The following is a 57,671-nucleotide window of genomic DNA, read 5'->3' on the forward strand; positions in this document are numbered from 1 at the left end:
ATTTGAGACAGCTTCTTTTTTAAAATGATAGCTTGGATAAATCCTTAGTTGATTTGTCGCGACAACTCATCGACAAAACGCTTTGCATCATTGAGATCTTTATTCCAGTCCGCATAGCGTTTAGCGGTATTTAATTTTGCAATTTTTGCATTTAGCTTCGCTAAGTTGGCTTGATCTTTTGACTTCTCCAACTTGGCTTTCAGAATGCCGACTTTGGTATAATCCTGAATACCTTCCAACATACGCTCGTAACGGATAGAGCTTCTTCCTTGCGGATAAACGATATAGGTGTCTCCTGCCGGCCACGTACGGAACCTTGAATCATGCAGTGGATCCTTCACCCAGGAGTTGAATGCCCAACGCAGTGCCCCATCGAAACCTGCCGCCAGCGCATACCAAGCCATATAGGTGGATTCTGCTGGATCCGAGAACGTAAATTGATTTGGAAATTCGTCTGAACAGCACACATAAAATGTCGTGATATATCCTTTTTTACGTCGCTCAATAAGATCGTTCTGATCAAAAGGATCGCCAGCGGCGACGCTGATATCTGTACTCTTATGATAGCGTTGGTAGCTTTTGTGATTATCAGCAAATGCAACACCAAATTCGGGCGCTACTTTTTCCAATAAGGCGATCGCTGGATCCATTTCTTCCCGGCCTCTTTCATCCATCGCAATATTGGTAATCTTTAACCAGCCCTTTGCGGTAATGTGCTTACTAAAATCCTTTAAGAAAGGCGTCCATAGCTCCTCAAATATTGCTGTACCGGGTTTTGCAATCACATTGACCAGTTCATTTTTGCTCTCATCGAAATAATGTACCTCGTTATTCCATGGCAAAAGCGAATAGCAATTGATCTGTTTGTTGACCCCTAGATCCATCATAAAGTTTACCCACCGATCAAAAACAGTATAATCATAAGCCCAGGAACCGTCTTTGGCCTTCTTCCAGGTGATCATATCCGCATAAGGATCATAGGTCTGTACTTTCCACGCATCCTTATTTAAAGTCGCAGTAATCACTTTTTGCCCAGCAGCTGCAAGCTGTTTCATGGTCGGCTTCAACGCTTCAAAATGTTCATCGCTCCACATCTTCACATTATTGACACGAGCTACAGCAGAAGGATGCTGCCATTGGTCCAAATGATAAGTCCACTGCGACGATGGCGGCAGCACATGATTTTGAACATTGACGATAAGCTGTAATTGCTCTTTCACCTTGCCATTTTGCTGAACCGAAATTGTCGTTTTATATTGTCCTGCGGCAGCTTCCTTGGGAACCTTTACGGTAATCCATACAGGACGGACTTTCTTCGCTTCAAGGTCATAGCTTTTGAGATCATCCAACATATCTGCCGAAAGAGAAGCTTTAAAATCTTCTGGCTTACGATGGCCACAGCCACTTGCAAATTCATCAGTCATGACATAACGAACAAAACGCGCTTGTACCGCATCGCTGCCGATCACCTTGCCTGTTGTAGATTTTAATTCACTTGCTGATACAGCGACATGCGCTGTGGCAGCACTGGTCCATAACAATACTTGCGCCGATACTTGTTCACCTCTCCAGGCATCTACAGTCGCCGTACGTTGTGTTGTCAGATTTGGATTGACAGATTTGGGATAACGTTTGTCTATCGATACAAACGAAGCATGTAGGCCGGCTTTAACATTCGACCAGTTGGATAAAGTATCCTTTGTCGGATCGGCCATTTCAGTAAATGTTGTCCCTGTAGCAAAACGCTGCTGGGAAAATCCCGGATTACTGCCACAAAATAGCATACAAGCCAGGGCAATAGAAGAATAAATTGTAGTTTTAGGCATAACAGTTATAATTAACAAAACTTTAGCGAAGCGATGATCTTCTTTCCAGCCCAGGAGCAGGGTGCTCGCAGAAAAAAGGCAAACAACTTCTGTTTGCCTTAAAAATAGTAAAATTTTATTTATCTATAACTAACTTTGTTCAAAAATTTCAGAAAGTGCTTTATACAGTTCAGGATGATGGGTCTTGAATTTCGCTGGGTCCTCAAAGAAATATTCAGACGCAACTGCAAAAAACTCGGCTGGATTGGTCATGCCATAGACATCAATATCAGATTTATTCGCCTTTATTTTGGCAATCTCTTCCCGTATCAGATTCATAAAAGGAATGACTGAAGCTTTATCCATCAGATGTGTTGGAATGCCATCCACAGTACCATCGGTTTTATCGATCAAGTGTACAAATTCATGTATCGCTGTATTCTGTCCATCTTTTGGGTTCCTAAAACCATACTCCAATGCCGATTTGGACAATATCATTTGTCCGTTCATGGCTCCCTCACCTACCATTCCCATTATATTTCGGTCAGCATGGCCTTCAAATTCATACGCTGTATTGAACTGGGAAGGATAAACCATAATATTGGTCAAATTGGGATAAGTCCATTTCTTAAAGGCAAATATTGGGATAATTGCACTGGCGGCAATCATCATATAATCTTTCAGCTCAACCGCTACGCCCACACCTTCAATTTTGACTGTATCCAAAAATTTTAAACAGCGGGTTTCAAATTCCATTTTATCCGCATCGGACAGATTGCGGTAATAGGCAACTTCTTTTTCCAGAATTTCCTTTCCTTCATCGCTTAATACACGTTTAATGGCTTTGCTGTTTTTGGCCGTACGATTTAACAGGTAATAAACAACATAAATGGTTACTGGTATAAGCAGTATAATAAATAGTTTTCCTAACATATTAGTTGATCTGTATCCATTTGGGATCCCGAGCCTGCAAATTACGCAAAAAGCCTTTAAAATGTGAGGTTCCGAATAAGATTAAAATCTTTTGCTGTGGGGCGTCAGCAACTAATGATGCCAGGTTTTCTTCCCTTTTTTTCATGACAAATTCTTTATCAAATTTGTTCTTTAAGGCTGCTTTGATCGGTTTACAGGAATAAGGTTCTTGGAGCGGTGTTTTGTAATCACAATCATCCAGTTTGATCGTACCATACAGGTATTCAAACTCGTCAAGCAATTTATTTTTGGGAATATCCGCATTCACCGCCGTTTCATAATTCACCAGGAAAAAGGAATAATCGGGCTGACTGATGATTCGTTGCCCCAGTTTACGGTACATGGGCGCCCGAAGAACCCGGGAGGTATCGCCCGGTATTTCAATACATTGCTGCAGCCCGAGCCGATTGCCTGTAAGTTTTCTAAATTTGCGGTCATACAGATCACGTTGTGCCGCACTATCCACCTGATAGGCGATACTTTCATAAAAAACAACATAGCCCGAACGTTGGAGGGAATCTACAGCGCGCTGAATTTGATCATAGTACACCCGCGTACCCAGATGCCGCATTGGAATATAAACGACTGATCGATCGCCATGGCGAAGCTCGAATTTTCGTGAGGCATCACGCAAGACACCTGTACCTTGAACCATCAATGACGTTTGGCAGCCCAAAAGAACAAACAACACAAAACAAAGGGAGATAATCTGTCTCAATCGCATACTATTCATTATAATATCTATTCTTTGCTAGCAAAGACAATACCATCTGACGTTAATTTGCCGGTATTAGGCAAATTTTGACTTCAGGTAATTACTTTTCAAGATACTTTTATATGAATAACATGAAATGATAACAATATATTATCTCCCTTGTTCTATAAATTTTATAAGCTTGTCAATCCTATTGTTGTTCCATTTGGAATTACAGCATTTTTTTTGATAACAACAATGCCGTCACAAATGGTATAGGTGGGGTGATTGGCGTTCAGCAAATGAGGTCCACCATTGATCCGGACATCGTTGCCGATACGACAATTTTTATCCAAAATAGCATTCTCAATATAACACCGTTCGCCAACACCGACCACAGGTATATTTTTACGCTTTGCTTCCTCCATATCGACGAGATCCTCATAATAATCTGATCCCATCATATAAGTACCGCGCACAACAGATCCTGTACCAATCCGTGAACGAACGCCCACGACGGAACGGTCTATTTTATCAGCTTGGATAATACAGCCATCCGAAATGACCGAATTGATTAATGTTGTACCCGAAATCTTAGAAGGCGGCAACATCCTTGGACGGGTGAACACCGTATTTTTATCAAACAGATTGAAGGCCGGAATATTATCGGTCAAACCAATGTTGGCTTCATAGAAAGACCCTATGGTACCGATGTCTGTCCAATAGCCCTCAAATTGATAGCTAAGCACCCGACTTGTATCAATGGCATCGGGAATAATTTCTTTACCAAAATCCATTCCGCGATTCTCTTCAAGCATACGTTTCAGGACGCCTTTTGAAAAAACATAAATACCCATAGAGGCCAGGAATTCTCTGCCCTCACCCTTTAAATGATCACTCACTTCTGAACTCCAGTCTACCAGCTGCTCGCTATTCGGCTTCTCGATAAAAGAGGTGATATGATTCTTTTCATCCGATTTCAGTATACCAAAACCGGTGGCATCTTTGGCGTTTACTGGTATAGTCGCAATGGTCAGGTCGCCTTCGTTTTCGACGTGGAAGTCAACCAGTGCATCAAAATCCATTTGATATAGCTGATCCCCTGATAAAATCAGTACATAGTCATAATCAATACTCGCCAGCTTCCGAAACGATCGTCGCACGGCATCGGCCGTACCCTCGAACCATTTGTCGCCATCGTTGGTCTGTTCAGCAGCCAGAATATCGACAAAGCCCTTGCTAAAAATACTAAAGTTGTAGGTATTCTTAATGTGGGAGTTGAGCGACGAAGAATTGAATTGTGTCAACACAAAAATCTTGTTAAAACCCGAATTAAGACAATTCGAGATGGGAATGTCCACCAAGCGATATTTCCCGGCAATGGGAACTGCTGGCTTAGACCGTTGATCGGTCAATGGATACAGACGTGAGCCCCTTCCTCCGCCCAAGACGATAGCTACTACATTATGACGTGACATATCAAATTACATTAATTGGTTATATAGACTTATATACTTCGCTGCAGATTTATCCCAAGAAAAATCCAACTGCATCATTTTACGTTGATTCTCCTCAAACTGCTTTTTACTATCGTAAAAATTTATAGCCCGAACAATCGCTGCACTAATTTCAGTGATTGTCAGACTATCAAAACCTATACCGTAGCCATCATTTTTCAGATCGATTACCGTATCTTTTAATCCCCCCACCTGATGCACGATCGGCAATGTACCGTACTTCATAGCATAGAGCTGATTAAGTCCACAGGGCTCAACACGGGAAGGCATTAAAAGAAAATCCGCACTGGCATAAAGCCAATGGGCCAGATTTTCATCATAACCAAAGAACACATCAAAATTATCAATTCCATCATCGACGAGTGATTTCACACGTGACTGGATCGCTGGGTCTCCGGCACCCAGTATAAATATACTTAATCTATCGTGATATTTCTCCGTCAAATCCAAAATTATCTCCGGAAGTAAATCCGCTCCTTTTTCTGTTGCAAATCGGCCGATAAAAACAAGCAACGGTCGATCTGGATTGATTTTATACTGCTTCGCCAAAGCCTCCTTATTTTTCAACTTTCCGGAAAAAGCTTGTACAGCATCATAGTTTTCTAGCAAGGTATAATCAATTTTAGGATCCCAGATTTCCCAGTCAATTCCATTGACAATACCGACAGATTTATTTCGCTCATCATAAAACAGCTGCTGCAAACCATTTGCTTCCACATAAAGCTCTTCCAGATAACCTTCGGAGACCGTTGTGTACGCATCGCAACATTTAATGAGGGCTGCAAGCGGATTAATTAAACCATCCCAGTCCAATAATCCCCATTTCCAACTATCGAAAGCGGGCAACAGAATAGCTTTACTCCAATGCGTCCAGCCCTGATACTGCCCATTGTGGACGGTGCCTACCGTTTTAACGTCGGCAAGAAAGTTATAGTCATTGCTATACCTCATCAAAAAAGGCATTAAGCCGACATGATGATCATGGCAATGCACGATATCAGGTACTATATTTTTATCCTTAAACCACGCCAACACAGCATGTTGAAAGGCGATAAACTGCTCGCCTTCATCCGGATAACAATATACCTCCTGCCGATCGAGTTTACCTGGAATCTTAATCAGGTAGAGCTCAAATCCAAGTACCTGATGATCTTCCTTATAAACACTGTAGCGCAGCAATTCAGATCCTTGATAAAAAGTACCTTCATGAACTAGGCTAAAAGCATGATCCCTAACAAAAGGACGATCATACCAAGGCATGACAACCGCCGCCTCCCATCCCAGTTTGGTTTGGTATTTGGGCAGCGCGCCCACGACATCCGCGAGACCACCTACTTTGGCCACGGGATAACATTCTACACTCAAGTGAAATACGTTCATTCTTCTTTTACAGCATGAGATTTAATAACAAGATTTTATACAGGGATACGCTCGCCTTGTTTAATGGGATTGACTTCCTTTACCGCTCTCTTCCTTTTCAAAATATATCCGCCAAGCGGAGGTAAATGAACTTGAGCAGACTGTACCTGGTTCATCCAATGCAGGTGTTCACTATGAATGAGCAGCTGATGTATTCCAGAACCGAAATAGGTAAAATCATCCGAATTCAACAGCACTTCCCATTCACCAGCGTAAGGTAAACCAATACGGAAATGTTCCCGAACAACAGGCGTTAAGTTAAGTACAACAACCGTATCATCCCAGGCGTCAAATCCCTTTCGCCAATAGACCACAACCGAATTTTCACGATCACCAGCATCTATCCATTCAAAGCCCGAAGCGTCAAAAGCCTTCTGGTAAAGACTTGGTTGGCTCCTATAAACCGTATTCAGGTCGGCTACAAATTGCTTCATACCCTGGTGTGGCGCAAATTCCAAAAGATGCCAATCAAGCGATTGGTTTACATTCCACTCCGAAGTCTGCCCAAATTCTCCGCCCATAAACAGCAATTTTGTTCCCGAAAAAGTATACATAAAGAGATACAATGCCCGCAGGTTGGCAAACTTTTGCCATTCATCGCCCGGCATCTTATAAATTAATGAATGCTTTCCGTAGACAACCTCATCATGTGACAGCGGTAGCATAAAATTTTCATGGAAAGCATATACTGTCGCAAAGGTCAGTCGATCATGATGATAGCTGCGATTAATCGGATCCTCTGTAAAATAATCCAATGTGTCATGCATCCAGCCCATCATCCATTTCATTCCAAACCCCAATCCACCAGCATAGGTTGGGCGACTGACACCTGGCCAGGAAGTCGATTCTTCCGCGATGGTCTGCACATGTGGGAAATGTCCGTAAACGGCCTCATTCAGTTCTTTTAAAAATTGTACCGCTTCAAGATTCTCATTTCCACCAAACTCATTGGCAATCCACTCGCCTGCGTTTCGACTATAATCCAAATAGAGCATAGAAGCAACCGCATCGACCCGAAGTCCATCGATATGAAAACGATCCAACCAATAAAATGCATTACTGATCAAAAAAGAACGCACTTCATTACGTCCGTAGTTGAAAATATAGGATTGCCAATCGGGATGAAACCCTTTACGGGGATCTTCATGCTCGTATAAGCTCGTACCGTCAAAACGATAAAGACCATGTGCGTCACCTGGAAAATGCGACGGAACCCAATCCAACAACACCCCTATCCCGGCGGCATGCAGCTCCTCAATCAGATACATGAGATCTTGTGCCGATCCGTAGCGTGAACTCGCAGCAAAATAGCCCGTTATCTGGTATCCCCAAGAAGGGTAATAGGGATGTTCCATCAGGGGCATAAATTCTACATGGGTAAAATTCATCTCCTTCACATAGGATACGAGCGCCACAGCGATTTCGCGGTAGTTGAGCAAAGTATCCGGACTTTCGGGATCCCGCGACCAAGATCCTAAATGCACTTCATAGACAGACCATGGTTGATCCAGCCTGTTTTTAACAGCCCTTTCCTGCATCCATTGCTTATCCTGCCACTCGAACCAGGTCGAATGAACAATGGAAGCAGTCTTTGGCGCGATCTCCCACTGAAAAGCAAAGGGGTCTCCTTTTTCAAGTTGTTCGTCAGTATAAGTCTCAATAACATACTTATACGCCTCCCCATTGCCAAGCCCCGGAATAAATCCCTCCCAGATTCCGCTACCATCCCAGCGCACATAGAGCGCGTGACGCGCTTTATCCCAAAAATTGAAGTTGCCGGTTACAAAGACCGATTTTGCATTTGGAGCCCAAACCGCAAAATAAACGCCTTTTTCACCATTGACTTCCAGCTCGTGTGAACCGAACTTTTCGTATAATTTGAAGTGCTTACCCGACTGGAATAAGGCGACATCAAATTCAGAAAATAGACTATGCGGAATTACTTCATTGGTCATGTTTTAACCTTCTATCAATATGTTATCAAATTCTCGTGCGACATTAATCCAATACCGCCCCTTATCATCTACTTGTATTTTTGTCTCAATACCATCGGTCTTCACCTTCTTAACCTGAAAAGGCAAGCCGATTAACTGTAATTTATATTCCTCATACCGCTCCGTAAAAAGCCCATCTTGCGTCTGTTTAATCGACAGGGATTCTTTGAGACCCGATACGGTAAAGCATTTTTCAAGATAAATATCCTGCTCATAGGCAAAGGTGTCACCATGATCCGAATACACATACGAACGGGTTACACCTTCAGCGAAGTAAACATTGAGCTGCAGCTCCTCAATTTTCTTTTCACCAGTATATTGCATCACTGGATATTCGGGGATAACAGATCCCCCACGAATGAAAATCGGCATCTCATCAATCGGCGTAGGAACAGTATGTTCTTTACCGCCCACGTAGGTTTCATTATTGAAATAATAGAACCAAGTACCTTCAGGCAGATAGACAATCTTGCTTTTTTGTCCCGGCTGCAATACTGGGGATACCAATATTTTATCCCCAAAACAGAATTCCTCCTCACGTTGCCAATTGGTCGGTATATGCTGTTCGACCATGGAAATCGGACGTAATATGGGAAAACCATACTTCGTTTGCTCCCAAAAACAGGTATAGATATACGGCAACAACTTATAACGGAGTTCGATAAATTTCCGATTGATCTTTTCCCAATCCTCCCCAAAACTCCAGGGCTCCCGGTCGCGGGTATCACCGGCCGAATGCACACGCATAAAAGGCGAGAAAACGCCAAATTGCATCCATCGCGTAAATAACTCACCGTCGGGTTCACCCGTAAACCCACCGATATCCGTTCCACAAAAGGACATGCCCGAAGTCGACAAACGCTGTAACTGCAAGGTTCCCAACTTGAGATGTTCCCAACTCGCCAAATTATCGCCGGTCCAGACCGAAGAATAGCGTTGTGTTCCCGCATAAGCCGCTCGGGTGATGGTAAATGGCCGTTTATTTTTATACAATTTCTTTAAACCATCATAGGTTGCCCGGACCATCTGCATGCCGTAGATATTATGTGCCTTACGATGCGAACCCCGATGCCCGTCATATTGGTGACGTACATCGTCGGGGAATGTTCCGCGGCCAAATACGGCCGGTTCATTCATATCGTTCCAGAAGCCAGCCACGCCATCTTCCACTAAGCCCTGATATAAGGTGCCCCACCATTGACGAACCTCCGGATTGGTAAAATCAGGAAATTGACAACGTCCCGGCCACACAAATCCTTCCATAAAATAATCATCCCCGCGGCGACAGAAATACCTATTTTCCTTTCCTTCCCTGAACACCCAGTAGTTCTCATCAACCTTGATACCCGGGTCGATCATCACCACCGTTTTAAAGCCATCATTGGCCAAATCGCTGATCATATTCTTAGGATTGGGAAAATACTGCTTGTTCCAGGTAAAACAGCGGTATCCTTCCATGTAATCGATATCAAGATAAATCGCATCACAGGGGATCTGTCGCTTCCGAAACTCCTCAGCAACCTTCCGGACATTCGCTTCGGGATAATAACTCCAGCGACACTGATGGTAACCAATTGCCCACAGCGGTGGCAGGTAATGCGTACCTGTCAGCGTATGATAGCGACGGATGACGTCGATAATATGTGGACCATGGATGTAGTAGTACTGCAGTTCCCCTCCTTCGGACCAAAAGCTTGTTTTTCCCGGATCTTCCGCGGCGAAATCAAAATACGTTTTAAAGGTATTGTCAAAGAATATACCGTAGGCTTCACCATCTTTTAAACCAATATAAAACGGAATAGTTTTATAAAGTGGATCCTGATCGTAAGCAAAAGCATAAGTGTCTGAATTCCAGTTTTTAAGTCTTTTACCTCTCAGGTTCAATTTAGTGGCCTTATCCCCCAGTCCATAAAAAGCTTCATTTTCAAAGGCCACTTTTGTGCTATATACATAATAGCCTCCAAAATCAGGGTTTTCCTCCCAGTGCATCGGCGCCAAATCTGCATTGAACAGTTTACCTGAACGATCAGCAAAAGAAATCAAAAAGTCATTCTTATTGATCTTACAGGAAATAGTATTCGTATGCACCAGATAATGATCTGCCTCTTCCTTGCATTGATGTATACTGACGCGGTGATCTTTCTTGGCCAAGGCATACGAAAAATCCTCCAAAAAAGTCCCTTGTGGAGCCAGCCGTACTCGCACGATCTCATCCGTGACGATCTTAATTTCTACCTTGGCTTTGCCGTCAGAAAAATAATAAGACTTATCGTTTTGATTGTGGGCTACTATCGTTTCAAGGTATTTCTTTTCAATTTTCGGTAAATCCAATACCGGATTATTCACATGATGCATACTCTCCAAAGTACCATCATTTTCCTCCTCATGTAGTGTGGTTTGATTTAGGTTGTCGTCTTCAAGCATAATTGTAATATGTTAAAAAGTTTCTGAAGGCTTAATTCCTCTTTAAGATAGAAAATTAATCCTGCGCTGACAACAAAACACAAAAAAAAATCCCGCCTATTGGGATAGACGGGATTTTTTTCAATACCTGTGGATAAACTTCTACAGCTTACTTAACAAAATGCGCACGAAGCATCCAAGCCATCTTTTCATGCTTTTCCAATAGTCCAACCAAAAAGTCCTCCGTACCATTATCTGAAGTGCCTTCAACCACAGAAATGTCGGCACGAATTGACATCGCTATAGCTTCATGGTCAGCCAACAATTCTTTGTAATAGGACTGACTGTCGGTTTTTTCTGAAGTAGACTCCGTTAAACGAGTCAATTTCAAATATTTATCAAAGGTACCTACCGCATAATGCCCTAAAGTACGTACACGTTCTGCTACTTCATCGATCACTTCAGCTAGTTCATCGTATTGTGATTCCAAAAATAAGTGAGCAGCATGAAAATCCGCACCTTCCACATTCCAATGCGCGTTACGCGTCTTCATGTAGACAATGTGTTCATCTGCCAACAGCACATTTAACAACTTTGCAACTTTTTTCAAGTCCGCATCTTTAATTCCAATTGAAGTTTTCATATTATAATCTTTTGTTAACTATATGTTTTAAATGCTTAGTTAAATTTACCCAAAAATGCGGTAAAAACCAAATAAAAGCCAGTCAAATTCACAACAATTACCTCACCCTACTATACCAAACCAGACTTACATTTCGTATTACTGCAAAGCGTTTGCTAGACTGAAAAATGAAAAGCGAAGGCTGCACCGACAGTGTTCTTTGTAGAAACAGATAAGACCTAGATTGTACCTTATGAACGAAACATTTTAAACAAAAATCGATCAAGCTATTATTTAAAGCACATAATGTTGTATTTTTGCAGACATCTTTATTTTGAGGGAAAGCTGCGGACAACATGGACAACAACACCTATTTTCACAAATTCAAACAGGATATTTCAGCGATTGAACTTCCAACACGATTTACCTTCCCATTTTGCTATGAACCGCACCCCCTTGCCGTAACCGCCGCAAAAGAACTTCAATATTACATCGAAACACAAGAGGACTGGACCCACAATTTTGGCCTGGACAGCGCCATGGAGGGCCTCGCTATTGGAAAAATGTTCGGTGTGCTGGTTGTCAGAAACCAACACAATGAGCTTGGCTACCTTGCCGCTGTTTCGGGAAAACTGGCCGGAAGCAACAAACACCGCTATTTTGTACCGCCAATATTCGATATGTTGGAAGAAAACAGTTTTTTTCTAAACGAAGAGGTGCATCTCAATGCACTGAACCGCAAAATAGAAAGGCTTGAAAATAGTGAAGAGCTAGCAGACACGCAGCGTAATCTTGACCGGTTAAAAAATGAATGGGATAAGTCGCTCGATGAGCTAAAATCGAAATTAAGAATCCAAAAGAAGGAACGAAAAGAAACCCGTACAAAACTGAAGGTCAGTTTATCCGATGCGGAATATGAATTATTGATGGAAGACATGCGGAGCCAGAGTTTAAAAGACAAACAACAGCTTCAGCGCTTTCAATATGACATGCATTTGGCTCTGGAAACAGAGAGTAACCATTTACAACAATTGCTATCTACGATTACCGCGCTAAAAGAGGAACGCAAAACACGCTCAGGCAATCTGCAAAAACAGCTTTTCGAACAATATAATTTTCGCAATGCAAAAGGGCAACGCAAGAATGTCGTCGACATATTCCATGAATTTGACACGATAACTCCGCCTGCGGGATCGGGGGAATGCGCTGCGCCAAAACTGCTGCAATATGCATATGAAAACCAGTTAACACCCCTAGCTTTGGCCGAATTTTGGTGGGGCTGCTCCCCTGCATCTGAAATACGCAGGCACAAAAACTACTATCCGGCATGCCGCAAAAAATGTGAACCGATTTTAGGGTATATGCTCCAAGGCTTGATCGTAGATCCGAATCCCATGCAGCAGGAAACGACCTTGGATATCGCACTTCCTCAAATTTATGAGGATGAAGATATTATCATCATCAACAAACCAGCAGAATTTCTTTCTGTACCAGGAATATATGTCAAGGATTCGGTCTACAACCGTATTCTTCAACGTTATCCAAAAGCAGGCCCGATTATTATCCACCGCCTGGACATGTCGACATCCGGCCTATTGGTTGTTGCCAAAAACAAAGAAGCGCATAAATTTATTCAGGATCAATTTATTCAGCATACCATCAAAAAAACATACATTGCCTTACTTGATGGTATTATCGAAGCTCCATCCGGCTTAATCGACCTCCCTCTTCGCGTCGATCTGGATGATAGACCCCGACAAATGGTCTGCTACACCTATGGCAAGCCAGCGCAGACAAAATGGGAAAAAATTGCGATAGAGAATAATCAAACGAGGATCAGGTTTTATCCCTTGACTGGCCGAACCCACCAGCTCCGCATGCATGCCGTGCACCCCAATGGGCTAAATACACCTATTGTTGGTGACGATCTCTATGGCAAAAAAGCTAATAGATTACACCTTCATGCCGCTTCAATTACCTTTATACACCCTCGTTTCAAAAAAGAAATGACCTTCGAAATCGAGCCAGATTTTTAATAGCGCTGACTATATCGTTACAAAAGTCAGTAAATAAAGTGGCGGAAAATCATCGCCAAGTCAAAATGTAATGTGAAAATTATTGACCCAAATCAATAATTTAACATAAACAACTCACAAACAAAGACTTACAAACAAATGTAATTCAACTACTTTCCTTTATTACATTACAATAAAATTTTAATTATTCTTAATTTTTTGTTTCCTTTGTTCACTGATTTTTTGATTTTAATACCTATAAAGTCAAAAATAAAGTAGAAACAGGAAAACAATTTTGAATTTTCAAGATTATAGCAATATAATGAGAGCTAAAATAGACGCAACAACCTTCATAACTAAACTCTTTCTTTCGATAACGCTCGTACTAACGGTGTCCATGGCTTTTGCCCAAAACAAGACCGTAACCGGTACAGTTAAAGATGCAAAGACTAAGAATCCTATACCCTATGCTACCGTAGCCGTCGTTGGCGCTCCGGCTTCTGCTGGAACCACGACGTCGACCAATGCAAATGGTGAATTTAAACTTGTCTTTCCAACATCGTATGTAAAAATCAGAGCAAGTTACATTGGGTATGACAGCAAAGACGCTTTTGTTACGAATGATGCAACGCAAACAAAAGAAATTCTGATGGATCAACAGGACAACATGCTGGAAGAAGTTGTTGTCAAGGCCACAAAGAAAAAATACAGCAACAAAGATAATCCTGCTGTCGCACTGATCCGAAAAGTCATCGAGAATAAGGAGAAAAATAGACTTTCAGGACAACAATATGCTGAATTTGACCAGTATGAGAAGATGTCTTTAGGACTGAGCAATCTTTCGGAGAAATTCGTCAATAAAAAAATATTCAAAAACTATCAATTTCTTTTTGAAACGGACGACTCCGCTAAAACAGCCAACAAATATGTTTTGCCTGCCTTTATTGAAGAAAAAATGTCCAAGGTATATTACCGTAAAGATCCAAGCAAAACCAAACAGTATATCCTTGGTGACCAACGGGCACAATTTGACCCTAGATTTATTGATAATGATGGTCTGACAGCCTACTTCAATAAACTGTACGAACAAGTTGATATTTACGACAACAACATTTCATTGGTTACCAATCAGTTTTTAAGTCCAATTGCTAATTCCGCTCCTACTTTTTATAAGTTTTTTATAACGGATACCATTAAGACTGTTCAACCCTGGTTGGTCGAATTAAGCTTCTTTCCACGCAACAAGGCCGACATGTTATTTAAAGGTCAATTGTATGTGACGCTAGACGGCAATTATGCAGTGCAGGGCGCCAATATGACTGTGGCCGATGATATCAATCTAAACTTTGTACGTGACCTTCAGATACAGCTTAAATTTGAGAAAGACAGCAAAAGTCGCTTCTACCTAAAAACAAGTACCCTGGGTATCGATTTTTCTTTAACGGAAAAAGGCATGGGGATCCGCGGAAGTCGTACAGTTGATTACAACAATTACAAAGTCGGCATTCAGCGTCCTGATAGTACCTATGATGGTCCATCTACGGTCATTGCCTATAATGTAGAAAATAAGAAAGCGATTAAAACATTGTTTGAAACACAACGTCCGCTTGTCCTTGCGCAAAACGAACTGAATATTTATCATAATATTGATACCTTACAAAAGATTCCTTCATTCCGTTCGTTCATGGATATCGCTGCCTTATTGCTGTCAGGATACAAACAGGCCGGCCCAGTTGAGATCGGTCCAGTCAATACATTCTATAGCTTTAATCCCGTAGAAGGTTTCCGTTTACGTGTCGGCGGACGTACAACAGAAGCGCTAAGCAAGCGTTTCTATGCTGAATCGTATGCGGCCTATGGTTTTAAAGATCAGAAATGGAAATACTTTTTCAGCGGTACCTACGCATTTAACAACAAATCGGTCTACTCCTTCCCAATGCACTACATCAGGGCCTCTTATAAAAAGGATACGAAGATTCCTGGACAAAAACTGGAATTTATTCAGGAAGACAACTTCTTGCTGTCTTTCAAACGCGGTGATAATGACCGTTACATCTATGAGACAAATTACGGCTTAGAGTATAAAAAAGAATTTTTAAACCACTTGGCTATTGGCGCGGCATTCAATATCAACAGACAAACACCTGCTGGAAGCCTTACCTACCAGATGGTAGATGCCAACAATGAAAGCAGACTGTTTAATGAATTGAACTCGACAGAAGTATCCGTAAATTTCAGATATGCTCCACATGAAGAGTTCTATCAAGGCAAGATTTACCGGACACCTATATTCAATCAATATCCGATCTTCACGTTCAATTATACTGCTGGAATCAAAGGATTGGCTAAAGGTGAATACAATTATCACAACTTTAATGTTGGTGCATTCAAACGCTTTTATTTTAGTCAATTTGGATTTGCTGACGTAACAGCTGAAGGCAACTATATTGCAGGTAAAGAGATCCCATTCCCTTTTTTGACAATCCATCGTGCCAATCAGACCTATGCTTATCAATTGAACTCGTATAACTTAATGAACTTCCTGGAGTTTGTTAGTGACCACAATGCCTCATTGAACGTGCAGTATTACATGAACGGTTTTCTGTTGAATAAAATTCCTTTGATCAAAAAGCTTAAATTACGTGAAGTATTTAGCTTCAAAGGTGTATATGGCGGACTGCGCAAGGAAAACAATCCTGACGATCCTAACTATGGCTCAAAGGTATTCACTTGGCAGCACAATGCAGAAGGTGTACAGAGTTCTTATACCTTCGGTTCAGAACCTTATATGGAAGCCAGTATCGGTCTATCCAACATTTTTAAAATATTACGCGTGGACTACGTAAAACGTCTAAATTATCTTGATCACGTCGATGCACCAGCTTGGGGTATTCGTGCGCGGGTCAGATTTGACTTCTAATAGTTTCCATAAATTTATAGTATAATTTGAAGCCCTGTTCATATAAATGACGGGGCTTCTTTTTTTGCCCTAGGCTTCCGCAACATAGGCTCCCCGCCAACGATTTCTGGACGAAATAGCGGGGAAAGCTTCGTACCTGCTTCGTACCTTATTCGGAGATACAACAGATGTTGTACAGATGTTGATCAGATTCCGACCAGCCCCTGACCAGGAATTACCTGGTCAGGGGCTGGTCAATATTTATTGCAAGATTGTCGCCTTCCGAAGCTGGTACGAACACAATACGAGGAAAGCCCCACTGCATCAGGCCTGCAGACACAAAAACCGATGGCTTATGAACAAAAAAATCCCCCTTGCATAGTACAAGGAGGATAAAATTAGCATATGACGATGGTTAGTTTTTATGTTTAAATGCATCCACGCCACTTTGTAGGAATGCCTTGTACTCTTCTACATTGTAGTTGGCACCACTCTGGGGCACCAGTTTTTTGCCCGTCGGATCGACAATAACGTACAGCGGCTGCGAATTGCTATCGAATGTAGCCGCTTGAAAATCGCTGTTTTTCTTGCCGATGGTATTGATCTTTTTGCCACTATACTTTGAAACAAATTGTTCGTTTGCAGCCAGCTCGGTTTTATCATCCACAAAAAGTTCGGCCATCACAAATTCTTCTTTTAATAATTTTGCCACAGCTTTGTCCGTCCAGACATTCGCTTCCATTTTACGACAATTGACACAATTCCAGCCCGTAAAATCAATTAAAACAGGCTTGTTTAATTCTTTAGCCGTAGCTAAGGCCTGGTCGTGATCATAATAAGGATCAAATCCCTTAGGCGTGCCTCTGTCATGAAAAATTTCAGCATATTTTTTCACCTTTCCATCTGAATGCGCAACAGCTCCGGCACTTACGCCCGAAGAAAGATCAAAATCTTGTGTTGCCGATGGCGGTAAAAAAGCGGAAATTGATTTTAAAGGCGCTCCCCATAAACCTGGCACCATATAGACCACAAAAGAAAAAACAACAATGGCCAAAATAGTTCGAGGAACAGACAGGAATTTCAGCTCACTATCATGGGAGAACTTGATCTTGCCAATCAGGTATAGCCCCATCAACGCAAAAATAGCAATCCATAGCGACAGGAACACCTCTCTATCCAACAAGTTCCAGTGGTAAGCTAGGTCGACATTGGATAAAAATTTCAACGCTAAAGCGAGTTCCAAAAAGCCTAAAACGACTTTTACACTATTCAGCCAACCGCCAGATTTCGGCAAGGATTTAAGCATCGAAGGAAACATCGCGAACAAACCAAAAGGAATGGCCAGGGCAATGGAGAATCCCAGCATCCCAACTGCTGGACCCAATCGCTCGCCTTTCGAAGCTGCCTCAACCAACAGTGTCCCTATAATCGGTCCCGTACAAGAAAATGAAACCAAGGACAAACTGAAGGCCATAAAGAACAACCCCACTAATCCACCTTTATCCGATTTGGCATCCATTTTATTGACAAAGGAGCTTGGCAAGGTAATTTCAAAAGCACCAAAAAAAGATGCCGCAAAGCCCACCAACAACAAAAAGAAAATGAAGTTGAAGATACCGTTGGTGGAAAGTGCATTGAGTGCATCAGACCCGAATGCGATCGTGATAATCATCCCCAGAGCCACATAAATCACAATAATAAATAATCCATATAACAGGGCTTTACTAATACCACTGGCACGACTCCCCGCCTGTTTGGTAAAATAACTCACCGTCAGCGGTAACATCGGAAAAATACAAGGCATCAATAAAGCGGCAAAACCGCCTAAAAGGCCCGCAATAAAGATACTCCACAGCGATTTTTTGCCTTCTGCCCCAGCTTTGTCTACGATTGGCCCAGCTACCGATTTCATCTGGGCGGAATCGGCTTTTACGGTAGCGGTATCTGGAGACTCCTCAAAGGACAGTGAATCGGGACTTATCGTACCATCCGTAAACTCAAGCCCCTCCAACGTGTTTGTTGTATCCGCTTGGGCAAACATTGCCACAGGCGCAACCAACAACAACAAAAGGATTAATAATTTAAAATTGACTTTCATGTTGTGTTATTCTTAGGTATAAATTGGTTTTTGAATAAATGAAACCCGAGGAGCTAGAGACTCCCCGAGTTAACTATAAACATATGAAACTAAATCTTTTTAAGCACCAAATACCGGATTTGCCAATCTGCAGATCGGTTGAAAACCCGAGAAATCAACGTCCGTAGAAAGATACCCTTCTTTTACCGGCTCCTCTTTCACCAAATCGGTACTTAGGTATTTTTTGTTATCATCACAAAGTAAGGTCACCACGACAGCTTCATCGCCCAGCTGCTGCTGTAATTTAATCGCTCCGATTACATTTGCTCCCGAAGAGATTCCAACAGCCAATCCCAATTGGCGCGATAGCTTCTGCGCCATGATAATGGAGTCGCCATCGTTGGCACATACGACCGTATCGAGTTCATCCAAATCCACAATGGCAGGAATAAACTCATCAGATATTCCCTGAATACGGTGTGAACCTACCTTATGCCCTGTAGTTAAGGTTGGACTTTCTGCCGGTTCTAGCGGATGGACGCGGACATTTGGGTTTACCTTTCTTAAGCTTCTACCCACACCCATGACCGTACCACCAGTTCCCACACCAGCAACAAAAGCATCAGCAACTAAGCCCTGTTCTTCCAGTTGCTTTACAATCTCGTAACCGGTGGTTTTCTCATGCGCTTCGGCATTATATTGATTCTCGAATTGTCGTGGAAGAAAAACGCCACCTTTTGCAGCAAGCTCTTCACTTAAACGAATACTTCCTAAAAAACCACCTTCTTCTTTGCTTATCAGCTGTATATCGGCACCCATACTGCGAATAATATCGGTACGCTCCTTACTCAACCAATTGGGCATAATAATCTTTACCTGATGACCAAGTGCTTTACCGATTGCTGAAAAGGCAATCCCTGTGTTGCCACTTGTGGCTTCAATGACAACATCACTCGGCCGGATCTGACAATTCATATACGCTTTGTATAAAATATAAAGCGCCATCCGATCCTTTATGCTACCAGTCAGATTGTAGTTCTCACATTTCACGAAAATTCGTCCGGGTTTACCTTTGTAAGTATACTGTAGTTCCAACATCGGTGTATTTCCGACCAATCTCCACAGATGTTTGAATCTCTTGTCCAATGCAGGTGACAAACACGCACTTAATAATTCTTGTTCAGCCATTTCTTATAAATGATTATTCTGTTGCAAAATTGACCATTGACAAGATAATATTCAACACATCACTATAATTTCAATAAAAATTAAATTAAAAGATATAAAAACCAATAAATAATTCAGAACAATAGCGTATTTTTACAACCGTACCGAAAATATTCAGATTATGGAATTGGATGAAATAGATGTAAAATTATTACGCCTCCTACAACAAGATGCCTCCATGAGCAATAAAGCGCTATCCTTTGAACTTAACAAATCTATCGCTGCTGTTCACGAACGCGTTAGAAAGCTAAAGCGGTTGGGCTACATCAAAAAAACGGTGGCAATTTTGGACCGCCATAAGATAGGCATTGGGTTAATTTCCTTTTCTCAGGTCTTTCTCAAGGCGCATACTTTTGAAGTGTTGAATGAATTCGAAAAAGAGGTAGCTAAATTTCCCGAGGTGATGGAATGCTACCAAATGGCGGGTTCTTACGACTTTATGTTACGTATCGCAACCAAAGATATGGATGCTTATCATATTTTTCTGCGGCATCGATTGGCCGTACTTCCGCAAGTAAACACCGTACAGACCTACTTTGTATTATCGGAGACAAAAAGCGAGACCGCTTATCCCCTTTAACCGTCGTATCCTAGAGGAAAGAATAACGCTGTCATGTGCGATCACACATGACAGCGCTGAAAAAATGATTAATCGAATAACAAAGTGCCTGTCACATTCCAGCTACTAAAACTTGTTCCTTCAGGAGCTCCCTGTGAAATCTGCACCTGCATTGTATGGTCGCCGGCTTTTAAATCCCCCAGATCAATGTAGATTGGTGGTGTTACTGTACCCGGGCACCAATTGGAGCGGCTTAGATCGGATGAAGACAGACCTGTGGCAAAATTGCCTGAAGCTGGGTTTGACAAACGGTACGAGCCACAATCATTACGCCACGGTGTGTATTTAAAGCGTAATGAATTGTCTAGGAAAATGCGGTTTTCCTTCGGCACAAACTCATCACCATTGCCCCAGCCTCCATGCCCTGTGGTAATGTAGCGTAATTGCACGTTTTTAGCGTCCTGGTCCAAATGAAACGAAACAGTAAGACCTTTCTCCTTATCAAACATAGATCCATACTCCTGGCCGCCCATTTCCATAACGTTGGTTGTGGTGAATAAAGACATCGTCTTTTTCAGACTGCCTTTTGACTCGGCATCGAAACCCGGATGCACCGTCAGCTCCACACTCACCTCATGTCCATTTTTATCATAATTGCCAATGAAGGCGCCTACATAGATTTCCTGCTCGCTCAACAGACCAGCCAGTTCCGTTACGTCCTGACGGTACAGTACCGAGTCTTGCCAAACCTTATCCTTTAACTGAAGATAGTTAAACTGCTTAACACCAAAGGGTGTAAAGAAACGCATCAATTCAACAATAGGCTCAAAAGATGCTGTTTTTACAACGCCTTGATAAGCTTTACCATTTCCATTTTCGTACTTAGGCAGGGTACCCATACCATTTTTCATGCCATCCAAAAAGCTTTGCGCCTTGTTGGTTGGGATGATAAAAACTGACCCCGTACGGTCATAGGCATCACCTTTCGATTGTTCGACCAACTGCACAAATACATTATCGCTAGTCTTTATTTTTGGGATTTTCACCTTTTTTACCAAAACTGTACCATTGGCAAAACGCAAAACAGAATCCGACTTTACATCATCCGCAAAACGTATGCGCTCCTTCCGAAAAACAGGTATTTGGATAAAACGATTTTTCCAGATCAGATCTTTATACGAGAGTTCATCGTACAATTTTTCATTTCCTTTTAATCGCAGTTGCTCCGGTATCGTCTTGACCTTTTCTACTTTGGTGGCAAAAGTCCGTGTATTCCCATTGCGGATTACCTCAAGTACCAAACCAAGGTCCTGACCAAGTTCCGTGGGTGCACCTTTTACCCCTAATTTATCGGTATACCAAACTTCTATTTTATTGGAATTGATGCTGGTCTCCACTTTTTTGCAGGGATAGCCCAAGATTGTTTTAGTCTCGTTTGTCGTGTTAAATTTTTGCTTCGAAAGTGCGAGCGAATCTTTGGTTAGAATGATTGATCCATCTTTGAGTTTAGCAATTTTAAGTAATGCATTGCCTCCGGAACGCTCCACCACAACCCGTTCGTATGGCGGCGCCAACTGTCCCTGCATTTCCTTCGCTGAACTGACAAAAGTCTCCTTTTCATTGGCATAGACGAGGATGGCATTTTGATTGGCAGCTGTATTCCCATTGAAACTTTGGTTATATTGAATGACATAACTCGACAGCTTTTGCGCCTGCGACGACAATGACAAACATAAAATAGAGGTAAAAAGAATACTTTTCTTCATAGCATGTGTATTGGTTTAGATGCAAAAATAAGAAAGGCTTTAGGAATTCCTAAAGCCTTTCTTATTTTATGCTAAAACGTTTATTTGATCAACCAGATATCCAAGAGGTAGAATACCGCAAAAATCACCGAGGCATAACCATTGGTTGTCATAAAGTCACGATTGACCCGACTTAAATTAGTCGATGAAAACAGGGTATGCTGGTAAATCAGCAATGCACCGTAAAAGGCCACCCCTAAATAATAAATCCAACCGACAGGCATCAAAAATGCTGGTATTAAAATAAATATAAAAGAAAACACGTGCAGACCTTCCGAAACGCGCATGGCTCCCTTCGTTCCCAACCAAACGGGTATAGAATTCAGCTGATTGGCCCGATCAAATGCTTCATCCTGCAACGCGTAAATAATATCGAAGCCGCTCACCCAGGTCAACACTGCGAAGCCATAAAGTACCGGAACAGTCGCAAACTGTCCTGTAATAACCATATATGCACCTATTGGAGCCAATCCTAGCCCTGCTCCCAATACAAGATGGCATAAGGGTGTTATGCGCTTCGTATAGGAGTAAAAAAGCACAACAAAAAGTGCAATGGGCGACAACATAAAGCAAAGAGAATTGATAAAATACGTCGCTGCGATAAAAATAAGGCAATTTACTAACGTAAAAATCAATGCATTTTTAGCAGAAATTTTTCCGGCAGGAATATCACGCATGGCCGTTCGCGGATTAATGGCATCAATATCGCGATCCAAATAACGATTGAATGCCATAGCGGCATTACGGGCCGTTACCATACACACGAGCATCAAAACCAATAATTTCCACGAAAAGGTGTAGTCCGTTGTGTGCAAAGCCAAAAAGAAACCGATGAAGGCAAATGGCAATGCAAATACACTATGGGCAAATAAAACTAAGGACAAGTATTTTTTCATCTGAACGTAAGATCTAGCTAAAATTGTTCGTTTCCTTCGGGTTCAGGGCGAACAAATCGGCCGTTAACTTCATCGATAGCCTCTAAAATAGGCTCATGCCCCATTTTCTTTTCTGCTGAAGTTAGGAAAATCGGCGGCACCTCTTCAAACCATTGAAGCAATGATTTTTTAAATTTCGCAATATTCACATCGGATTTGACAGTCGATTGCTTGTCTGCCTTGGTAAAAACCAACATAAAGGGTAAACCACATTCGCCCAACCAATAGCAAAAATCCAAGTCTATCTTCTGTGGTTCATGACGGCTATCTACCAATACAAAAACACATTGCAAATTGTCCCGATGGGTAAGATACCTGCGGATGAACTTCTCCCATTCCGTGCGACTTGTTTTAGAGGCTTTGGCAAAACCATAACCGGGCAAATCCACCAGATACCAGGTATCGTCGATGATAAAATGATTGATCAACTGAGTCTTACCAGGCTTTTGGGAGGTCTTGGCAAGTCCTTTCTTGTTGGTCATTGCATTGATCAACGATGATTTACCGACATTTGAACGTCCGATAAACGCATACTCCGGCAAATTGGGTGCAGGTAATTTGTCAACTCTCGTGTTACTGCACACGAATTCGGCTTTTTTCACTTCCATGGAACAAAGGTACGTTAAATGAATCCCTTTGACAAGATGTGTACCGCTTCTATTCCATAAAAAAGCTCCGTCTCCTATTTAATTGGCCAGGGACTAAAATGTCCCCAATTATTTTTAACTTTCACTTCAAACGATTCATCAAACAACTGAGCGCATTCCGAAGATGCACTATGCGGTTGGGTATACGTCTTATTAGCCAAATAAAAGAAGTCCTGCATGCCATAAAAAAAATAAATCTTGTAATAAGAAGTCCAGTAGGTAAAATGGAAGCATTACCAAACAAGGAATTTTTCGGAGCTGCTGTAACAATTCAGCTGCTCAAGATACTAATCACATAAATAAACGTCAGTCTTTGGGAAAAAAGGAATATTTCTAACAAACTCAAAGAACGAATTAATTAAACCTTAAAATAGATGTTACTCGAAATCAATCATGTCACCAAAGATTACGCCAATCACCGTGCATTGGACGACGTATCCATTCAAATCCCAAAGGGTAAAATTTTCGGACTATTGGGGCCAAACGGGGCTGGAAAAACGTCCCTGATCCGTATTATTAACCAAATTACCGCGCCCGATTCCGGCGAAATCTTGTTTAATGGCGAAGCGCTGGGTCCACAGCATATTGCACAAATCGGCTATTTACCCGAAGAGCGAGGTCTGTACAAAAAAATGAAAATCGGCGATCAAATGTTGTATTTGGCGCAACTTAAAGGACTTTCCAAGCGAGAAGCCCTAGCACGCATCCAAGATTGGTGCCAGCGCCTGGACATCACATCCTGGTTGGACAAAAAAATTGAAGATCTCAGTAAAGGTATGCAGCAAAAAGTACAATTTGTCGCCACGGTCATCCACCAACCACAATTGATTATCTTGGATGAACCCTTTTCGGGATTTGATCCCGTCAATGCCAATATCATAAAAGAACAGATTCTCCGATTGAATCAAGAGGGGGCGACCATTATATTCTCCACACACCGTATGGAGACTGTGGAAGAGCTTTGCGATAATATCGCCCTCATCAACCGATCCAAGAAAATACTCGATGGTTCCGTACAGGCGATTAAAAAAGAATACCGAAATCAAACCTATCGATTGGAATATACAGCCAACGAAGATAATTTTCTTCTATCCGAAGACAGCCTATTTGAAGTCATCACGTCCACAAAGCACGAAAAAACATACAACACTACAATTCAGCTAAATAACAATATTCATATCAATAATGTCTTAATGCGTTTCTTACCCCAAATACAGCTCAACCAGTTGATCGAAATCGTTCCCTCTATGGCGGATATTTTCATTCAAAAAGTTACACAAGTCTCACCCCTATCTCAAGATCATGCATAAAATACTACTTATCATTCAACGGGAATACCTATCCCGTGTCAAGAAAAAATCTTTTATTGTCATGACTTTTGCCGTGCCATTGTTCTTTTTTGCATTGTATGCAGGCATGTTTTATCTGACAAAAAAGAGCTTTAAAGATTCACACACCGAAGTCTTTATTTTAGATGAACAAGGCGACTTTGCGGGAAAACTGCAAAGCAATAAAAATGTAAGTTATACAATCAGTAAACTGGATCTCCAGGCACAAAAAGCGCAGCTGACCCAAAGTGAAGGAAAACAGTCGATCCTTTATATCCCAAAAGATATTTTAACAAGCCAAAGAGCCGAACTGATTACCGGAGGCAAGACCAGCTTTGTCATACAGGAGATCATTAGTGGACAGTTGGAAGAAATCATCCGTGAAAAGGAATATAAAGCCAAGGGAATCGACCTGCAGATTATCCAGTCCATTAAGCCCAAAGTCAGCATCGATGCAAAAGAAATTACGGCCGACGGTGAAGAAAAGAACAGCAATACAGCCATTGCCATGGGCCTTGGTGTCGCTTTGGCTATCTTAGTCTATCTATCCCTGTTTCTTTATGGTGCCCAGGTAATGCGTGGTATTATCGAAGAAAAGAGCAATCGTATCATCGAAGTTATTATTTCCTCGGTCAAGCCCTTTCAGCTCATGATGGGTAAAATTGTTGGAATCGGTATGGTTGGACTGACCCAATTTGTGATGTGGCTTGTGCTTACCGGGGGCTTATTTATCACAGCAACGCTACTGTTTGTCAATCCGCAGGATATGCAGGAAGTAGCCGCTAGCCAACCTGGAGCGGGTAATATGAGTACCGTATCAAAAGCTATGGCCCAGAATGATTCCGCTTCGATCCTTACGTCGATCCAAAGCTTTAATTTCACGGAGGTCATCATTTTCTTCTTTCTGTTTTTTATTGCCGGATACCTATTGTATAGTGCTATTTTCGCCGCTGCAGGCTCAGCTGTCGACAACGAAACAGAGGCCAATCAGTTTTCCATGCCCATTACCATGCCCTTGCTATTGACCTATATTCTTTCTTTCGGCGTCATTATCAATGATCCCAATGGACCGATTGCAACATGGTTGAGCTTTATTCCATTCACCTCACCGATCGCCATGCTCGTTCGCATACCTTTTGGTGTACCCCTATGGCAGATTCTGACCTCGTTGACCTTGCTTATACTGACCTTCTTATTGGTAACCTGGGTCGCTGCACGTATCTACCGCGTCGGGATTTTGATCTATGGAAAAAAGGCAAATCTCAAAGAAATCATCAAATGGTTCAATTACAAAAGTTAGTTATGTACTGAACTAATTACGCATGGCTGTCGGATATCCCCGATCTATGTCAGCGCTCAACTAAAAGAACGGGGCCAAATTGCAAGCAATTTGGCCCCGTTCTTTTAAGCCCCCGATTAGGATGCGATCAGATGCAATGCGATCAGCTCCTAAGGACAGCTCAATTAATATCTTAATTTCAATTTTTTAAAGACAAAATGCCACAGCCATATCGGTCCGACAAGTAAAAACTGCAGAAACTGTTGTCCTGTGATTTTCTTCTTTTCCTTTCCCTTACCGATAAACAGCGCGACAATAGATAGCAATGCGATTCCTAAACACACCCAGATGACAGCCGGGCCACCGTTCTTCTGTGCGTATTCCAGTTGCACGATAAAGAAACTCATACCCCCGATCGAGAATAATATCGCATAGGACAAGGTTGCAGACAGCTTTAAATAATAATAAATGACAATAGCAATGAAGAAAGAGCCCCAATTCAAAAACGTATGCCAATTGAGTTTGACCAAGAATTCGAACTGTGGAAATGGAATCATCCAGATGCAGCCCATGATACCAAAAAATAATAATGGTAAAAAGATGGCCTGAATCAGGCGGTTGGTCGGATCCTGAAAATTAGCATCCAGCTCCGCAAAATACTTATCTACGGGACGTAAAGGTTCGACTTCTTGAACTTTCTTCTTTTGTTTCATTCGGCAAATTTAACAAATATTGAGCATGCCTTAGGTCTTAAAAATGATAATATTCCCTATTTTTTGGTCTGCCGTAGGTCATTATCTGCTTTCAGGGCAAACAAACTCGCTTACTCCTATTCTATTCCGTAATATTGCAGCATGAAGTCTTACAAACATATCTTATTCGATCTGGACGGAACCCTGACCGACCCTGCAGAAGGGATTACAAAATGTATTGCCTATGCCTTGGAGTCCAAAGGCATCCATACAGCCGATCTGAATAGCCTCAAACCCTTGATCGGTCCGCCCCTTAAAGATTCTTTCATACATACCTTTGGATTTGGGGAAAGCGAAGCAATTGCCTGTGTAGAAAAATATCGGGAGCGCTTTTCAGCCATAGGACTGTACGAGAACATCCTGTTTGATCGCATACCCGAGCTTTTAACGCTCCTGAAAACAAAAGGGTACAGCATCTATCTGGCGACCTCCAAACCCGAAATATTCGCCCACAAAATATTACAACACTTTGAAATAAATACCTATTTTGATTTTGCGGGTGGAAGCGCTTTGGACGATTCCAGACCGACCAAAACCAGCGTCATCCAATATGTCATGGAAAAGGCCAAACTAACAAATCCACAGGAATGCCTCATGATCGGCGATCGTAAACATGATCTGATTGGCGCAAGGGAAACTGCCATGGATGCTGTTGGCGTACTGTATGGCTATGGTAGCCAAGCCGAACTCGAGCAGGAGTCACCGACCTATCTCATCCAGACAGTGCCTGACCTGATCGAATTTTTCAATTAAAAAATAGGGATCCTAAATTAAAGACAATTTAGGTTGAGTCCATTTAGGTCAACTTGATTCAAGTCTAGTCTATTCAAGTTCAGTCTATTCAAGTCTGGTCTATTCAGATCAATTCCAATACAGTCTATTGACACCAATTCAAGTCCATTCACCAGGCAAGACACAAGTCAATTCAGGCTAATTCTACTCAGGCCAAGTTTATTGAGAACAGTTCAAGTCAATACCCAAACACCTTGAATAACTGAAATCATCCTGTTGAGGGAAAGCTGTAGAATTCCATAAAAAAAGCTCCAATCAAAATGATTGTAGCTTTTTTAAGATGGATCCTTGGATCTATTTTGCGTAAGACACCGATCTTGTCTCACGGATAACAGTTACTTTAATTTGCCCTGGATACGTCATTTCCGTTTGGATACGGTTAGAGATATCAGCAGCGAGTATTTCCGACTGCGCATCAGAGACCTTCTCACTCTCCACGATGACACGTAGTTCACGACCAGCTTGTATCGCGAAGGTCTTCTCAACCCCAGGATACGATAAAGCCAAGTCTTCCAGCTCTTTTAAGCGCTTGATATAACTTTCTACAACCTCACGGCGTGCGCCCGGGCGTGCACCAGAAATCGCATCACAGGCTTGAACAACCGGAGATATTAAAGCCGTCATTTCGATCTCATCATGGTGAGCACCAATTGCGTTACATACATCAGGGTGTTCCTTGTATTTTTCTGCAAGTTGCATACCTAAAATAGCGTGTGGCAACTCTGGATTGTCATCAGGCACTTTACCAATATCGTGAAGTAATCCAGCACGTTTCGCATGTTTAACATTCAGGCCCAGTTCTGCAGCCATTGTCGCAGCAAAATTAGCAACCTCACGCGAGTGCTGTAAAAGATTCTGTCCGTAAGATGAACGGTAACGCATACGCCCTACCATACGAATCAATTCGGGGTGCAAACCATGGATCCCCAAATCGATCGCTGTACGTTCACCGATTTCAACAATTTCATCCTCAATTTGCGTCCGTGTTTTTGCAACAACTTCCTCAATACGTGCCGGGTGGATACGTCCATCGGTTACCAAACGGTGTAAAGCTAAACGTGCGATTTCCCGACGTACAGGATCGAAACCGGATAGGATAATTGCTTCAGGTGTATCATCTACGATGATCTCTACGCCCGTTGCAGCTTCCAATGCACGAATATTACGACCTTCACGACCAATAATACGGCCCTTAATTTCATCATTTTCAATATTGAAAATTGAAACGGTATTTTCGATTGCAGATTCCGTAGCGGTGCGTTGAATCGTCTGTATAACAACCTTTTTCGCCTCTTTAGTCGCTGTCAATTTTGCCTCATCCACAATATCTTTGATTTGAATCATGGCTTGTGAGCGGGCTTCTTCACGCAACGAATCCACCAATTGATTTTTTGCTTCGTCGGCAGTTACGCCAGCGATGCTTTCCAATTGCTTAATCTGTTGCAATTTTAACGCTTCTACTTCCTCGGATTTCTTTTCATTCAGTTCAACCAATTTATCCAATTGCTTCTTCTTGGTATCCACCTCCTGCTTGTCGCGGTTGATGTTTTCCAATTTTTGGTTAATTGACTGCTCTTTTTGTCTTAACGTATTTTCCTTCTGGTTGATGGCATTGTTACGTTGATTGACTTCCTTTTCATGTTCAGATTTTAATTGAAGGAACTTTTCTTTGGCCTCTAACAGGCGTTTCTTTTTAATGTGTTCCCCTTCCTGCTCTGCATCTTTCAGTATGCTATTTACCTTATCCTTGGCTTCCTGTTCTTGCTTTTTAAACAACAAAACCAATAGATAACGACCTATAACAACACCAACAATCAGAGAAATTATGCTATAAATTGCGATGTCCATGTATGTATAATTGTATTATTATGTTTGTTTTTATTAATTATATTCAAATTCCAGTAAAATCATGAATCGTCCTATTCCCCTTCTTTGGTATGCACCAATGTGGCGAGCCTGATAAGCTCATAAGACTTCATGACAAAAAAAAACCGCAATTAAATTTAAACAGGTCTCATGTATTATTAAACTTCGTGATTACATAATTAGGCTTAGATTATGACCCAGATGGCTTTCGCAAAATGGCCTATATCTTTTTGCGCCTGTAATATTGAAGCGTTAAGTTTAAAATAGTGACAACCCGAATTTAATTGCGGCAAATTCGTCGTTTAAGCTCTAAATATAAAGAACGTAAATTTATTTTTTAAAGAAATCCGTCAACAACTGATCAAGTTCCTGTACTGAATTTTCCAAGCCCACTTCGTGGTTTTGGGACTGCCGCTCTGCATTAAGCATACGCGTCGCAAATTGCAATACACACATGGACAACAAATCCTGCTTATCTCTCACAGTATAGTTTTCCTGCAATTCCTTTATTTTTTCATTTATCAATTTCGCAGCATGTCGAATTACTTCTTCTTCCGCGCTCTCCACCCGAAGGGGATAAACACGATCTGCGATATTTATTTTTATGGAAATCTCTCCCATTTCTTTGAGCTTTTTAACGTTGTATTAGTTTGAATCCGATAACACTTCTCCCAACTATTTCAACAAACTAATACATTTGTCTATTTCCCGCACAAAATCGTTAATTTTTTGTTTTGTGTCAAGTATTTTTTCATTAATTGCTTCCTTATCCGTTTCAGAATCTAACGTGCGGGCAACTGCCAACGCTTTGACCTTCTCTTCCAACTGCTTGCTCTTATCGTTGCTCGCATCGAAAGCCACTTTTAAGGATTGTACCTCTAATTTAAGCAAATCATTTTCTTCTTGCAAGACTTCGCACAATTGAATTAAATTTTTCGTTTTCTCAACGATCAGATTCATTTGTGAAGACAATGTTGCCATAGTATAAATTGAATATTACCAATTAATGTTGTATCTCTCGTTAACCACGCACTTCCGCGCCTAGTTCCTTCTCAAAATTAACAATTAATTTTTGAACTATCGCATCAATTTGCTTATCCGTAAGTGTTTTTTCTTCATCCTGCAAGATAAAGCTCAGAGCATAAGACTTTTTCCCTTCCGGAATTTTATCACCTTTATACACATCAAACACATTTACCTCCTTCAAAAGCTTGCGTTCGGTCTTTTGAGCAACAAATTGTAGCTTATCGAAGCTCACATTTTCATCGATCAAGAGCGACAAATCTCTGCGCACAGCCGGGAATTTGGAAACTTCTTTGTATTGAATGCTATTCTTACGAATAATTTTCATCAAAACATCCCAGTCAAAATCAGCAAAGAAAACCTGACCTTCAACATCTGCTTTTTTCAAATCTGCGTTCGCGATTGCACCAAAAGAAACTAAACATTTCTGCCCTTTCATATAGTTCAAACCATAGGCGAAATGTGTACTTGTAGCATCTTGTATCTGAATTCCTTCAATTTTCAAGCGTTTGATAAGCGTATCTACAGCCGCTTTAAGGTTATAGAAATTAACCGCGTCTTTTTTGCTGTTCCATTGCTCAGCTTCATTTTTACCTGCCATGGCAAAAGCCAGATGCTGCGTTTCTTTATAGCCTTCACCATCCAGCGCATAAGTTTTACCGAATTCGAAGAACTTCAGGTCAAAGTTTCTTCGTTTTTGGTTATATTCAATCGCACTCAAAACAGAAAAAACCATATTTTGACGCATTGTATCCAAATCCGAGCTCAATGGATTATACAATTTGACCGCCGTTTCGCTATCATCCGCATAATCCAGCTTCGTTAGGGAGTTGGACAGAATTTCACGAAACCCATTGGCGATGAGCAGATCAGCCAATTGATTTAAGACAACTTCCTTATCCGGCTTCTCAACCGTATTTAAAGAGGCCTTAATTTGTGACTTCAACTCGATATTGTTGTAACCATAAATCCGCAACACTTCCTCCACAACGTCTACCTCGCGTGTGACATCAACGCGGTATGCAGGCACCAACACATCAAGTCCTGTTTCAGTTTCTGAAGCGACTTCAATGCCAAGAGCGACAATAATGGATTTAATTTCTTCATTTGGGATCGCCTGACCGATCAAACGAACCACATTCGCATAGCTCACGTGAAATGAAAACGGGTTAATCACCACGGGATACTCATCTTTTAGCGTCGATGAAATCGTTCCACCCGCAATTTCCTGAATCAATAAAGCTGCGCGCTTCAAGGCTTCAACCGTAATATTCGGATCGGTACCACGTTCGAAACGGAAAGAGGCATCTGTTTTTAAGCCATGTCTTTTGGAGGTCTTCCGTACAGAAACAGCATTGAAATAGGCCGACTCCAAAAATACATTGGTCGTTTCGGCTGATACACCCGAATGTGCTCCACCGAAAACACCCGCAATACACATTGGTTTTTCAACATCTGCAATCACCAAGTCCTCTGCAGACAAGGTACGCTCCACACCATCCAGCGTAACAAATTTTTCACCCTCAGTCGCCAAACGAACAATGACTTTATTTCCCGCAATTTTATCAGCATCAAAAGCATGCAGTGGCTGACCTAAATCGTGTAGTATATAATTGGTAACATCGACAATATTATTGATCGGACGAACACCGATAACATTTAATTTCTCTTTTAACCAATCGGGAGATTCGCCAACGCGAACACCGGTAATATTGATACCACTATAACGTGGGCTTGCCTGTGCGTCTGCAACAATCACTGTCGTTCCCTCCGCCTCAGCAGCCTTAAATGCAGAAACATCTGCCTTTAACACGTGTGTACGAAAATGTGCCGCAATATCTCTTGCAACGCCTAAATGCGAAGCAGCATCTGCACGGTTTGGTGTTAAGCCAATTTCATAACGGTAATCATCCTGGATATTGAAATGATCTTTCACTAAGGTCCCCACAGCAACGTCAGCTGGTAATTCAACGATACCGGCATGAGATGTACCCAAACCGATTTCATCTTCTCCACATAACATACCTTCAGAAACTTCACCACGAATTTTAGATTTGGTAATTTTAAAAGGCTCTCCGGTAAGCGGATGGCAAGTAGTACCTACTGTAGCAACAATAACTTTCAATCCTGTACGACAGTTTGGTGCACCACATACAATGTGCAATAACTCCGGTCCACCGACATCAACAGTGGTTACTCTTAATTTATCGGCATTAGGATGCTGTTCACAAGTTTTCACTTCACCAACAACCAAACCATCCAATCCACCTGGGATACTCTGCACAACGTCCAAAGCTTCTACTTCCAATCCTGTATTTGTTAAGATCAGCGATAGTTCCTCCGGTGTCGAATCTATATTAACGTGTTGTTTTAACCAATTATATGAAATATTCATCTCGAATCTGATTTGATGCACAAACTTAGATAAATTTGAGTTTATATCCAACGTCAATTTGCCGATCATCGCCGGAAGTCCTGAATTTGAAGATAGCTGGCAGCCCCTATCCTCACCGGCTGTATGACAAATTACCATATGATCTAAGGGGTTGTTGGGCTTCGGCGAACAAACCGACTTGCCACAGGGCGTTTTTCTTGCGCTATTGCTTATGCTTTTTCAGGTTTTCCGCATGGACAAGGTGCTTTGGGCTTTGGTCGGCACATCGTTGGCCTTGGTTCGGGGCAGCTTCGGGACATGGCCTGAACATGGTCGGGATTGCTTCGCCTGCTGTTCGGCCGTTGTTCGGCTCCTTGCCGAAGCGGACCCGAATCTTTCCCGAAGCCCAGTCGAAGCCCAGTCGAAGCTGTCTCGAAGCTGTCTCGAAGCTGTCCCGAGCCGTTCCCGAAGCAATCCCGATCCGTTGCCGAATAGCGTACGGATTTGAACGGACTTGAGCGGATTTAAAGGGAATTAAACGGACTTTAGGCATATACACTCCGCTCTTGAATAAGCAAGCCCAACACAATTTCATAAAAAAAGCCTTATCAAATTGTACCAATTTTTATCCTTTTTATGTCCAATCTTAAAGACCTATTTTTTAATCAAAAATCCAGTCATTTCCATAAAAATAATATGTAACTTTGTGCTTTAATTTGAAGAACGTTCAAAACAAACATTTATAATGATTCATTTCTTTGAGAACCCATCGAACACTGTATATGGTGTTCAAAGCGTAAACTCTTTATCACAAGAAGACATTACTAAACTCAACTGGCTATTCGGCAACGCCAAAAAACTAGACGACCAAAACCTTAACCATTACTTTGTAGGACCCCGCGCCGCGATGGTTACTCCCTGGAGTACCAATGCAGTAGAAATCACGCAAAATATGGGAATTGCAGGAATTGTTCGTATAGAAGAATTTCAACCGGTACCAGCGGATTTCAATGACTTCGATCCAATGATTTCACAAAAGTTCAGTATGTTGACACAGGACATGTATACCGTCAACATTACACCTGAACCGATATTGGAAATTGAAGACATCGAGGCCTACAACAAATCTGAGGGCCTAGCGCTAAATCCAGAAGAAGTAGATTACCTCAATAACCTTTCGACCAAATTGGGTCGTCTGCTTACAGACTCGGAAGTATTCGCTTTTTCACAAGCAAACTCTGAACACTGTAGACACAAGATTTTCAATGGTACCTTTATCATTGATGGCGAAGAGCAACCCACTTCCCTCTTTAAATTAATTAAAAAGACTTCTGAAACCAATCCGAACGAGATTGTTTCTGCTTATAAAGATAACGTTGCCTTTGTCAAAGGTCCACGTGTCACACAATTTGCACCTAAATCGGCCGACAAACCTGACTTTTACGAAGAGAAAGCATTTGATTCGGTTTTATCCGTAAAAGCTGAAACACACAATTTCCCGACTACTGTAGAACCATTTTCGGGTGCTGCAACTGGGTCAGGTGGTGAAATCCGCGACCGTATGGCCGGTGGCCAAGGAGCGATTCCATTGGCGGGTACTGCCGTATACATGACTGCTTATTCGCGATTGGAACAAAATAAATTGGACCTTCAGGCAGGAACAGTTACTGAACCGGCAAAGGAACTCAACAAAACGCGGCCATGGGAAAATGCGATGCAAGAGCGTCAATGGTTGTACCAGACCCCGGTTGACATCCTGATTAAAGCTTCCAATGGTGCTTCTGACTTCGGTAATAAGTTTGGTCAGCCCTTAATTACAGGTTCTGTATTGACCTTCGAACATGAAGAGGATGGCCGTAAACTTGGTTACGACAAAGTCATTATGCAAGCGGGTGGTGTTGGTTATGGAAAACTGGATCAAGCGAAAAAACATACGCCGAAAACTGGCGATAAAGTTGTTATCCTAGGTGGAGAAAATTACCGCATCGGAATGGGTGGCGCTGCTGTATCTTCTGCAGATACAGGGGCATTTGGTTCTGGAATTGAGCTTAATGCCATTCAACGTTCCAATCCCGAAATGCAAAAACGTGCAGCGAATGCTGTTCGTGGCTTAGTAGAGTCTGATCATAACCCTATTGTCTCTATCCACGATCATGGTGCAGGTGGCCACTTAAACTGTTTATCTGAACTTGTTGAAGAGACCGGCGGCTTGATTGACCTGGATGCACTTCCTGTAGGCGATCCTACACTATCCGCAAAAGAAATTATCGGTAATGAATCGCAAGAACGTATGGGACTTGTGATCGCCGAAGATGATATTGACACCTTAAAACGTGTTGCCGATCGCGAACGTGCACCAATGTACACCGTAGGTGATGTCACTGGCGACCACCGCTTTACTTTCGAATCAAAAAGTACGGGTGAAAAACCAATGGATTATGCCCTTGAAGATTTCTTTGGCTCATCGCCAAAAACTTTCATGCGCGATAAAACCGTAGTTCGCAACTACGCTGATCTTGCTTATGATGCAGCTAATATTCCAAGCTACTTAAACCAAGTATTACAACTGGAAGCGGTTGCTTCCAAAGATTGGTTAACCAATAAAGTAGACCGTTGTGTTGGTGGCCGTGTTGCCAAACAACAATGTGCGGGTCCATTGCAATTGCCGTTGAATAACGTCGGTGTCATGGCATTGGATTATAAAGGTAAAGAAGGTATTGCGACAACAATAGGTCACTCCCCTGTGGCTGCCTTAGTGGATCCGGCTGCGGCAAGCAGAACGGCTATTGCGGAATCGCTTTCCAACATCGTATTTGCCCCAATCAAAAACGGTCTTGCAGGAATCTCCCTATCGGCCAACTGGATGTGGGCAGCCAATAATGAGGGTGAAGATGCCCGCTTATACCAAGCTGTTAAAGCATGCTCGGATTTTGCCATTGCATTGGGAATCAATATCCCGACGGGAAAAGATTCTTTGTCGATGAAGCAAAAATATCCAAACGGCGAAAACGTCATTGCCCCTGGCACATTGATCATTTCTGCCGCAGGAAACTGTACTGATATCACCAAAGTGGTTGAACCTGTGCTAAACAAAACAGCCGGATCGATCTATTACATCAACTTATCAAAAGATCAGTTCAAATTAGGCGGTTCGTCATTTGCACAAATCATCAATAAATTAGGTACTGAAGTACCGACCATTCAAGATGCTGCTTACTTTAAAACAGCATTCAATACCGTACAGCAATTAATTCACGAAGGACAGATCGAAGCTGGGCACGACGTCGGATCGGGTGGCTTGATTACCACCTTATTGGAAATGACCTTTGCCGATGTTAATCTTGGTGCCAATTATGACCTTTCGGCATTACATGAATCGGATAGCGTAAAAGCCTTCTTTAATGAGAATATTGCACTTGTCCTTCAAGCAAAAGACGACGCTGCATTTGAAGCGATCGTGAAAGATGCCGGTGTAAACGCGGTTAAAATTGGTCAGGTGATCGAAGGTAATACAGTGACGATTAAAAATCAAGAAGCGGTATTCAGCTTTGATGTAGCAGCAACACGTGATGTATGGTTTACGACATCCTTCCTTTTGGATTCCAAGCAATCTAAAAATGGAACTGCACAACAACGTTTTGATAATTATAAACACCAACCCCTAGCCTTTACTTTCCCAAGTCAATTTGATGGTAAGAAACCAAAAATCGACGGAACTAAAGCACGTCCGAAAGCGGCAATCCTTCGTGAGAAAGGTTCCAACTCCGAACGCGAAATGGCAAATGCCATGTTCCTGGCAGGCTTTGATGTGAAAGATGTTCACATGACCGATTTGATCACTGGTCGTGAGACATTGGAAGACATCAAATTTATCGGTGCCGTCGGAGGCTTCTCGAACTCAGATGTATTGGGTTCGGCAAAAGGTTGGGCCGGTGCTTTCCTTTACAATGAAAAAGCGAAAAAAGCCTTAACCGACTTCTTTGCTCGTCCGGATACACTTTCGGTTGGTATCTGTAATGGATGTCAGTTATTTATGGAACTTGAAATGATCAATCCTGAGCATGAAATCCATGGAAAAATGCTACACAATACTTCAGGGAAACACGAGTCAAACTTTGTGTCTGTAAAAGTTCAGGAAAACAATTCGGTCATGTTATCGACACTAGCGGGAAGTACCTTAGGGGTTTGGATTTCACACGGGGAAGGAAAATTCAACCTTCCGTATGCGGAAGAGCAATACAATATCGTGGCAAAATATGCTTATGAGCGATATCCGCATAACCCAAATGGTTCGGACTATAATACAGCAATGGTCTGCGATAAGACTGGACGCCATTTGGCTACGATGCCACATATTGAGCGTTCGGTGTTCCAATGGCATTGGGCAAATTATCCAAAAGGTCGTCAGGACGAAGTTTCTCCTTGGATTGAAGCATTCGTTAATGCACGTCAATGGATTGACGAGCAAGGCAAATAAAAAAAGAAAAACTCCTTCATGTATGAAGGAGTTTTTTTTTAGATATCCCTTTTGTATCCTGGTTTGTTCATCATTTGATCTAGGGAGTATTTTCCAGAGCCCATGACCATAAAAAAGATCAGCAAAAAGAATACGACTATAGAAAGCCACAATTCGGAATTCAAATAACTAAACCCGTGGGTGATATTAACAAAAAATACAGCCCCTACCAATACCGGAAATAATAGTAATGAGGCTAAACGGGTTTGAAAACCTAAGATAAGGAACAGCCCGCCTACCAAATGGGTAAAAACCACATAGTGAACCGCACCCCATGATGATAAGTGGAAACTACTTTGCTCAATCATGTGTTGAACAACATCCCTATCATTTACGAAACTTACACCTTTGGCAAAAATAACGATCCCTAAGGCTATTCTTAGGTAATCGATCCATTGTGGGTGATGTGCATCGCCCCAATGCTCAATTTTGTGTATCAGGTTCATAACATACCTCCTTTTTATAGATGGTTATAGCCTAATAACAATTGAACAGTAAAAAAGTTGTTTGTATGAGATGATTCACTATCAAAATGTTACGAAGTGAAGACAGCCCACTCCTACGCAACACTTCTGCTAAAACCAATCGTTGGCAAATGAGGCCTCACGCTGTTTCCAAAATCAATCAATCAATCAATCAATCAATGCAACCATAAATTAGGAGAAAAAAAATCGAATGACAAAATCCCAAAACGCGGTTGTCAGCAGCCCCACAACGATACTAAAACCGATCACCAGATTGACCAATTTGGTATTCAGGTGGTATTGCTCGGCAATGATCCCTGAGGTTACCAAGGTTGGCATAGCCGCTTCGAATATACTAATCCGCGCAACAGAGCCCTTTACACCAAGTAGTAAAGCAAATAGTAATACCAATGCTGGGGCAAGAATCAATTTATAACTCATCGCTGTACTGATCTGCGAAATCTGTTGTCGCCAGCCATCAAACTTCAACTGTAAACCAATAGAAAATAAGGCCAAGGGTCCAACGGTCGCCACCAGCTTATCAAAAAAAGGCTCGGCAACTGAAAGATCAACCAATTGCGACAGCATTAAGGCTGTTATACAACCGATCAGGGGTGGAAAGCTGACTAACTTTCGAAGCATAAATTTGACATCGATCGCCTCGCCATCTTGGGCATTCGCTCGCAGTGCATTGATAAGTCCAGCTGTAGAAAGTAGAATAAATGTGGTTTGATCGCAAATAATCGCAATCGGCAACTGGGCTTCGCCAAAATAGGCGATGATCAATGGAAAGCCAATAAAGGACGTATTGCTATAACCAGCGGCCAATTCCAAACTACTGCGCGAACGCTGTTTATAGTTTTTACGCCTACAGTACATTTCCATAAATAACCAACTACCTGCCCAAACGAGGATTGCCGAAAACACCGGAAACAGTAATTGCGATGACCATACAATCTTCGGAATATATTTGAAAGACACCGCTGGAAGGGCAAAATAAAGAATCCAGGTATTGATCCCTTTATGTGCTTCGGAATGAATTAAATTTGTTCGCTTTAACAGCATCCCTGCCGCGATGCAAAATGCAATCATTATAAAATTGACCATGTTTTATTACCATTTTATACGACACAAAGGTGCAATAGTACGGCAGGCAATAACATGTACAAATACATTATTTTTATGTACATTTACGGATATATAATCAGGAGAATAATGCGCAAAAAACAGTTTGAGCCTTTGCGGATCAGTGAATTTATTGAGGATAGCTTTCATTTACCTCCACATGAACAGAATTATTATGAGCTTGTTTATATTCGTTCAGGCAAAGGAACCCATGTGATCAACAGATTTGAACTGAACTATGAACGTGGCGATGTATTCTTAATTAGTCCGGCAGACAAGCATTATTTTAACATTGAAGAAAAGACACATTTTCTGTTTATTTTATTTACAGATACCTACTTCCTGCAGAATAAACGCAATCAAAAGCGCTATGCCTGGATTATGGAGCTGATGAACGACAGGGGATTAAAGGAACGCAAATTGGATATGGGCGAGCATCATCGCCTGATTTACACTCATATCCTGGAAGCGGTCCGACTGTATAGTCATACCACAGTCAGCGAGCGTTCGGACTGGCTATTTGACCAACTCGTCGCGATCTTTGGGCTCTTCAAAGAAATAGCAGAGACGCAACGTTTACCCCAGCAGCATGAACTATATGTTGACCGATCGATTTCGGCTTACATTCATCAGCATATTTTTTCGCCCGAACAACTTCAGGTCAGCCTACTGGCTCAGAAATTCAATATTGCCCCATCCTATTTTGGGACCTACTTTAAGAAGAACTTCGGCAGCAGTTTAAGAGCGTATATCAATACCTACCGGATCGAACTCATCGAGAACAGACTTAAATCCAAAGATTATACCTTGAAACAAATTGCTGCAGAACTCGGATTTACCGACGAGAGCCATCTTTCCCATTTCTACAAACGCGCCAGGGGATTTAGTCCTTTACATTATCGAACTCAGCGGACTAAATAGTAGGCTTTCCAGATAATACACCCTGTATACGCGGAAAAATTGCAATTGAATGGGCTAAATCTTGGGTGGAATGACGCTATAAAACTTCAAGCCCTCAGCTTCAAACTTCTTATACAATACAAGTAATACATCATTTTTAAAGGCAGAAGCATTGGCAGCAAAATTCACCCAGCCGGAAACACTCAGGTAAATCATCTCAGCACTGATGTCCTGTATACTGATTCCGCTATCTCTATCCTTGATAAAATGGTTACTGCTTTCCATCGCGTCTTTGATCCATTGTTTGGCTTGGTCCAAATCTGCTTTCCGATCGATATGGAGAACAAAACTTGTCTTGCTGTATTCTTGGGATAAGGTCCAATTGACAACCCTTCCCGACAGCAAATCGCCATTTGGAATAATGACATCTGCACCATCACCTGTTTTTAAAACACTGGCGCGTATACCGATTTCCTTGACGCGTCCTTTTTTGTCGGCAAGCTCAATTTGATCACCAACGCGAAACGGCTTATCAAAAACCAAAATTATGCCCGAGACAAAATTATTGATGATATTCTGCATGCCGAGTCCGATACCAACACTCAATGCGCCAATCACGACCGTAAGTTTGTCCAAACTCATACCCAGGGCCGAGATGGCCATAAAGAAACCGATCAGAATAATGGCCAAGCGAAAGAGCGGAAATAAGGTCATCTTCTGATTATAGACCTGGCTGAGCTGACCGTCTTCACCACCAAGAACGATCAAACTGATATTTTTCTGAAACCAATTGGCCACCAATAGCAGTAAAACCGCTACACCAAGATTTCCTAAGGTAAAAGAGATGCTGCCGATACTGCGTACTTTTCCGAAGAATGTTTCGCTCAATGCCAATAAACTTTCAATAAACTGTAAGTTATTTGCCAGCACAATGATCGCCAAAAGCACACAGACAATACGCAGAATTTCGGTGATGATAGCCAATGTGCGCTGCTCGTTGAAACGCATCCAAAAACCGGAAGTCAGCCGATCTTTTTTAAACTGATTGCGGACATCCGCCTTAATCATATCCGAAAAATACTGCAGTGTAAAAGACTGCACCAGCCCCACAGCACAGGCAATACTAAAACTACGTGAATGCTCCACATGCCCGATAATATTCAGCGTAATTGCCGTCACGTTGAGTATAGCAAAAATCACATAAATAAAATTACTGATATAACCCGGACTATCCGCATTCTTTATACGCCGTTTCGTATAACTGACCAATCCTAAAGCAATCAAATTGAAGGCAATACAAACGATACGTAAAAACAGGTCATCGCTTACGATCATATTGACAAATACATCCAGGATATAAAATACAATAAGGATAATGGCAATTTTACGCTGCAATCCACTCATGCGATGCCTGAGCAAAAACATGAAGATTAACATGATGACCAATTGGGAAGCCTGCAAAATGAAACTTGGTGTAAAGAAGTTTACAAAAGGCAACAGTGTCAGGAGAAAAATAATGGTTTTCCCAACGATCGCATCAATCGCAAGTTTATGTTCAGGATCATTTTGCCGAAGGATATAAGACACCCGTACAATCCAGTAGCAATACCCCAATCCCAGTACAATCAACAGGATACGGCTCGCCCAATCTGTCCGATTCACATATTTGTCTATCGACTTATTGTTACTGTAATTACTCCGGATATTATTTAAGATCACATCTTTAGAGATGGCTGCCGTATTGGCTTTCCATATCGAACTTTTAGCGGTCACGGAATCGGCTTTTTTGTTTCCGCTTTTCATTTCGTGAACGGTTTCGATCCGAATCAGATGACGTTGATTTTTAGCAATAAGTTCATCAATCGTCCGATTGATCGCCTCCAGCGAATCTTGTTTTGCAGCTAGTTTAAGCTGCGCATTGTCGAGATATTGATACGCTCTACTGTGATTATTGGCACTGATATCATAGCGGTTGATCAGCGTCTTGATCTGATCTGCTGTCACATTGAGGCTATTGGAATAATTGCTGATACTGCCTTTAATAGACTTCAGCTGGCTGATTTCTTCATGGATACTATTTTTTACTAAAGCAATACTATCGTTAGCCGATCCAGCATTCGTTGTCAAGTAGCCATTGGATTTTTCATTCAGCTGCGCGATAAGCTCGGCCATGGAAGCCGTACGAATATTGGATAAAAAGTTTAGATTTACTTTGCGCAGATCATTTCGTAGCTCATTCCGCAGTGAGTCATTTCCAACGCGTGTCGAATCCACATTCGACCGTCTACTTAGGCTGCTATGGTTCGCCGTGCGATCGCCTATCTGATTCTTCCGAACCTGAACGGAGTCCTGTGCAAATCCGTGCAGCTGAAAAGTCAAGAGACTTAAGACAAAAATAAAATGCTTGACAATGCCCAATTTCATACTTCTAATTTTGTTGATTTTCTTTCCTGGCAATAGGTAGTCAAATGCCATGGAAACTACAAATTGCAAAGAAAGGACCAAAGGTTTTTCTCCGACAAAAATAAATTATCTCCTGTTAAAATCGAATAGCATCGGAGAGTTTTAGTTCTTCCAGCCGTTTTATTTTATCATCACGATAAAATAAATTCATCGTCTCAAAAGGAATCAACTTCAAGTCTTTATTGACGATGTGGACACAAGATTTCTTAACAGCACGAACATCAAAATCGTAGGCGTCCATAAAATTCATAATGATAATGCGGAAAAGATTGTCGTAATCAAGATCAGGTGCGCACACTTCTGGCAAACAGCAAAGTAACTGGTTTACTTTTGGCTTTACCTTATCCACCGAAATTCCGGTGCTAAATATATCCAGCAATTGCATCTGAACACCTTTGTCCTGTTCATAGACAATGGTATTGCGCGATTGGTTATTTAATAAAATAGCCGGATCAATATGCCGGGTCAAGGGTATCCGCTCATCGCCTATCTTCAGGATATAACCCATCGCCAACGCATCAGGATTACAAGGAACAGGGATAATATCATGTGGATCCAATAGGGAATATTGATTCAGAATTTCCTGACGCACCTCGGTCAGTGTCATTTTATGCTGCTGTGCATCGGTCGCATTTCGCCCGGCAATTTCCACCGGTTGAAAAGTTACCCCGCGTACACATCGCTGTTGTAAAGCGTACTCCAAGATTTCACCAATTTCATCATCATTGGTTCCCTTTTCTAAGACCACAACCAATGTTGTACTCAGATTGAGCGCATTTAATTTGTCAATGGCCTTTTTTCGGACATCCGTGAGATCTTTGCCCCGAAACTTTTCGAGCACGGATGGGCGAAAAGAATCAAACTGGAGATAGATTTCAAATTCAGGCGCATAGGTGGCGAGTTGCTCAGCAAAACCAGGATCATTGGCAATTCGGATACCATTCGTATTGAGCATGAGATGCTTAATAGGTTTTGTCTTCGCAATGTCTAAAATCTTAAAAAAATCAGGGTGTATGGTTGGCTCTCCACCGCTGATCTGAACCACATCTGGTTCACCCTCACTTTCGACGATTTTGTCAAACATCTGTTCAATCTCTTCCAGCGAGCGATGTCGTCCGTAGTGGGGCGACGACATGGCGTAACAAGTTGGGCAGGTCAAATTACAACGGTCGGTCACCTCAACAATGGACAGGCAGCTATGCTGCTCGTGATCTAAACATAAACCGCAATCGTATGGGCAGCCATAATGTACTTCGTTGTCAAATTTCAACGGTGTTTCGGAGGCTTTATTATAATTCCGAATGTTCTTATAATAGTCAACATCCGTCGCAATCAGCGTTTTGAAAAAACCATGATCGGGACAGTTTTTGGTCATAAATACCTGTTCATCCTCGATAATAATCTTGGCACCCACACGCGAAAGGCATGTTGGACATAGGCTAATGGTATAATCGTAGTACGTATAGTTTCTTACTGGCATCGTTCTGATTTCTAGTTCATAAAGGTAAGTCCGCAGGCAAGCCCTCCTGCCAGCATTGCTCCAATTCCGCCCAACAATACTTTAAGCCAGGGATTGACATTAAACTTCGACTCCTTATTACCTGCTTTAATAATCGAGCCGATAATAATAACCAAAAGTGCAATGCCAATCACAATAGCACCTATAGTAAGAAGAAAAAGTCCCAACATCGCGGTACTTTCCGATCCAAATGATCCTTCAAGCAAATACATGATTCCTATTTTTTGATTAAACGTTCATTTTTTAATAAATAAATATAATAAATTATCACCACGATGCAGGTAATTTGTATGGTACTTAGCCCCAAAAGTATAATTGCCCGTGGCTTAATAAAGTCCAAAAGGAAACGAAAACTAAAATAACTAAGCATAAAAAGCTGAAACAACACACCATTTCGATAATTGTATCGTCGTTTAAAAAGTTGGAGCGTTACAAATAAAAGCAGCAAAAATGCGATTTCATACAGCGCAACTGGATGCCGTTTGTAGGCATCGCCCAAGTACATCCCCAATGGAGAGGTAGTGGGTAAACCGTAGGTCTGCTCGAATACACCCGTGTAAAAACATCCTATCCTGCCAATGACAATTGCGGTAATTAAAGGAAAGACCATCCGATCCCCGGTACTTTCTTTTTTACCCATGATCTTTTTCATCCCTTCTACAGCAACCAAACCTCCTGCCAAACCACCGATTATCGTATTATTCACCCAGATGTAGGTCCATTTATGTGTCGCATTGAGCAACTCAGCCGGACGCTCGAGGGACCCGATAATATGCGAGCCGATTAAAGCGCCTAAGCCGGCAGCAATAACAATAAGAAGTGAATTGGTATGCCCTAAACTTTCCTCATCCTTCCACTTGAGCAGTTGGTAATAACGCATCCCTATAAACATCCCCAACCCTTCCATAAAAGGATGTAAGAGAAATGTTTTTCCAAACAAATCTATCGTAACCGGAAATTCAATTAGCACAAGCATAAACAAGTATACGAAAGACGATCAACAAAATGATAAACAAAATTGCTCACCAAGCAGACAGGACGCCAGCATTTAAAAACCAAAAAAGCCAGTCCGAGAAATGGACTGGCTTAAGAATAATTATTTTACGACAGCTATTAAAGCTGATTGCTATACACAAACCGTATTTCCTCACGGAGGTTATAACGCGAAGCCATCACTTCGCCATAGGCGCCTGCAGAACGAATGGCAATTAAGTCGCCACGTTTTGAGACCGGAAGTGGCACTTCCTTACCAAAACAATCTGAAGATTCACAGATCGGTCCAACCACATCATAGTTAATGGATTCTACAGTGTCCACCGCACTGATATTCTCAATTTTATGATAGGCCTGATACAAGGCCGGGCGCATTAATTCAGTCATTCCGGCATCCAATACCAAGAAATTCTTCTTGACACCATTTTTGACATACAAGACACGGCTTACCAAGCTTCCGCATTGCGCAACCAAAGCCCGTCCCAATTCAAAGTGCACTTCTTGCTGTGCTGTACGCTCCAGGAAGCGGTCGAAAATATCAAAATAGGCTTCAAAATCGGGAATTGTATTCCCATCCGGATTTTTATAATCTATCCCCAATCCGCCACCGACATTCAATACACGGATTTGTGTACCGCGTTCTTCAAACCAGTTTTTCCATTCATTGACTTTCACACACAGGCTTTTGAATACGGTCATATCCGTAATCTGTGAACCGACGTGAAAATGAAGACCTACCAATTCAATAGACTCACATTTTTTAAGCACGGCTGCACATTTTTCCAAATCGGCATTGGGCACACCAAATTTGTTTTCATCAAGCCCTGTTGTAATATAATGATGGGTATGTGCATCCACGTTTGGATTGATCCGTAAAGCTACATTCGCTTTTACACCTTTCTTTGAGGCAAGCTCATTGATGACCTCAAGCTCCTGAATGGATTCAACATTAAACGCGAAGATATTTTGATCGAGCGCGTAATTGATTTCCTTATCGGATTTACCAACTCCTGCAAAAGTAACTTTTTTGGAATCAAAGCCACATTCAATGGCTTTCTTCACCTCATTGCCGCTCACACAATCCGCACCAAAGCCGACCGCTTGAATCGCCTTCAATAACTCGTCATTAAAATTGGCCTTTAATGCATAATGAACATGAAATCCCCGTTTGTGCGAAGCAGCATGCGCAGCCTCCAGGGTCTTGTTTAACACATGCAGATCATAATAATAAAACGGCGTTTCTTTCTCTGCAAACTTCGCCGCGATACCTGTATTTATCATATAAAAACCTAATTCTTAAAATAAACGATTGTGCAATGAACGTAATGCTTCAGTTTTATGATCTGAATTCAATAGAATAGAGACGTTAAAGTCTGAACCACCGTAAGAAATCATACGAACTGGAAGGTGTTTTACAGCATCAAGTACGCGAGCGGCATAGCCATGGCTATTCAAACCAAAATCCCCTACAACGCATACAATGGTCTGATCACCATCCACTGTTACTGAACCAAAATCTTCCACTTCTTTGATAATATCCGCCAAATTTGTGGTATCATCAATCGTCAAAGACACCGCCACTTCCGAAGTTGTGATCATATCGATTGGTGTTTTATAACGCTCGAATATTTCAAAGACACGGCGCAGGAAACCGTAGGCAAGTAGCATTCTCGACGAATGGATATGAATTGCTGTGATACCGTCTTTCGCTGCTATAGCACGAATACAACCTTTCTGCGCACCGTCTTTACTGATCAATGTCCCTTTTGCATTGGGTTCCATCGTATTCAACAACCGAACTGGAACGTTATATTTTTGCGCTGGGAACACCGATTGTGGATGTAAGATTTTAGCACCAAAATAAGCCAGCTCCGCAGCTTCATCAAAGCTTAGATGTGCAATCGGTGTGGTTCCTTTGACAACACGGGGATCATTGTTGTGCATCCCGTCGATGTCAGTCCAGATCTGAACTTCCTCGGCACGGATTGCTGCCCCGATCAAGGAAGCCGTATAATCTGAACCTCCACGGCGCAAATTATCAATTTCACCAAAAGAATTACGGCAAATAAAACCTTGCGTGATAAATAGGGTATTTTCTGGACTCTGGGCCAAAATATGGCTTAGCTTTTCGCCAATGTAATCAACCATAGGCTCATTGTCTTCATCAATTTTCATAAAGTCCAGGGCTGGCAACAGCACGGATTTTACGCCAATTTCATTCAGGTAAAAATGCCATAAAGCGGTAGACATCAATTCGCCCTGTGCTAAAATAACTTTCTCCTCGATGGGTGTAAACAATTCGTTGGCCAAGGTAGAAATCAGGTTAAAATGGTAATCGATCAATTCTTTACCATTTTTATATCCCTGTTCAGTACTGAAAAGTTCTTTAATAAGGTCTTCGTACTTATCCTTATGCTTCTTGACCAACTCTTTAGCTTCGTCCTTCTTACCTGCTGTGTAAGCTTGACCGATTTCAACCAAAGCATTTGTCGTTCCAGCAACTGCGGACAACACGACGATCTGACGTTCAGCAGGGTTTACAATATCCAACAACCCTTTGATACGTGCTGCACTCCCCACGGAAGTACCACCAAATTTTAAAACTTTCATACTGAAGTTACAATTATTAAATTTCTGTGTGCCAATATAGGCAATTCATGAATTTATATTAAAAAAAATGCGGCACAAAATCATGAAAGTTTTGTGCCGCATATCTGATATGTTATGCGGAAGAATTACTTCTTCAAGTTTTCGATCAGTAGACCGGCCAATTCTTCGCCGATTCTTTCTTGAGCTTCATTAGTTGCCGCTCCAATATGTGGCGTCAATGAAATTTTCGGATGTTTCAAAATCTCCTCACGTGGAGTAGGTTCGTTGTCGAATACATCTAAACCAGCAAATGCTACCTTGCCCGAATCCAATGCTTTCACCAATTCCAACTCATCAATAACGCCACCTCTAGAAGCATTGACTAAGCCTACACCATCTTTCAATAATGGGAACTCTGCAGCTCCAATCGCTGGTTTATCCAAAAATGGAACGTGTAAAGAGATAAAATCTGAAACTTTCAATAGCTCGTCCATCTCCACTTGTTGAATAGGCACGTCAACCTGGATACCACCTGAAAGTGTTATGGTCAACGCTTTTGGTCCTTCGAACAAATCCGTATAAACCACATCCATCCCTAGACCAATGGCGATTTTGGCAACTTCACGACCGATACGGCCAAATCCAACGATACCGATCGTCTTACCACGAAGCTCCGTACCGGCACCATAAGCTTTTTTAAGGGCGCCAAATTTTGTGTTGCCCTCAACTGGCATTTTTCTGTTGGCATCGTATAAGAAGCGGACACCATTCAATAGGTGAGCAAACACCAGCTCAGCAACGGATAGCGAAGATGCCGCCGGGGTATTGACAACAGCGATGCCTTTTGAACGGGCATATTCTACGTCAATATTATCCATGCCTACTCCACCACGGCCGATAACTTTCAAATTAGGGCAGCCATCAATCAGGGCCTGACGCACTTTAGTTGCGCTACGTACCGTGATTGCGTCATAAGCAAGAAGCTTTTCTGGAAGCTCTTCTTGTGGAATATGTGTTGTATCTACACTATGACCGGCATCTTCCAGCATTTTTTTTCCTAGTGGATCGATACCGTCATTCGCTAATATTTTCATCTTTATAATTCGTTTTTAAAGGTAGCAGTACCATTCAACTCATTGGAAGATCCAATCCCGTGAATACGATACGACCTTTATAATTCGTAATCTAACTAATTATTTATTCGTCAACTGTTAAATTTCAGCAACATGCATGCAGCCTTAGGCTGTATGCGTGTCCTCAAATTCTTTCATGGCATCAATCAACGCATTTACGCTGCTCAATGGTAAAGCATTGTAGATTGAAGCTCTAAATCCACCGACAGAACGGTGACCTTTGATGCCAATCAAATTACGTTCTTTCGCCAAAGCCAAAAATTCAGCTTCCAACTCTGGTGTATCCATCACAAAAGTAACATTCATGCGTGAACGGTCTTCTACAGCAGCAGTACCTTTGAATAATGGGTTGCGATCGATTTCATCGTATAAAGCACGTGCTTTGATGATATTCTCTTGTTCCAATACCGAAACACCGCCTTTTGCTTTTAACCAACGAAGGTTTAACATCGAAACAAAAATCGAATATACCGGTGGTGTATTGTACATTGAACCACCGTTAATATGCAATTGATAATCCAACATCGATGGAAGAATACGTCCTGATTTACCTAAGATATCATCTTTAACAATCACGAGTGTAACACCTGCAGGTCCCATATTTTTTTGAGCACCAGCATAAATCAAATCATAGTCAGCAACGTTGATCTCACGTGAAAAAATATCAGAAGACATGTCAACCACCACTGGCAATGCGGTTTCGGGTTTATCAAAAACCTCCGTACCGTAAATGGTATTGTTGGCTGTATAATGAAAATATGCCGCATCTGTTGGGATGGCATATCCCTTAGGGATATAGGAATAATTTTTATCAATCGACGAAGCTACAACATCTACCGTACCGAATTTTTTAGCTTCTTTTAATGCTTTTGTAGCCCATACACCCGTATCCAAATAAGCAGCCTTACCGCCTTCAGTTAAAAGATTCAACGGCACCATTGCAAATTGCAAACTTGCCCCTCCTTGAAGGAAAAGAATCGAATATCCCTGAGGTACTGCCAATAACTCGCGTACTAATTGTGTGGCTTCATCTATCACTGCTTCAAACTCTTTGGAACGGTGAGAGATCTCTAAAATTGATAAACCGGTGTTGTTAAAATCAATTACAGCTTCTGAGGCTTGTTGAAATACTTCCTTTGGCAGAATACATGGACCTGCTCCAAAATTATGTTTCATTGATGTTATAGTTTGTTTGATTGCTATTTTTTAACCCTAGCTAAGCAATCCGTTGTTTAAAAACCAAAGGTAAAATAAAATTATATATTTTTCAACTAATCTGTTTTTTTATTGAAAATTTATAAAATTCTAAATGATTTCAATAAAAAGATCGCACAACAAACAGCTAATTCAATACAAAAAACATCAAATAAGCAACACTTTCCATGCCATATCTACCTGATTATCTTGCAAATACTCCTTAGCCTTGAGCTGAAGATGGGTATTACGAGAAGATTGATCACCAATAAAGGCATTTAGCAATTCGTAAATTTCAGGGAGACTCGTTATATCATCTACCTCCTGTGGCGTGGGTAAACGGTCGACCTGAGCCAACTTCATTTTTTCGTTCTCCGTAAAAACGGTCGATTCCTTTATAAAAAGTGGCAGCTGATTGTAATCCATAAAAAAGCAGAAATTTTATTCAAATTTCTGCTTAATATCTCAGAAAATAAAATTCTTATATTTTTTCAATAATTCGATCTGCAAATTCGCTTGTTTTGACCAAGGTCGCATCATCCATCAAATTGTAAAAATCCACCGTCACCGTTTTAGCCAATATCGTTTCTCCTAAGGCCTTAACAATTGCCGCCGCCGCTTCGGTCCAGCCGAGGTATTCGAATAGCATAACACCGCTTAAAATAACCGACGAAGGATTCATGGTATTGGTATTTGCAAAGCGAGGTGCAGTACCATGGGTGGCTTCAAAGACAGCATGCCCGGTTTTAAAATTGATATTAGCGCCCGGTGCGATCCCTATACCGCCAACCATTGCTGCCAGCGCATCAGAAATATAATCACCGTTCAGATTCAACGTTGCTACAACAGAAAAATCCCGTGGATTCAGCAGGATCTGCTGTAAAAAGTTGTCGGCAATCATGTCTTTAATCAAAATTTTACCGGAATCTAAGGCCACTTTTTGTTCTTGATTGGCAACCTCCACACCCTTTTCTTCTTTCGTTCGCTCCCACTGTCCCCACGTATAGGTTTTGTCGGCAAATTCCGTTTCAGCAACCTCATAACCCCAAATCTTAAAAGCCCCCTCCGTAAATTTCATGATATTTCCTTTGTGAACAATCGTCACGGAAGGCAAGTTGTGATCAATAGCATGTTCTATCGCTGCACGGACTAATCTTTTGGATCCCTCTTCAGAAACCAGTTTGACACCGACGCCTGTCGTGGCCGAAAAATTGTAATCAATATCAAGCTCATCATGCAAGAAATCCTGGAATCTGTTGGCTTCAGCTGTTCCTGCCTGAAACTCTATTCCAGCATAAATATCTTCGGTATTTTCGCGAAAAATCACCATATCCACATACTCGGGATGTTTGACTGGCGAAGGTACACCCTCAAACCATTTTGTCGGGCGTTGACATACATAGAGATCCAAATCCTTACGCAACGCAACATTCAACGAACGGATTCCCCCGCCTACTGGCGTGGTGAGCGGCCCTTTGATTCCAACCAGGTACTCTTTTAATACATTCAACGTATCTTTTGGTAGCCATTCGCCTGTTTCGTTGAAAGCTTTCTCACCTGCCAACACCTCCTTCCATGTTATTTTCCGTTGTCCGCCGTACGTTTTCTCCACCGCCTGATCAAAAACACGCACTGCCGCATGCCAGAGGTCAGGACCAATGCCGTCGCCGATAATAAAAGGAATTGTTGGAAAATCTGGAACCTGTAAAGTTCCTTCACTTGACATTGTAATCTTATTTGACATAACCTTCAATTTTAACGGACAATAACTATCCCTTATTAAACATATTTCCGATTTCTTTGCTAATTTTTCTAAAGATTGGTGCAGCTTCAACATCTTCATATTCGTCGATGTGCGCATTTTCCACTCTACTAGGAAACACTAAAACAAGATTTTCGTTTGCATAAATACGATCTAATTTCTTTGCTACTCCATCCAGCGAATCCCGATAGGAAACTTCTCCATTTCTAGCCGACACAAAAATAAACATCGCATCCTCCTCCTTAAATGCTTTAAGGCCCTGTAAATTGTCCCAGTTGTCGTAATGTTTGAATGTGACAGGAACAGAATTTTTCAATTCGACGAGATGTTCTTCAATGGCAGCGGCAGAACGTGTATCAACCACAAAAGTGATAGACAGGGATAATTCCTGGGCAAACTTAACTACCTTCTCCAGCCAGTATTCGAAACCAAATTCCGCCTCGCACATCGGTGGTGCAAAAACGACAATCGACTTATTCGAAATAAAAGGTTTTTTAAAATGACATAACATCACATTAGCCGAGGTTCTATTTAAAATACTTTCCGTTTTCTCCCCGACAAACTTATCCATAAAATTGGCCGCACTTGGCCAGCCCAAAACAATACAATTGGCAGAAACCTCTTTTGCCGAACGTGCAACCCCGCTGGCAATGTTTAAATCTATTGTAGCACTTATATTCACATTTGTTTCACTACCCGAAGCATACCTGACCATATTGTCCAGGTTCTTCCGTGCTTTGGACATGTTTAATTGTGCCTGTTCATTATCTTTCACAACGGACACAATATTGACAGGATAGGAACATTTCTTGCTTTTAATATAGGTTGAAAAATCCAGAATCGGCTCCATATTATCCATATTAGCGATAGAAATCAAGATGTTTTCATCTTTTTCCTTTACCACATCGGTATGTTCTTCGTCCTGTTCGCCATCCATAACCACTTTACGTGAGGCATTTCCCGTCACCACCGTGGCGACAATGCAGGTCACCAAAATCAGCAGAATCGTACCATTGAGCACATTCTCATCGATAATGCCGTTCTTATGTCCAACCATAATAACGGCCAGTGTTGCCGCAGCATGTGCACTACTTAAACCAAATATTAGGTTACGTTGACCACGGCTGTATTTAAAAACAATCTGTGTCAGCCAGGCGGCCACATATTTTCCGACGATAGCCACAACGGTCAGTGTTCCGGCAATAATAAGGGCCTGCGGCCCTTTCAAGATCACGCTGACATCGACAATCATGCCCACAGATATCAAGAAGAAAGGAATAAAAATCGCATTACCGATAAACTCGATCCGATTCATCAAAGCCGAAGAATGTGGAATCAGTTTATTGAGGGCCAGACCGGCAACGAAAGCCCCAATAATCGGCTCAAGGCCGGCAATTTCTGCCAAAAATGCCGCAAAAAACACAACCGAGAGAACGAAGATATAATTGGACGTCTTCTCACTCCCCAAGCGCTCAAAAAACCATTTCGCGATCCTCGGAATAACACCAAACATGATAAACAGAAAGATAGCAAAGGAAATCGTCAGGGTAATCCAAAATTCATTACCTATATTTCCCTGAGAAACGCCAGTAATTACAGCAAGAATAATCAGCACGGCCGTATCGGTCAGGATTGTTCCACCGATCGTAATCGCAACAGCCTCCATTTTTGAAATACCATAGCTATTGACGATGGGATAAGAAACCAGCGTATGGGTAGCAAACATGCTTGATATCAACAAACTCGGCAAAACACCGTAACCCAATAAAAAGTGACAAACGGGATAGCCAATACTGATCGGCACGATGAATGTCAAGAAGCCAAAGAGCAAGCTCTTATTTTTTGTCTTTTTAAATTCATTCATGTCCAACTCGAGCCCGGCAATAAACATGATATAGAGCAGGCCTATTGTTGAAAAAAGCGTTATGGCCGAGTTTTTTTCCAGCCAATTTAGTCCATGCGGTCCAATAATAACGCCGGATATAATTAATCCTATAATCCCCGGAACCTTAATCGGTCGCAGTACAATCGGTGATAACAGGATAATAAAAAGTACCAGTGAAAATATAAGTACAGGATTTTGTAAAGGTGCTTCGAAGGCGTGGGAAATATGCTCAAAAGTTTTATTCATATGTGCTTGTATACTAGCCGTAAAATATAAATACTTATTTTTCTATACAGCTCGAAAAATAGTTAACAGCACTAAAAATACGATTTTTTAAAGAAAGCGAAGCCTAAAAAGAGTGTTACTTAAAAGAAATGGCTTTAATCGGACTAATTTTGGTAATTAGCATTGACGGAATAAATAAAGAGATCATTCCGATAAACACAACAGCCAAATTGACAAGAATCACATCAGACCATTGAAGTTGAACGGCCACATAGGAGATATAGTAGGTCTTCTCATCCAATTTAAAGAAATGGGTAAAATCCTGAAAAAAGTAAAAACCGAGGCCAATAAGATTACCGATTAACAATCCGAGGCCGATCAGGTACAAGGCACTGTACATGAAAACACGGCGAATTCCGGCATTGTGATACCCCAAAGCCTTTAAAATACCGATCATTGAAGTCCGCTCAAGAATGGTGATCAGCAAGGCGGAAATCATATTGATAATAGCTACCACCGTCATCAGTATAAAAATGATTTTGGTGTTCATATCCAGCAGTTCCAGCCATTGAAAAATATCGGGAACCTGATCCTTGATATTGATTGCCTGCATATCGATAGGCAACAGGTCTTCAACCTTGTTTGTTGTCCGTTCGAGCTGACTAAAATCTTTGATCCGAATCTCATAGCCCCCTACCTCATGATCATCGAGGTTGCTCAGTTTGCGGATGACATTGAGAGACCCGATCACATAGACCTTATCTAATTCTTCAGAGCCTGTATTAAAAATGCCCTTAATGACAAATTTACGTTTGCGTATAGGATCCTGCACGAAATACATAATAAAATCGTCACCGACTTTTAAGAGCAATCGATCTGCGAGATACTTAGAGACTAAAATCTGATTATCGGCATTATCCGATTTAAAGTCTATCATATTCCCTTCCACCAGCATACCTTGAAACGGCTGCTGATTATACAATGAATCGATACCCTTGAGAACCACGCCTTCCACTTCATTGTTGACATTGATGATTCCGGCCTTGGTTGCAAAGGAACTGATGGAATTGACTTGAGGAATTGCCAATATGGACTTGCGGACCTCCGGTGCAAGTGTTATGGGCGAATTTTCGTAAGACTTATTCAGGTCGTAACGTAAAACCAATACATCGGCAAAAAAACTCCGTTGCTTACTGATAATCTCTCCCTTAAATCCGCGCAATACCGCAATAGATATAATAATCGCTGCAATAGCAAGAGCAATGGCACCAATAGTCACCCGAACGATCAATTTTGAGAACGTTCTTTTTCCAGAAAATGCGATCCGATTTGCTAAAAAATAAGGAAAATTCAAGCTTTCAATATATTTATGTAACTTCGCAAAGTTATAAAAATTTGTTATTTACAAAACTGAAATGACAAATTATTAGGTGTTTTTCAGTAGGCTATTCAACGAGGAGGCCCCTGCACTGGTTTAAAGAGTTTTATAAAAATTTTCAAGTATTATGCGTATTATTTTCATGGGTACTCCCGATTTTGCTGTAGCTTCACTTGAAGCACTGATTCAGTCTGGCGAACAAGTTGTCGCTGTGGTTACTGTACCGGATAAACCTGCAGGACGCGGACAAAAAATACATGAATCTGCGGTGAAAATATTTGCTAAACAACATAACATCCCAGTTCTTCAACCCGTGAAACTTCGCGATGAAGCATTTCTGAATGACCTCAAAAGTTTTCAGGCGGACCTACAGGTTGTGGTGGCATTTCGTATGCTACCTGAGATCGTCTGGAATATGCCTAAATTTGGAACGATCAACGTCCATGCCTCACTCCTTCCACAATACCGGGGTGCAGCACCGATAAATCATGCCATCATCAATGGAGAGAAAGAATCGGGCGTAACGACATTTTTACTACAGCACGAAATCGATACGGGAAACATCTTATTGTCGAAGAAAGTTGCCATCAAAGAAACAGATAACGCCGGTGATCTTCACGATAACCTCATGGTGGCTGGAGCAGAAACGCTCCTTCAAACCATCCAGCAATTGAAGGCCGGAACCTTGCAGCCTAAACCTCAAGACGTCCTTCTCACCACGGAGCCGCTCAAACATGCACCAAAAATTTTCAAAGAAGACTGTAAAATAAACTGGGATCAGCCCACTGCGCAGGTTTATAACTTCATTCGCGGTTTAAGCCCTTATCCAGCGGCATTTACCCTCTTAAATGATAAGGTACTAAAAATCTATCGCGCAGAAAAAGAGCTTGCCCATACAGCTACAATACCGGGAACCGTAGAAACTGACAAGAAAAGTTTCTTAAAAATTGCGACACAAGACGGCTATATTGTCATTTCTGACCTTCAACTCGAAGGCAAAAAAAGAATGAATGTAGTCGATTTTTTAAAAGGCTATCGATTTTAACCTTTTTCATCACCACCATCATAATATTGCAGCAGATCACCAGGCTGGCAGTCTAGCGCTTTGCATATCGCTTCAAGAGTATCTAATCGCAATGCCTTCGCCTTTTGATTCTTGATGATTGAAAGATTGGAAAGGGTAATTCCGACGTTGTCACTCAATTGGTTAAGCGACATCTTTTTCTCTTTCATTATTTTATCCAAGTGAATTAAGATTGGCATAATATAATTTTTATTCTTTTAAATTTATTTAATGTCACTAATAAAACAAAAGATCCATCTTTTTGTTTTATCATAAAATTATCATTTTAAAATAAATTTGAGGAATGCATGGTGCATAATAAATCAGCTGCCGACGAGTTAAATTGTTTAGAACAATAAAAAAAATTAAACCTTTTAGCTCTTTAAATATCAAACAGTTGAATATTACAGCAACAGATAAGAGGAAAAAAAATATTAAAATGGAATAGTTTTTGATGATTAAAAATTGAAACTCAAAAAAGCCTAACTCATTAAATATGAGTGGCTAGATAATCAATTTTCCATTAATAATTCAAAAATTTTTCGTATTTTCGCAAACATTTCTTAGAGAGGAGAATTAATAAAAATTAATGAGACAGCTCAAAATTACACAATCTATCACCAATCGTGAGTCACAGTCTTTGGACAAATACTTACACGAAATTGGTAAAGTAGACTTAATTACAGCAGAAGAAGAAGTAGAATTAGCACAGCGTATCCGCGAAGGCGATCAAGTTGCCTTGGAAAAATTGACTAAAACCAACCTTCGTTTCGTAGTATCAGTAGCAAAACAATATCAAAATCAAGGTTTAACCTTAGGTGATTTAATCAATGAAGGTAACCTGGGCTTAATTAAAGCGGCTAAACGTTTTGACGAAACAAAGGGGTTTAAATTCATTTCTTATGCCGTTTGGTGGATTCGCCAATCTATTCTTCAAGCAATTGCTGAACAATCGCGTATCGTACGTCTGCCATTGAATCAAGTTGGTTCATTGAGCAAAATCAGTAAGGCTTTCTCAAAACTAGAACAAGAATACGAACGGGAACCATCTCCAGAAGAATTGGCGGATATCCTTGAAACTACAGTAGACAAGGTTTCGGATACGCTAAGCAACTCTGGCCGTCACGTATCTATGGACGCTCCCTTTGTTCAAGGTGAAGAAAACACACTTTTGGACGTTTTGGAGAACCATGATCCAGACACAGACAGTTCTTTGATTGATGAATCTCTGTCAGAAGAAATCAAACGATCATTGGCAACATTAACAGAAAGAGAACGTGAAATTATCGTGCTTTTCTTTGGCTTAGGTTCCAATCACCAATTGTCGTTAGAGGAAATCGGAGAAAAATTCAATTTAACACGTGAGCGCGTTCGTCAGATCAAAGATAAAGCTCTTCAACGTTTGAGACACACTTCAAGAAGCAAAATCTTAAAATCCTATTTGGGTTAACAAGAGAT

General features: G+C 41.5%; 43 protein-coding genes. 10 read left to right on the top strand and 33 right to left on the bottom strand.

Annotated features, from left to right (window positions below; genetic code table 11):
- Nucleotides 1-44: 44 nt before the first annotated feature.
- The 8 genes from B3E92_RS23160 to B3E92_RS23195 form a co-directional block, all read right to left on the bottom strand.
- Nucleotides 45-1,826 carry a DUF4091 domain-containing protein gene (locus B3E92_RS23160; RefSeq protein WP_286898438.1) on the bottom strand — a complete coding sequence of 594 codons (1,782 nt, stop codon included), beginning with the start codon at nt 1,824-1,826 and terminating at the stop codon, nt 45-47.
- 129 nt (nt 1,827-1,955) lie between these two features.
- Entirely contained in the window at nt 1,956-2,738 is a 783-nt protein-coding gene (locus B3E92_RS23165) for a zinc-dependent peptidase (protein WP_070569750.1), read from the bottom strand.
- Nucleotide 2,739: 1 nt separating this feature from the next.
- On the bottom strand, nt 2,740-3,510 hold the full coding sequence (locus B3E92_RS23170; protein ID WP_172462363.1) for a hypothetical protein: 771 nt from the start codon (nt 3,508-3,510) through the stop codon (nt 2,740-2,742).
- Between the two features lie 155 nt (nt 3,511-3,665).
- On the bottom strand, nt 3,666-4,949 hold the full coding sequence (locus B3E92_RS23175) for a glucose-1-phosphate adenylyltransferase (RefSeq protein ID WP_070569746.1): 1,284 nt from the start codon (nt 4,947-4,949) through the stop codon (nt 3,666-3,668).
- A 6-nt stretch (nt 4,950-4,955) separates the two neighbouring features.
- Complete coding sequence (locus tag B3E92_RS23180; RefSeq protein ID WP_286844282.1) at nt 4,956-6,368, bottom strand: glycogen synthase; 1,413 nt, start codon at nt 6,366-6,368, stop codon at nt 4,956-4,958.
- Between the two features lie 35 nt (nt 6,369-6,403).
- Complete coding sequence (gene glgB / locus B3E92_RS23185; RefSeq protein WP_286898439.1) at nt 6,404-8,362, bottom strand: 1,4-alpha-glucan branching protein GlgB; 1,959 nt, start codon at nt 8,360-8,362, stop codon at nt 6,404-6,406.
- A 3-nt stretch (nt 8,363-8,365) separates the two neighbouring features.
- Nucleotides 8,366-10,825 carry a glycoside hydrolase family 31 protein gene (locus tag B3E92_RS23190; RefSeq protein ID WP_286898441.1) on the bottom strand — a complete coding sequence of 820 codons (2,460 nt, stop codon included), beginning with the start codon at nt 10,823-10,825 and terminating at the stop codon, nt 8,366-8,368.
- A 148-nt stretch (nt 10,826-10,973) separates the two neighbouring features.
- Nucleotides 10,974-11,447 carry a Dps family protein gene (locus tag B3E92_RS23195; protein ID WP_070569738.1) on the bottom strand — a complete coding sequence of 158 codons (474 nt, stop codon included), beginning with the start codon at nt 11,445-11,447 and terminating at the stop codon, nt 10,974-10,976.
- 335 nt (nt 11,448-11,782) lie between these two features.
- Here B3E92_RS23195 and B3E92_RS23200 point away from each other — a divergent pair, with 335 nt between their 5' ends.
- Nucleotides 11,783-13,462: an RluA family pseudouridine synthase gene (locus B3E92_RS23200; protein WP_286898442.1), complete on the top strand. Its 1,680-nt coding sequence runs from the start codon at nt 11,783-11,785 to the stop codon at nt 13,460-13,462.
- Nucleotides 13,463-13,763: 301 nt separating this feature from the next.
- Entirely contained in the window at nt 13,764-16,361 is a 2,598-nt protein-coding gene (locus B3E92_RS23205; RefSeq protein ID WP_286754418.1) for a DUF5686 and carboxypeptidase-like regulatory domain-containing protein, read from the top strand.
- Nucleotides 16,362-16,755: 394 nt separating this feature from the next.
- On the opposite strand, the gene B3E92_RS23210 is transcribed toward B3E92_RS23205, so the two are convergent.
- Nucleotides 16,756-18,438 (bottom strand): protein-disulfide reductase DsbD family protein, encoded by a 1,683-nt coding sequence (locus B3E92_RS23210; protein WP_286898443.1) that lies wholly within the window; start codon nt 18,436-18,438, stop codon nt 16,756-16,758.
- A 99-nt stretch (nt 18,439-18,537) separates the two neighbouring features.
- Nucleotides 18,538-19,605, bottom strand: coding sequence for a PLP-dependent cysteine synthase family protein (locus B3E92_RS23215; RefSeq protein ID WP_286769719.1), 1,068 nt, complete (start codon nt 19,603-19,605; stop codon nt 18,538-18,540).
- A gap of 160 nt (nt 19,606-19,765) precedes the next feature.
- On the opposite strand from B3E92_RS23215, the gene B3E92_RS23220 reads away from it, so the two are divergent.
- Nucleotides 19,766-20,224 carry an Lrp/AsnC family transcriptional regulator gene (locus B3E92_RS23220; RefSeq protein ID WP_046675839.1) on the top strand — a complete coding sequence of 153 codons (459 nt, stop codon included), beginning with the start codon at nt 19,766-19,768 and terminating at the stop codon, nt 20,222-20,224.
- 68 nt (nt 20,225-20,292) lie between these two features.
- Here the strand turns inward: B3E92_RS23220 and B3E92_RS23225 are convergent, their stop codons facing one another.
- From B3E92_RS23225 to yihA, 3 genes are all read right to left on the bottom strand, one after another.
- Nucleotides 20,293-21,969 (bottom strand): PNGase F N-terminal domain-containing protein, encoded by a 1,677-nt coding sequence (locus B3E92_RS23225; RefSeq protein WP_286898444.1) that lies wholly within the window; start codon nt 21,967-21,969, stop codon nt 20,293-20,295.
- 80 nt (nt 21,970-22,049) lie between these two features.
- Entirely contained in the window at nt 22,050-22,904 is an 855-nt protein-coding gene (locus B3E92_RS23230; RefSeq protein WP_286754414.1) for a UbiA-like polyprenyltransferase, read from the bottom strand.
- Between the two features lie 17 nt (nt 22,905-22,921).
- Nucleotides 22,922-23,551 (bottom strand): ribosome biogenesis GTP-binding protein YihA/YsxC, encoded by a 630-nt coding sequence (yihA, locus tag B3E92_RS23235; RefSeq protein ID WP_046676372.1) that lies wholly within the window; start codon nt 23,549-23,551, stop codon nt 22,922-22,924.
- Between the two features lie 413 nt (nt 23,552-23,964).
- On the opposite strand from yihA, the gene B3E92_RS23240 reads away from it, so the two are divergent.
- Complete coding sequence (locus tag B3E92_RS23240) at nt 23,965-24,900, top strand: ABC transporter ATP-binding protein (protein ID WP_286898445.1); 936 nt, start codon at nt 23,965-23,967, stop codon at nt 24,898-24,900.
- On the top strand, nt 24,893-26,218 hold the full coding sequence (locus B3E92_RS23245; RefSeq protein WP_286754413.1) for an ABC transporter permease: 1,326 nt from the start codon (nt 24,893-24,895) through the stop codon (nt 26,216-26,218). Before B3E92_RS23240 ends, B3E92_RS23245 begins: the two co-directional genes overlap by 8 nt.
- A 164-nt stretch (nt 26,219-26,382) precedes the next feature.
- On the opposite strand, the gene B3E92_RS23250 is transcribed toward B3E92_RS23245, so the two are convergent.
- Nucleotides 26,383-26,910 carry an Mpo1-like protein gene (locus B3E92_RS23250; protein WP_046675834.1) on the bottom strand — a complete coding sequence of 176 codons (528 nt, stop codon included), beginning with the start codon at nt 26,908-26,910 and terminating at the stop codon, nt 26,383-26,385.
- 141 nt (nt 26,911-27,051) lie between these two features.
- Between B3E92_RS23250 and B3E92_RS23255 the strand changes: the two genes are divergently transcribed.
- Complete coding sequence (locus B3E92_RS23255) at nt 27,052-27,702, top strand: HAD-IA family hydrolase (protein ID WP_070569715.1); 651 nt, start codon at nt 27,052-27,054, stop codon at nt 27,700-27,702.
- 333 nt (nt 27,703-28,035) lie between these two features.
- On the opposite strand, the gene rny is transcribed toward B3E92_RS23255, so the two are convergent.
- The 4 genes from rny to pheT all read right to left on the bottom strand — a co-directional run bounded on the left by rny (nt 28,036) and on the right by pheT (nt 33,025).
- On the bottom strand, nt 28,036-29,589 hold the full coding sequence (rny, locus tag B3E92_RS23260; RefSeq protein ID WP_286754411.1) for a ribonuclease Y: 1,554 nt from the start codon (nt 29,587-29,589) through the stop codon (nt 28,036-28,038).
- A 348-nt stretch (nt 29,590-29,937) separates the two neighbouring features.
- On the bottom strand, nt 29,938-30,228 hold the full coding sequence (locus B3E92_RS23265) for a cell division protein ZapA (protein WP_121123591.1): 291 nt from the start codon (nt 30,226-30,228) through the stop codon (nt 29,938-29,940).
- A 54-nt stretch (nt 30,229-30,282) separates the two neighbouring features.
- Entirely contained in the window at nt 30,283-30,588 is a 306-nt protein-coding gene (locus B3E92_RS23270) for a hypothetical protein (protein WP_046675830.1), read from the bottom strand.
- 40 nt (nt 30,589-30,628) lie between these two features.
- The gene (pheT, locus tag B3E92_RS23275) at nt 30,629-33,025 is read right to left on the bottom strand and encodes a phenylalanine--tRNA ligase subunit beta (RefSeq protein ID WP_286898446.1); all 2,397 of its coding nucleotides are present in this window, start codon (nt 33,023-33,025) and stop codon (nt 30,629-30,631) included.
- A gap of 724 nt (nt 33,026-33,749) precedes the next feature.
- Between pheT and purL the strand changes: the two genes are divergently transcribed.
- Entirely contained in the window at nt 33,750-37,481 is a 3,732-nt protein-coding gene (gene purL, locus B3E92_RS23280) for a phosphoribosylformylglycinamidine synthase (protein WP_286898447.1), read from the top strand.
- A gap of 38 nt (nt 37,482-37,519) precedes the next feature.
- On the opposite strand, the gene B3E92_RS23285 is transcribed toward purL, so the two are convergent.
- Together B3E92_RS23285 and B3E92_RS23290 are read right to left on the bottom strand one after the other, a co-directional pair.
- The gene (locus B3E92_RS23285; protein ID WP_046675828.1) at nt 37,520-37,966 is read right to left on the bottom strand and encodes a DoxX family protein; all 447 of its coding nucleotides are present in this window, start codon (nt 37,964-37,966) and stop codon (nt 37,520-37,522) included.
- A gap of 210 nt (nt 37,967-38,176) precedes the next feature.
- Nucleotides 38,177-39,091, bottom strand: a complete 915-nt coding sequence (locus B3E92_RS23290) for an AEC family transporter (protein WP_286898448.1) — start codon at nt 39,089-39,091, stop codon at nt 38,177-38,179.
- 108 nt (nt 39,092-39,199) lie between these two features.
- Between B3E92_RS23290 and B3E92_RS23295 the strand changes: the two genes are divergently transcribed.
- Nucleotides 39,200-40,030: a helix-turn-helix domain-containing protein gene (locus B3E92_RS23295; protein ID WP_286754407.1), complete on the top strand. Its 831-nt coding sequence runs from the start codon at nt 39,200-39,202 to the stop codon at nt 40,028-40,030.
- A 54-nt stretch (nt 40,031-40,084) separates the two neighbouring features.
- On the opposite strand, the gene B3E92_RS23300 is transcribed toward B3E92_RS23295, so the two are convergent.
- The 12 genes from B3E92_RS23300 to B3E92_RS23355 all read right to left on the bottom strand — a co-directional run bounded on the left by B3E92_RS23300 (nt 40,085) and on the right by B3E92_RS23355 (nt 55,126).
- On the bottom strand, nt 40,085-42,484 hold the full coding sequence (locus B3E92_RS23300; protein WP_286898450.1) for a mechanosensitive ion channel family protein: 2,400 nt from the start codon (nt 42,482-42,484) through the stop codon (nt 40,085-40,087).
- A gap of 64 nt (nt 42,485-42,548) precedes the next feature.
- Nucleotides 42,549-43,952 carry a radical SAM protein gene (locus B3E92_RS23305; protein ID WP_286898451.1) on the bottom strand — a complete coding sequence of 468 codons (1,404 nt, stop codon included), beginning with the start codon at nt 43,950-43,952 and terminating at the stop codon, nt 42,549-42,551.
- Nucleotides 43,953-43,963: 11 nt separating this feature from the next.
- Nucleotides 43,964-44,203 (bottom strand): hypothetical protein, encoded by a 240-nt coding sequence (locus tag B3E92_RS23310; RefSeq protein ID WP_046675824.1) that lies wholly within the window; start codon nt 44,201-44,203, stop codon nt 43,964-43,966.
- A 5-nt stretch (nt 44,204-44,208) separates the two neighbouring features.
- Nucleotides 44,209-44,967 (bottom strand): prolipoprotein diacylglyceryl transferase, encoded by a 759-nt coding sequence (locus B3E92_RS23315; RefSeq protein WP_286898452.1) that lies wholly within the window; start codon nt 44,965-44,967, stop codon nt 44,209-44,211.
- A gap of 137 nt (nt 44,968-45,104) precedes the next feature.
- Complete coding sequence (gene lysA / locus B3E92_RS23320) at nt 45,105-46,265, bottom strand: diaminopimelate decarboxylase (protein WP_070569692.1); 1,161 nt, start codon at nt 46,263-46,265, stop codon at nt 45,105-45,107.
- A gap of 15 nt (nt 46,266-46,280) precedes the next feature.
- On the bottom strand, nt 46,281-47,594 hold the full coding sequence (locus B3E92_RS23325) for an aspartate kinase (protein ID WP_046675821.1): 1,314 nt from the start codon (nt 47,592-47,594) through the stop codon (nt 46,281-46,283).
- A 125-nt stretch (nt 47,595-47,719) separates the two neighbouring features.
- Nucleotides 47,720-48,667, bottom strand: a complete 948-nt coding sequence (locus B3E92_RS23330) for a D-2-hydroxyacid dehydrogenase (protein ID WP_115048054.1) — start codon at nt 48,665-48,667, stop codon at nt 47,720-47,722.
- Nucleotides 48,668-48,811: 144 nt separating this feature from the next.
- The gene (gene serC / locus B3E92_RS23335) at nt 48,812-49,882 is read right to left on the bottom strand and encodes a 3-phosphoserine/phosphohydroxythreonine transaminase (protein WP_286898453.1); all 1,071 of its coding nucleotides are present in this window, start codon (nt 49,880-49,882) and stop codon (nt 48,812-48,814) included.
- 186 nt (nt 49,883-50,068) lie between these two features.
- Entirely contained in the window at nt 50,069-50,326 is a 258-nt protein-coding gene (locus B3E92_RS23340) for a hypothetical protein (RefSeq protein ID WP_070569685.1), read from the bottom strand.
- A 55-nt stretch (nt 50,327-50,381) separates the two neighbouring features.
- Nucleotides 50,382-51,644 carry an NADP-dependent isocitrate dehydrogenase gene (gene icd / locus B3E92_RS23345; RefSeq protein WP_286898454.1) on the bottom strand — a complete coding sequence of 421 codons (1,263 nt, stop codon included), beginning with the start codon at nt 51,642-51,644 and terminating at the stop codon, nt 50,382-50,384.
- Between the two features lie 25 nt (nt 51,645-51,669).
- Nucleotides 51,670-53,793, bottom strand: coding sequence for a cation:proton antiporter (locus B3E92_RS23350; protein ID WP_070569680.1), 2,124 nt, complete (start codon nt 53,791-53,793; stop codon nt 51,670-51,672).
- 115 nt (nt 53,794-53,908) lie between these two features.
- A complete protein-coding gene (locus B3E92_RS23355; RefSeq protein ID WP_070569678.1) occupies nt 53,909-55,126 on the bottom strand; it encodes an ABC transporter permease in 1,218 nt (405 codons plus the stop codon).
- A gap of 151 nt (nt 55,127-55,277) precedes the next feature.
- On the opposite strand from B3E92_RS23355, the gene fmt reads away from it, so the two are divergent.
- Nucleotides 55,278-56,195 carry a methionyl-tRNA formyltransferase gene (fmt, locus tag B3E92_RS23360; protein ID WP_112374451.1) on the top strand — a complete coding sequence of 306 codons (918 nt, stop codon included), beginning with the start codon at nt 55,278-55,280 and terminating at the stop codon, nt 56,193-56,195.
- On the opposite strand, the gene B3E92_RS23365 is transcribed toward fmt, so the two are convergent.
- Nucleotides 56,192-56,413 carry a helix-turn-helix domain-containing protein gene (locus B3E92_RS23365; protein ID WP_046675813.1) on the bottom strand — a complete coding sequence of 74 codons (222 nt, stop codon included), beginning with the start codon at nt 56,411-56,413 and terminating at the stop codon, nt 56,192-56,194. The two genes, fmt and B3E92_RS23365, sit on opposite strands and share 4 nt — an antisense overlap.
- A 389-nt stretch (nt 56,414-56,802) precedes the next feature.
- Between B3E92_RS23365 and B3E92_RS23370 the strand changes: the two genes are divergently transcribed.
- Complete coding sequence (locus tag B3E92_RS23370) at nt 56,803-57,663, top strand: sigma-70 family RNA polymerase sigma factor (protein WP_028068906.1); 861 nt, start codon at nt 56,803-56,805, stop codon at nt 57,661-57,663.
- Nucleotides 57,664-57,671: the final 8 nt, after the last annotated feature.

Origin of the sequence: Sphingobacterium sp. UBA6317, assembly GCF_002440385.1 — a bacterium.
Taxonomy (GTDB): domain Bacteria; phylum Bacteroidota; class Bacteroidia; order Sphingobacteriales; family Sphingobacteriaceae; genus Sphingobacterium; species Sphingobacterium multivorum.

Excerpts from the sequence above, each read along its gene's own strand:
- B3E92_RS23300 (WP_286898450.1), bottom strand. The coding sequence starts at position 42,484 with ATGGCATTTGACTACCTATTGCCAGGAAAGAAAATCAACAAAATTAGA.
- B3E92_RS23325 (WP_046675821.1), bottom strand. The coding sequence starts at position 47,594 with ATGAAAGTTTTAAAATTTGGTGGTACTTCCGTGGGGAGTGCAGCACGT.
- B3E92_RS23365 (WP_046675813.1), bottom strand. The coding sequence starts at position 56,413 with ATGCCAATCTTAATTCACTTGGATAAAATAATGAAAGAGAAAAAGATG.
- yihA (WP_046676372.1), bottom strand. The coding sequence starts at position 23,551 with ATGGAAGTGAAAAAAGCCGAATTCGTGTGCAGTAACACGAGAGTTGAC.
- B3E92_RS23250 (WP_046675834.1), bottom strand. The coding sequence starts at position 26,910 with ATGAAACAAAAGAAGAAAGTTCAAGAAGTCGAACCTTTACGTCCCGTA.
- purL (WP_286898447.1), top strand. The coding sequence starts at position 33,750 with ATGATTCATTTCTTTGAGAACCCATCGAACACTGTATATGGTGTTCAA.
- B3E92_RS23285 (WP_046675828.1), bottom strand. The coding sequence starts at position 37,966 with ATGAACCTGATACACAAAATTGAGCATTGGGGCGATGCACATCACCCA.
- B3E92_RS23170 (WP_172462363.1), bottom strand. The coding sequence starts at position 3,510 with ATGAATAGTATGCGATTGAGACAGATTATCTCCCTTTGTTTTGTGTTG.
- B3E92_RS23215 (WP_286769719.1), bottom strand. The coding sequence starts at position 19,605 with ATGGCTGAACAAGAATTATTAAGTGCGTGTTTGTCACCTGCATTGGAC.
- B3E92_RS23340 (WP_070569685.1), bottom strand. The coding sequence starts at position 50,326 with ATGGATTACAATCAGCTGCCACTTTTTATAAAGGAATCGACCGTTTTT.
- B3E92_RS23350 (WP_070569680.1), bottom strand. The coding sequence starts at position 53,793 with ATGAATAAAACTTTTGAGCATATTTCCCACGCCTTCGAAGCACCTTTA.
- B3E92_RS23240 (WP_286898445.1), top strand. The coding sequence starts at position 23,965 with ATGTTACTCGAAATCAATCATGTCACCAAAGATTACGCCAATCACCGT.
- B3E92_RS23190 (WP_286898441.1), bottom strand. The coding sequence starts at position 10,825 with ATGCTTGAAGACGACAACCTAAATCAAACCACACTACATGAGGAGGAA.
- B3E92_RS23180 (WP_286844282.1), bottom strand. The coding sequence starts at position 6,368 with ATGAACGTATTTCACTTGAGTGTAGAATGTTATCCCGTGGCCAAAGTA.
- B3E92_RS23175 (WP_070569746.1), bottom strand. The coding sequence starts at position 4,949 with ATGTCACGTCATAATGTAGTAGCTATCGTCTTGGGCGGAGGAAGGGGC.
- B3E92_RS23210 (WP_286898443.1), bottom strand. The coding sequence starts at position 18,438 with ATGAAAGTCAATTTTAAATTATTAATCCTTTTGTTGTTGTTGGTTGCG.
- B3E92_RS23230 (WP_286754414.1), bottom strand. The coding sequence starts at position 22,904 with ATGAAAAAATACTTGTCCTTAGTTTTATTTGCCCATAGTGTATTTGCA.
- B3E92_RS23225 (WP_286898444.1), bottom strand. The coding sequence starts at position 21,969 with ATGAAGAAAAGTATTCTTTTTACCTCTATTTTATGTTTGTCATTGTCG.
- B3E92_RS23310 (WP_046675824.1), bottom strand. The coding sequence starts at position 44,203 with ATGTATTTGCTTGAAGGATCATTTGGATCGGAAAGTACCGCGATGTTG.
- B3E92_RS23290 (WP_286898448.1), bottom strand. The coding sequence starts at position 39,091 with ATGGTCAATTTTATAATGATTGCATTTTGCATCGCGGCAGGGATGCTG.
- lysA (WP_070569692.1), bottom strand. The coding sequence starts at position 46,265 with ATGATAAATACAGGTATCGCGGCGAAGTTTGCAGAGAAAGAAACGCCG.
- glgB (WP_286898439.1), bottom strand. The coding sequence starts at position 8,362 with ATGACCAATGAAGTAATTCCGCATAGTCTATTTTCTGAATTTGATGTC.
- B3E92_RS23195 (WP_070569738.1), bottom strand. The coding sequence starts at position 11,447 with ATGAAAACTTCAATTGGAATTAAAGATGCGGACTTGAAAAAAGTTGCA.
- pheT (WP_286898446.1), bottom strand. The coding sequence starts at position 33,025 with ATGAATATTTCATATAATTGGTTAAAACAACACGTTAATATAGATTCG.
- B3E92_RS23160 (WP_286898438.1), bottom strand. The coding sequence starts at position 1,826 with ATGCCTAAAACTACAATTTATTCTTCTATTGCCCTGGCTTGTATGCTA.
- icd (WP_286898454.1), bottom strand. The coding sequence starts at position 51,644 with ATGTCAAATAAGATTACAATGTCAAGTGAAGGAACTTTACAGGTTCCA.
- B3E92_RS23255 (WP_070569715.1), top strand. The coding sequence starts at position 27,052 with ATGAAGTCTTACAAACATATCTTATTCGATCTGGACGGAACCCTGACC.
- B3E92_RS23315 (WP_286898452.1), bottom strand. The coding sequence starts at position 44,967 with ATGCTTGTGCTAATTGAATTTCCGGTTACGATAGATTTGTTTGGAAAA.
- serC (WP_286898453.1), bottom strand. The coding sequence starts at position 49,882 with ATGAAACATAATTTTGGAGCAGGTCCATGTATTCTGCCAAAGGAAGTA.
- B3E92_RS23265 (WP_121123591.1), bottom strand. The coding sequence starts at position 30,228 with ATGGGAGAGATTTCCATAAAAATAAATATCGCAGATCGTGTTTATCCC.
- B3E92_RS23220 (WP_046675839.1), top strand. The coding sequence starts at position 19,766 with ATGGAATTGGATGAAATAGATGTAAAATTATTACGCCTCCTACAACAA.
- B3E92_RS23330 (WP_115048054.1), bottom strand. The coding sequence starts at position 48,667 with ATGAAAATATTAGCGAATGACGGTATCGATCCACTAGGAAAAAAAATG.
- rny (WP_286754411.1), bottom strand. The coding sequence starts at position 29,589 with ATGGACATCGCAATTTATAGCATAATTTCTCTGATTGTTGGTGTTGTT.
- B3E92_RS23295 (WP_286754407.1), top strand. The coding sequence starts at position 39,200 with ATGCGCAAAAAACAGTTTGAGCCTTTGCGGATCAGTGAATTTATTGAG.
- B3E92_RS23305 (WP_286898451.1), bottom strand. The coding sequence starts at position 43,952 with ATGCCAGTAAGAAACTATACGTACTACGATTATACCATTAGCCTATGT.
- B3E92_RS23200 (WP_286898442.1), top strand. The coding sequence starts at position 11,783 with ATGGACAACAACACCTATTTTCACAAATTCAAACAGGATATTTCAGCG.
- B3E92_RS23205 (WP_286754418.1), top strand. The coding sequence starts at position 13,764 with ATGAGAGCTAAAATAGACGCAACAACCTTCATAACTAAACTCTTTCTT.
- B3E92_RS23370 (WP_028068906.1), top strand. The coding sequence starts at position 56,803 with ATGAGACAGCTCAAAATTACACAATCTATCACCAATCGTGAGTCACAG.
- B3E92_RS23165 (WP_070569750.1), bottom strand. The coding sequence starts at position 2,738 with ATGTTAGGAAAACTATTTATTATACTGCTTATACCAGTAACCATTTAT.
- B3E92_RS23270 (WP_046675830.1), bottom strand. The coding sequence starts at position 30,588 with ATGGCAACATTGTCTTCACAAATGAATCTGATCGTTGAGAAAACGAAA.
- B3E92_RS23245 (WP_286754413.1), top strand. The coding sequence starts at position 24,893 with ATGCATAAAATACTACTTATCATTCAACGGGAATACCTATCCCGTGTC.
- fmt (WP_112374451.1), top strand. The coding sequence starts at position 55,278 with ATGCGTATTATTTTCATGGGTACTCCCGATTTTGCTGTAGCTTCACTT.